Genomic DNA, 45,781 nt, shown 5'->3' on the forward strand with positions numbered 1-45,781 from the left:
CACCGGGGCCGTGACCGCCGACGACGGCTATGCCGTCATCCACTACCGCCGGCCCGACGGGGACTACGGCGGGTGGGGCGTGCACGCCTGGGAGGGCACCCCGGAAAAACCCCGATGGGGTACGCCGCTCCCGCCGGCGACCTGGGACTCGTTCGGGGCCGTGTTCCGGGTTCCCGTCCGGCCGGACGCCGCGGGTGTGCGCTTCGTGATCTACCGCGGTGACCACAAGGACCTCCCCGACGACCAGCGCCTCGACCTCACGTCGACCCGCGAAGTGTGGATCATTTCCGGTCACGCTGCGCCCGTACATCCGGATCTTCGGTCTCTGGGTCCCGAGCTGGACCCGGCACGGGCGCTGGCGGTCTTCGTCGACCGCACGACCGTCGCCCTTCCCGGCCGGCTGGCCGACCTCGCGAGCTCGTTCGCGCTGGTCGGCGCGGCCGACGGCGGCCTGCGCCGGGACGGCGACGAGCTGATCGGCGAGCGCACGACGCTGGCCCTCACCGCGCGGCCCGGCGGGCTGTTCCAGGCGCAGAGCCGGCACTTCCCGCACCTGCGCGCCTACCGCGCGTTCGCCGTGCCCGAGCTGGGCGATGCGGCGCTGGGTCACCTGCTGCGCGGGCAGCTGCTGCTGGTCGGCCGCGACCACGCCGGGCACCTCACGCTGATCACCGCCGTGCAACTGCCGGGCGTGCTCGACGACCTGTATGCGGACGCCGCCGACGCCGAGCTCGGCGTGATCATGGACGAGGAGAAGCCGGCGCTTGCGGTGTGGGCGCCGACGGCCCGCACGGTGTCGCTGGAGCTGTCGAAGACGCCCGGCGACGACGAGGTCAAGATCCTGCCGATGGACCGCGACCCGGTGACCGGCATCTGGAGCATCGTGGGCAAGCGCAAATGGATCGGGCGCTACTACCGCTACCGGGTGGAGGTGTGGCATCCCGCCGCGCAGCGCGTCGTCACCACCAGCGTCACCGACCCGTATTCGCTGTCGCTGTCCGCCGACTCGACGCACAGCCAGATCGTCGACCTCGACGACCCCGCGCTGAAACCGTCCGGCTGGGACACCCTCGCCAGGCCGCCCGCCGTCGCGCCGGCCCGCATGCAGATCGCCGAGGTGCACGTCCGCGACTTCTCCATCGCCGACGAGACCGTGCCGCCCGAGCACCGCGGCACCTACCTGGCGTTCGCAGACGAGGACACGGCCGGCATGCGGCACCTGCGGATGCTGGCCGACGCCGGGCTGACCCACGTGCACCTGCTGCCCGCGTACGACTTCGCCACCGTGCCCGACCGGCGCGCCGACCAGGCCGTGCCGCGGTGCGAGCTCGCATCGTTGCCGCCCGACTCGCCCGAGCAACAGCGCGCCGTCATGGCCGTCGCCGACGAGGACGGCTTCAACTGGGGGTACGACCCGCTGCACTACACCGCGCCCGAGGGCAGCTACTCGACCGACCCGTGCGGCAGCGCGCGCGTCCTCGAGTTCCGCCGCATGGTCGCCGGCCTGCACGCGGCCGGCCTGCGCGTGATCATGGACGTGGTCTACAACCACACGATGGCCGACGGGCTCGCCCCGTTCAGCGTCCTCGACCGGGTCGTGCCGGGCTACTACCACCGGCTGCTCGACGACGGCACGGTCGCCGAGTCCACGTGCTGCTCCAACACCGCGCCCGAGCACATGATGATGGGCCGGCTCGTCGTCGACTCCGTCGTCACCTGGGCGAAGCACTACCGGGTGGACGGGTTCCGCTTCGACCTCATGGGCCACCACCCGCGCGCCAACATCCTCGAGACCCGGGTGACGCTCGACCACCTCGACGGCGGCAAGGACATCTACCTGTACGGCGAAGGCTGGAACTTCGGCGAGGTCGCGTACGACGCCCGCTTCGCCCAGGCCACCCAGGTCAACATGGCCGGCACCGGCATCGGCACGTTCGACGACCGGCTGCGCGACGCGGTCCGCGGCGGCGGCTCGTTCGGCGACGACCCGACGGTGCAGGGCTTCGCGACGGGGCTCGGCTCGGCCACCCCGCTCGCCGTGCACGACCGGATCAAGGTGGGGCTGTCGGGGGCGCTGGCCACGTACCGCTTCACCACCCACACCGGCGCCGAGCAGAGCGGCGCGCAGATCGACTACAACGGCTCGCCGAGCGGCTACGCGGCCTCGCCGGCGGAGTGCGTGGCGTACGTCGACGCCCACGACAACGAGATCCTGTACGACGCGATGGCGTTCAAGCTGCCCCGCGACCTCCCCATGATCGACCGCGCCCGGATGCAGATCCTCGCGCTGTCGCTCGTCGTCCTCGGCCAGGGCGTCGGGTTCGTGGCGCTCGGCAGCGAACGGCTGCGCTCCAAGTCGCTGGACCGCAACTCGTACAACTCCGGCGACTGGTTCAACCAGATCCGGTGGGACGGGGCCCAGGGCAACGGCTTCGGCATCGGCCTGCCCCCGGCACCGGACAACGAGGACAAGTGGCCGTGGGCCCGCCCGCTGCTCGCCGACCCGTCCCTGGTCCCGTCCGCGCAGATCATCGACATGGCCGCGGCCCGGTACGCCGAACTCCTCCGCATCCGCCGCTCCACCCCGGTCTTCGGCCTCCCCACGGCCGACGAGGTGGAACGCCGCCTGACCTTCCCCCTCGGCGGCCCCCACGAGACGCCCGGCGTGATCGTCATGTGCCTCGACGGCACCGGCCTGGACCCGCGCTGGAGCACGGTGGTGGTCGTGTTCAACGCGACCGGCTCGGAGGCCGCGGAGGTGGTGCCGGGGCTGGCCGGGGTGGAGCTGGAGCTGCACCCGGAGCTGACAGGATCGGCGGATCCGCTGGTACGGGTGGCCACGGCCGCTGCGTCGCCGGAAGGAGCGAGGGTGGTGGTGCCGGCACGGTCGGTCGCGGTGTTCGTGGCCGAGCTGGCCTGAGCGATCGTTCCATTCGCGCCGGCGCGCGCCGCGGTGCGCTGTGGGCGGTGCGCTGTGGGCGGTGCGGGTCCGTCGGCGGCCGTTGGTCGCGGGTGAGGCCCCCCCCGGCGGCCGTTGGTCGCGGGTGAGGCCCCCCGGCTTGAGGTGATCTCGGCGATTCGGAATCATGGCTGACCGGTCGCGCCTCCTACCGGGGCGCTTCCCGGCGGGAGGACGAGCAACGTGCGTATCGGATGTGCTGTGGTGGGCCTCGCGGCGCTGGCCCTCGCGGCCGGCTGCACCTCGAAGCCGGACGCCCAGCCGCAGCCCGGCCCGTCGACCGCGGCCTCCCCGCCCGCCTGGACCGAACCGGCCGACTACGGGTTCGTGGTGGAGCGCCGGTGCGACGGCCGCGCGTCCCTGGGCATGTACCGGGTCACCGTGCAGGACCGGACGGTCGCCAAGGCGGAGCGCATCGACGGCAAGAACATCGTCGGCGAAGAGGAGATCGACGTACCGACGCTGGGCGGCCTGCTCGACCTGGCCCGCACGGCGGCGGACGACGGCGGCAAAATGTCGACGAGCGCCGACCCGGTGGACGGGCACCCGGTGACGGTGTCGTTCGACGTGTCGGAGGCCGGCGACAACGCCGAGAACACCTGCTTCCACATCACCGAGTACGCCCCGGCATCGTAGCCGTCTTCCGCGTCAGCCCTCGGGCTGTCGTCGGTCGTCCCGGCGACAGCGGGTAGCTGTCTCCCGCGCCGGTTCCTCGGCTGACCGTGTTGGTTTAGGCGCCTGGCCGCCGCCTACGGCCCGCCGCCGCTTTGGCTGGCCGCCGCCCTGGCTGGCCGCCGCCTACGGCCCGCCGCCGCTTTGGCTGGCCGCCGCCCTGGCTGGCCGCCGCCTACGGCCCGCCGCCGCTTTGGCTGGCCGCCGCCGCTTTGGCTGGCCGCCGCCCTGGCTGGCCGCCGCCTACGGCCGCCGTCTACAGGCCGTCGTCTTTGGTCGGCCGCTCCCCACCGGCTCCAGCTTGCGGGACGGCCGACCGATGCCGTGCTCCATCGGGGACGAGGTTCGGTCAGGGGCGGTCGATCGCCAGGCGGGCTCCGAAGGCGAGCATGGCGGTGCCGGTGAGGGCGTCGAGGGCGCGGCGTACCGGGCGGCGTTCCAGGATCCGGCGGGCTCGGTGGAGCATCGTCGTCAGGAAGAGCAGGTAGGCCAGGGACAGCACGGCGTGGGTGAGGGCCAGCGCCAGGAGCAGGGTCGCGCCCGCGTCCGGGGTGAGGAACTGGGGGAGGATCGCCAGGTAGAACATCAGGACCTTGGGGTTGGTGATGTTCGACAGGAAGCCCTGCCGCCAGCCGTTCGCCGCCTCGGCGCCGGCCTCGGGCGACGGGGCGTACCGGCCGCGGATGGCTGAGCGCAGTGCCTGGACGCCGAGGTACGCCAGGTAGAGCGCGCCCAGCCACTTGATGGCGTGGAAAACCGGCTGGGCCCGGACGACCAGCGCGCCGAGGCCCGCGACGGCTGCGGCGCCCTGGATGACGTTCGAGGTGGACACGCCGACCGCGCACCACATGCCCCGGCGGCGGCCGCCTGACACCGTGTTGCCCGTGACGACCGCGAAGTCCGGGCCGGGGATGAGCACGACGACGGCGGCGAAGGTCAGGAACGTTCCGTAGGCGTGCCAGTTCATGAGGGCCACGCTAACCCGCACGTCCCGGGCTGGCTGGTGGGAATCGGACATGGCGTTTCCCACCACGGACCTGAGAAGGAGTCGGCCGCGGGACGAAAGGGGAGGGGGAGCAAAGGAACCGCGCGACGGAGCAGGCGGCGCGAAGAGTAGGGCGGGGGCCGAGGAAAGGGAGAGGAACGGCAGGGGGCAAGCCGCCGAGGTGGCGGCCCCGAGCAAGGCGGGGCGTCGGGCCGGGCAGGCCGGCGAGTGGGGCGGGCCGGGCGCGTGGGACCCCGGTGGGCCCCACGCGGACCGGGAGCGGCCTACTCCGGCAGGCGGGGGCCGGCCTCGCGCTGGGACGCCAGCCACGCTTCGACCTCGGCCGACGATCGGGGCAGGCCTGCCGAGAGGTTGCGGCAGCCGTCTGCTGTCACGACGACGTCGTCCTCGATGCGGACGCCGATGCCTCGGAGTTCCTCGGGGACCAGGTCGTCCTCCGGCTGGAAGTAGAGGCCCGGCTCGACCGTGAGGACGTAGCCCTCCTTCAGTTCACCGTCGCGGTACGTCTCCTTGCGGGCCGCTGAGCAGTCGTGGACGTCGATGCCGAGCATGTGGCCGAAGCCGTGCAGGGTCCAGCGGCGGTAGACCGTGGAGTTCTCCGACATGGCCTCATCGACGCTGACCGGGAGCAGGCCGAGGTCGGCGAGGCCCTCGGCGAGCACGCGCATGCAGGTGAGGTGGATGTCGCGGAACTTGACGCCCGGCTTGACCGCGTCCATGCCCGCCTGCTGGGAGGCGTGGACGATGTCGTACACCTGGCGCTGCAGCGGGGTGAAGGTGCCCGAGACCGGGACCGTACGGGTCACGTCGGCCGTGTAATACGTGTGGCCCTCGACGCCCATGTCCATGAGCAGCAGCTCGCCCGGCCGGGTGACGCCGGTGTTGCGCACCCAGTGCAGGATCGTCGCGTGGGCGCCCGCGCCGACGATGCTGCCGTAGCCGACGTCGTTGCCGTCGTGCCGGGCGCGCAGCGCGAAGACGCCCTCGAGCAGGCGCTCCTTGACGGCACGGTCGGCGGGCAGCACGCGGGCGACGTCCTCGAAGCCGCGGACCGTGGCGTCGATCGCCTCCTGCAGCTGGGCGATCTCCCACTCGTCCTTGACCAGCTTCAGCTCGGAGATGACCGCGGCCAGCGCGCGGTCGCGGCGGCTCTGCGGGTCCGGGTCGTACGCGAGGACCGCGCGGTCGACGGCGGGGTCGAGGCCGCGCAGGACCCGGGTGCGCGCGGGCGCGCAGTCGGCGAGGGCCTTGCCGAGCTCGTTGTACGAGGCGGTCTCCAGGCCCAATTCGGTGGAGCGCTCCGCGAGGGTGTGCCGGCGGCCGACCCACAGCTCGCCGTTGCGGCTGCGGAAGAACGCGTCGGTGTCCTTGGAGTTGCGGTCGTGGGTGTAGAGCACCGCGTCGTGGCCGGAGCCGCTGGGGCGCAGGATCAGCACGCCGTCCGGGTCGCTGTCGCCGGTCAGGTACACGAAGTCGCTGCCGGGGCGGAACGGGTGGTCGGTGTCGTTGGCGCGCACCTTCTCGTTGCCGGTCGGGATGATCAGCGTCTCGCCGGGGAACGCGTCGGAGAGCGCGGCGCGGCGCTTCGCGTGGTTGGGCGCCTCGGGCCGGGCGGTGACGTCCAGCCGGTCCTCCCGCCAGCCGCCCCGCATGAACTGCAGAAACGCCTCGGGGAAGTCGGGGTCGTGCGACTCCGTCTTCGGGGTCGTCGTGCCGTCGCCCTGCTCAGCCATCGTTGGCCCTCCCGTCTCGCGTCACAGCAGACGTTACCGCCTCCCCCCGACAACAAGCCGGACGGATCTGCCCGGGATGATCACGCCGCAGGGAAGGCCGGCGGTCAGGCAGGCAGGGTGAGGCAGGCCACGCGCGGCCCTGCCGTCCCGGCATCCTTTCCGGTACGGGTCCGCTCGGCGTGAATGACCAGCGAGTGCGGCGGGCGTACCGGGTCGATCGTCCAGTCCTGTACGGATGTCACGGTGGCCGCGCCGCGCAGGTCGGCGGTGAAGTCGAGCCACACCTCGTTCTGCGGGTTGGCGTACACCGGGTCGGTGGACGGTTTCGACGGGGCGATGTCGTGCTGGTAGTGCGGGCCCGCGTCGTCCGGTACGGAGGTGCAGGAGGCGGTGTGCAGGTGTGCGCCGTACGAGCGCCGCGGCACCATTCCCGTCACCTGCAGGCGTACGCGGAGGCTCTGGGTCGTGGTGTCGATCGTGACCTCGGCCGTCGCGCCGGGCGGAACCACCGCGGGGTCGTACGTGATCGCGCGGGTGCCCTGGGGTGACGGCAGGAACGTGCCGCTCGTCGTGTTCTGGCTGAGCGGGGCGCCCCCGGAAGGGCCCGGGCTGACGGCGGGGGAGCCGCCACCGGTGACCAGGAACGGGGTGCCCGGCGGCGGGGGCTGGGCCGTCACGCCCGCCGGGGTGTAGCCGCCCGTGTCGGCGCATCCGGCGAGCGCGGCGACGAGGGCGGTCACGAGCGGCAGGGCGAGGCGCATGGCCGAATCATGCCAAACATGCAGCAAATGGACGAGCATCGGGCAAGTGCTAGCTTTCTCGCGGCGCGGGGGCGAGGCTGACGGCATCGGCGAAAGCGCGCCGCGCCGGCGAGCTGAGGCATTGGCGGAAGCGTGCCGCGACGGCGAGCTGACGGCAGCGGCAGTAGCGCGCGGCGACGGCGGTCGAGGCATTGGCGGAAGCGCCGCGACGGTGATCTGACGGCATGGCGGGCGGACGTGGAGGGGATCGGAATGGGCTACGCGGTGGTGCTCGGGGAAGCGCTCGTGGATCTCCTGGAGACCGGGCGTGACGGCGAGTTGATCTACCGCCAGGCGATCGGCGGGGCGCCCCTGAACGTCGCGGTGGGTGCCACCCGGCTCGGCGGTGACGTGCAGTACGTGGGCTCGCTCGGCAACGACACCCTCGGTGACCGCATCGCCGCGTTCCTGCGCGAGAGCGGCGTCGGCACCACGGCGATGACCCGGGTCGGCGTGCCCACGACGCTCGCGGTCACCACGTTCGAGGGGGCCGAGCCGACGTTCCAGTTCTACGGCGAGCCGCCCTCGTACTCGCTGGTGAAGGCCGACGACGTCGACGAGGCGATGGTGGCCGGCGCGGCCGTGCTCTACGCCGGGTCGATCGCGCTGATGCGCGAGCCGTTCGTGTCGGCGGCGCGCAAGGCGTGGGCGGTGCCGGGCCCGCTGCGGGTCTTCGATCCCAACGTACGCCCGAAGCTCCTGCCCGACGCAGCGGCCGTGGACGGCCTGCGCGACCTCGTCGAGGGCTTCTTCGCCACGGCCGACCTGGTCAAGCTGAGCTCCGCCGACGCCGACGTGCTGTGGGAGGGCGCCGGACCGGCCGCGGCCGCCGAGCACATCCTCGGGCTGGGAGCCCGCGCGGTCGTGGTGACCTGTGGCTCCAAGGGCGCCTACGTCGCGACTGCCGACGGCGCGGGGATGCTCCCGGCGCCGGCGGTCGAGGCCGTCGACGCGACCGGCGCGGGCGACTCGGTGATGGGTGCGCTCGTACGCCGCCTGCTCGCCGACGGCATCCCGGCCGACCTCGCGGGCTGGCAGGCGTACGTGACGTTCGCGCTGGCCGTGGCGGGCCTGGTGTGCGAGCGTCCCGGCGGCGCGGTGGCCATGCCGACGTACGAGGAGCTCAGCGCCCGCTGGGGTGCGCTGATCTAGCTGTCGCCGAGTGCCTTGGCGATGAACCGCTGGCGGTCGAGGACGACCCGCTCGACCCGGACCTCGGCCACCAGCTCCTCGCCGTCGCGGACCACCACCTCGAACAGCAGCTTGCGACCGTCCACCTTGGCCAGGGTGGCGAGCGCGGTCACCCGATGCCCGACCGGCGTCGGCGCGCGGTGCTCCACCTCGGCGCGGGTGCCCACCGTCGTCACGCCGCCCGGCAGCAGCCGCGCGGTGGCCGCCACGGTGGCCGCCTCGGCGAGCGCGAGCACCCGGGGGGTGCCCAGCACCGGCACGTCGCCGGAGCCCACGGCCTGGGCGGTGTCGGCGTCGGTGACGGTCAGCTCCACCCGGGCGGAAAGTCCGGGACTGAACTGCGGAAGCTCCATACGATCAGCTTAGAGGCTCGCTCCCGGCCCGCCCGTGCCCGTCGCCGGCGGGCTCGGCGCGGCCGGCAGGGCCGGCGGGCTCGGCGAGGGCGGTGGGCGCGGCGGTGAGGCCGGACGGCGACGTCACGGCGCGGGCCTGGCGGGCGCGGATCGACAGCTGCTCGGCCAGCCACCACGCCTCGGCCACGTCGCGGTCCTCCGCCACGCCCGAGCGCCCCCCGGCCGTGTCCGCGTACACGCTGGCGAGGCCGAGCAGCCGCTGCACCGGTCCCTGCACCACGCGCACGCTCTGCAGGCGGGCGTACGGCACCAGCGTCATCTCGCGGGTGAGCAGCCCCGAGCGTGACACGAACACCTCCGGCGTCAGGCCGACCCCGATGGTGCGCAGCGTGAACGGGTGCAGCCAGCGCGCCCGGGGCGGCGGCTGCACGGTCGGCAGGGCGGCCAGGTCGACGCCCGGCAGCACCTCCTGCACCAGGAACCGGCCGGACTCGAAGGCGCCGACCGGCAGCAGGCGGTCCGAGCGTTTGGCGTCGCCGGACTGCGGGCCCGCGTACCCGGCGATGTCGAGGCGCAGATGCAGCCAGCCCTGGACGCGCCAGAGCAGCGGCCAGGTGACGCCGATCGTCTGCACCCGGTTGAGCGGGACGATCTGGCTGCGCGTCTCGAGCAGCCCGTAGCGGACCGCGAGCCGGCCGCCGGGGTCGCGCGCGAGCCGGAAGTCCCAGTCCTGCAGCACCCGGCGGACCGGTTGCAGCAGTACGCCGGCCATCGCGGTGACCGTGCTGGCGATGCCGACGAACGTCCACGAGCCCTCGAGCACCGTCTGCATGACGACGAACGCGACGCCGACGGGCAGGAAGAACGCCTGCGGGGTGAGCAGCTGGCTGATCAGCAGGTCACGGTTGCTGACCCGGAACAGCGGGCGTTCGAGGCCCGGCGCCGGCCCGGTGCCGGGCAGCTCGGCGGTGCCCGGCGTACGCCCGGCCAGCGCGAGCAGCCGCTGCCGCAGCGCGCCGGCCTCCCGTACGGTCAGATAGGCCAGCGGTGCCTCGGTCTTGCCGCCGCCGACCACCTCGAGCCGCAGCTCGGCCAGGCCGGTCAGCTGCGCGAGCAGCGGCCGGCGCAGCTCCACGGCCTGCAGCCGGTCGAGCGGGATCGCCCGGTTGCGCCGCCACAGCAGCCCGTCCTGGATGCGGAGCTCCCGGCCGACCACGTGGTAGCCGGTGTTGAGCCAGCCGATCACCGAGAAGATCACGACGGCGACGGCGAGGACGGCCACCACCAGCGCGAACCGCTCGAGCCCCACCTGGGAGAGCGTCTGCCAGCTCAGCGCGGCGACGATGACCGCGATCGACTTGGCGCCGTGCAGCAGCGGGCTGAGTGGGTGCAGGCGCCGGCGCGGCTCCTCGCCGATCACCGGCGGCTCCGGCTGGGGCTGCGGCGGGGCGTCGGCGGCGGTCACAGGCCCTCGGCCCGGTCCTGTCCGAGCGCGGTGAGCCGGTCGCGCAGGCGGGCCGCCTCCTCCGGCGGGAGCCCGGGGATCTTCGCGTCGCTCGCCGCCGCCGCGGTGTGCAGCTGGACGGTGGCCAGGTGGAAGGCGCGTTCCAGGGGGCCGGCGGTGACGTCGACGAACTGCATCCGGGCGTACGGGACGATGGAGAGCCGGCGCACCACGAGCCCGTGCCGGACCAGCAGGTCGTTGTCGCGTTCGGCGTACCCCCAGGCCTTGACGGCCCGGACCGTCACGATCGAGCGCCAGATGGCGAGGACCGCGACCGCCGCCATCGCCGCGGGCCACGCCCAGTGCCGGTGGAACGCCCAGCCGGCGCCGAGCCCGCCGAGAATGACCACCACCCAGATCGCGCGGCTGATCAGCTCCACAGTGATCAGGCTGCGCGAGACCGGCTGCCACTGCACGGTGTCCGGCCAGGGCTCGAGGGCGTCGGCGGGGCCGGTGGTCGCGCCGGAAAGGGAACCGCTGGGCTCGGTCACGCCTGAAAGCCTAGGCGGTGGGATGGAATTCGGTCACCTCGCGCAGGAACCCGCGGGCGCCGAGGAAGTCACCGAGGGTCTCGCGGTGCTGCCGGCAGGCGAGCCAGGTCTTGCGGTACGCCGGCTCGTGCAGCTTGGGGTTGTTCCACAGCAGCGCCCACTCCGCCGTCGCGCGACAGCCCTTCGCAGAACACTGGGGTGCAAGCTCCTCGACCACTCCGGAAGCGTAGCCCTGTCCGGGGGGAGTTGAGCGCCGGGCGACCACGGGGGAAGTCGCCCGGCGACGCGCTGAATGTTACACGGGTCGTCCGGCCTTGCGTCTACCCGCCGCGGGTGCCCGTCCGTGCGTATCGCGCAGAAAGATCGACATCCCCGGACCCTTGCGGTCGGCGCGTAATCCGGCTCCGCCGGACCGCTCTCAGCATGGTCGTGTAAGTCTTGAGCGTCGGCACCCGTGCCGGCGCGACCGCGAAGTGCGACATCCCTGGAGGACCGGTGGCCGAGCCGACCACACCCGAGGGCACGAGCAGCGCCGATCCCGGCGCCCCGGTGCCACCCGCGCAGGACGCCACCCAGCTCGAACGCGCCATGTTCGAGGTGAAGCGGGTGATCGTCGGCCAGGACCGGATGGTCGAGCGGATGTTCGTCGCGCTGCTGGCCCGCGGGCACTGCCTGCTGGAGGGCGTGCCGGGCGTGGCCAAGACCCTCGCGGTGGAGACGCTGGCCCGGGTGGTCGGTGGCTCGTTCTCCCGCGTGCAGTTCACGCCCGACCTGGTGCCCGCCGACATCGTCGGCACCCGCATCTACCGGCAGTCGAGCGAGAAGTTCGACGTCGAGCTGGGCCCGGTCTTCGTCAACTTCCTGCTCGCCGACGAGATCAACCGTGCGCCCGCGAAGGTCCAGTCGGCGCTGCTGGAGGTCATGGCCGAGCACCAGGTGTCCATCGGCGGCGAGAGCCACTCGGTGCCCGACCCGTTCCTGGTGATGGCGACGCAGAACCCGATCGAGCAGGAGGGGGTGTACCCGCTGCCCGAGGCGCAGCGCGACCGCTTCCTCATGAAGATCCTCGTGGGCTACCCGACCGACGCCGAGGAGCGGGAGATCGTCTACCGGATGGGCGTGAGCGCGCCCGAGCCGAAGCAGATCTTCAACTCCGGCGACCTGCTCGCCCTGCAGCGCCGCGCCGACCAGGTTTTCGTGCACAACGCGCTGGTGGATTACACCGTACGGCTCGTGCTCGCCACCCGCGCGCCGGCTCAGCACGGCATGCCGGACGTCGCCCAGCTGATCCAGTACGGCGCCAGCCCGCGCGCCTCGCTCGGCATCGTCCGGGCCACCCGGGCGCTCGCCCTGCTGCGCGGCCGCGACTACGCGCTGCCGCAGGACGTGCAGGACATCGCGCCGGACATCCTGCGGCACCGGCTGGTGCTCAGCTACGACGCGCTGGCCGACGACATCCCCGCCGACCACATCGTCGCCCGGATCATGGCGAGCGTGCCGATGCCGTCGGTGTCCGCCCGCCAGGACGCGGCGCCCGCGAACGGCCACGCCGCCCAGGTGTCCGGGGTGCCCGCGCCGGCCAGTGGGGGTCCGGCCTTCGGCGGTGCGGTGCCGGCCAGCGGTCCGGCGTACGGCGGCAACCCGGCGTACGGCGGTGCGCAGCCCCAGCAGCAGCCGGTCTGGCCGGGACAGCAGTGACGGTAAAGCCGTGACGACCGCCGACATCCCCGCCCCGGCCGCCGACTCGGGTACGGCCCGGGCCGAGGCCGTGCTGTCGCGGCTGCAGCTGCTGGTCACGCGCAAGCTCGACGGGCTGCTGCAGGGCGACTACGCGGGTCTGCTGCCCGGCCCCGGCAGCGAGGCGGGGGAGAGCCGCGAGTACCGGCCCGGTGACGACGTGCGCCGCATGGACTGGCCGGTCACGGCGCGGACGACGCAGCCGCACGTGCGCCGTACGGTGGCCGACCGTGAGCTGGAGACCTGGATGGCCGTGGACCTGTCGGCCAGCCTCGACTTCGGCACCGCCCGCTACCTCAAGCGCGACCTCGTGCTGGCGGCGGCCACCGCGATGGCGCATCTGACCGTGCGCGGCGGCAACCGGATCGGCGCGGTCGTCGGCACCGGGCCGGGCCAGGTGGCGCCGGAGCCGGGCGGCGGCTTCCCGTGGCGGCGGCGCAAGGCGGCGGCGGTCGCGGTGCCCCAGGCCGCCCCGGTGGTACGCATGCCCGCGCGCCCCGGCCGCAAGGAGGCGCAGGGACTGCTGCGGGCGATCGCGCGCACGGAGATCCGCCCCGGCCGCACCGACCTCGGCGAGCTGGTGGACATGCTGAACCGGCCCCCGCGCCGCCGGGGCGTGGCCGTGGTCATCTCCGACTTCCTCTCGCCGGTGCAGGGCTGGGCCCGCCCGGTCCGCAAGCTCGGGGTCCGGCACGACGTGCTGGCGATCGAGGTGGTGGACCCGCGCGAGCTGGAGCTGCCCGACGTCGGCGTGCTCACCCTGGCCGATCCGGAGACGGGTGTGCTGCACGAGGTGCAGACCGCCGATCCGGGGCTGCGGGCCCGCTACGCCGAGGCGGCCGGCCGGCAGCGCGGCGAGATCGCCCAGGCCCTGCGCGCCGCCGGCGCCGCCCATCTGCGCCTGCGCACCGACACCGACTGGCTGCTGGACGTCGTCCGCTTCGTGGCCGCTCAACGACACGCTCGCACCCGGGGGACCACCCGATGATCCGTTTCCTGCAGCCGTGGTGGCTGCTCGCCGTCCTGCCCGTCCTGCTGGTGGTCGGCTTCTACGTCTGGCGCCAGTTCCGCAAGCGCCAGTACGCGATGAAGTTCACCAACGTGGAGCTGCTGCGAAGCCTGGCGCCGAAGGGCCTGGGCTGGCGCCGGCACGTCGCCGCGAGCGCGTTCCTGCTGAGCCTGTTCGTGGTGGCGCTGGCGATGGCCCGGCCGTCGGTGGACCGCGAGGAGCCCCTGGAACGCGCGACCGTCATGCTCGCCATCGACGTGTCGCTGTCGATGGAGGCCGACGACGTCGCCCCGAACCGGATCGAGGCGGCGCAGGAGGCGGCGAAGGCGTTCGTGCAGGAGCTGCCGCCGACGTACAACCTGGGCCTGGTGTCGTTCGCGAAGGCGGCGAACGTGCTGGTGTCGCCGACCAAGGACCGCGCGGCGGTGATCGCCGGGATCGACGGGCTGACGCTGGCCGAGGCGACGGCGACCGGCGAGGCGGTGTTCACCTCGCTGGACGCGATCCGGTCGGTGCCCTCGGACGGCGCGGACGGCGCTCCACCGGCCCGGATCGTGCTGCTCTCGGACGGGTACCGCACGTCGGGGCGCTCGGTGGAGGACGCGGCGGCCGCGGCGTCGGCGGCGAACGTCCCGGTGTCGACGATCGCGTTCGGCACGGACACCGGCGTGGTCGACATCCGGGGCGCGCTGCAACGCGTACCCGTGGACCGCAAGTCGTTGCAGGAGCTGGCGGATGACACGAAGGGCTACTTCTACGAGGCGGCGTCGGTCAGCGAGCTGAAGCAGGTGTACGAGGACATGGGCAGCTCGATCGGGCACCGCGTGCAGCCCGAGGAGATCACCCAGTGGTACGCGGGGGCGGCCCTGCTGCTCGGCCTGGCCGCCGCGGCGATGAGCCTGCTCTGGACGTCTCGATTGCCCTAGGGGGTACCTACCGGTGACCGGTCCGCTCGTTCCCACCGCCGGCGCCTCGTGCCGGCTGCGGCCGGTCACTACCGCCCGCATCGAGGGCGGGCTGCTCGCCGAGCGCCGGAGAGTCAACGGCGAGGCCGCGATCCCGTCCGGGCCCGAGCGACTGCGGACCGCCGGCAACCTGCAGAACCTGCGGATCGCCGCCGGGGAACGCTCCGGGGAGCTGCGCGGCCCGGTGTTCATGGACTCCGACGTCTACAAGTGGCTGGAGGCGGCGGCCTGGGAGTACGCCCGCGCGCCCCGTCCGCCCCTGCTCGCGGTCCAGCGGGCCGTGACCGCCATGGTCGCCGCCGCCCAGCGCGCCGACGGCTACCTCAACTCGATGGTCCGCGAGCGCTACCGGGACCTGCCGTGGAGCCACGAGCACTACTGCGCTGGGCACCTCATGCAGGCGGCCGTCGCCCAGTCGCGGGCCACCGGCGACCAGGCGCTGCTGGAGGTGGCGGTCCGGTTCGCCGACCACCTCGTCGCGACGTTCGGGCCGGGGCGTACGGAGGACGTCGACGGTCACCCGGTGGTCGAGATGGGCCTCGTCGAGCTGTACCGGGAGACCGGCCGCGCCGACTACCTCGAGCTCGCCCGCTGGTTCGTCGAGGCGCGTGGGCACGGGCTGGTCGAGAGGCACGGCCACGAGCCGACGTACTTCAGCGATCGTGTGCCGGTCCGCGACCAGCAGACCGTCGAGGGGCACGCGGTCCGGGCCGTCTACCTCGCCGCCGGGGCCGCCGACGTCGCGCTGGAGACGGGGGACGTCGGGCTGCTGGAGGCGCTGCGCCGGCAGTTCGCGCACATGCTCGCCACGAAGACGTACCTCACCGGCGGGCTCGGGTCGCGGTGGGAGGGCGAGTCGTTCGGGGACCCGTACGAGCTGCCGCCGGACCGCGCGTACGCGGAGACCTGCGCGGCGGTGGGCGGCATCCAGTGGGCGTGGCGGATGCTGCTGGCCACGGGCGACGCCGCGTACGCCGACGCCGCCGAGCGGATGGTGCTGAACGGGTTCCTGGCCGGGGTCTCGCTGGCCGGCACCGAGTACTTCTACGTCAACCCGTTGCAGCTGCGCGCCGGCGCCCATCCCGACGAGAACCGCAGCCCCGCGCACGGCCGCCGCGGCTGGTTCGATTGCGCGTGCTGCCCGCCCAACGTGATGCGGACCGTCGCGAGCCTGGGCGCGTACCTCGCCACGACCGACGAGGACGGCATCCAGCTCCAGATGTACGCCCCCAGCACCGTCGAGACCGGCGGCGTCCGTCTGGCCGTCGAGACCGAGTACCCGTGGGACGGTGTCGTGCGGGTCCGCGTGCTGGAGTCACCGGAGCGGGAGTGGACGCTGTCCATGCGCGTACCGCCGTGGGCGCAGGGTGCGGTGCTGCAAGGCGACGGCGTCGAGGCCGGCGGGTATGCGCAGGTGCGGCATGCTTGGCGATCCGGGGACGTGGTGGAGCTGCGGTTGCCGATGACCGTCCGGGTCACGACGGCCGGCGAGCGCATCGACGCGGTGCGCGGCTGTGTCGCCCTCGAACGCGGCCCGCTGGTGTACGCCGTCGAGCACCCCGCCGCCGACGACCTGGCCTTCGCGGGCGTCACCGGCGCCGACTTCCGCCCCGGCCTGCTCGGCGGCGTGACCGTGGTGGGGCTCAGCGCGTGGGTCCGCGTACCGGAGGAGCGGCCCTGGCCGTACGGTCCGGACGGTTCGGCCCGGCCCGGGGAGCGGGCCGAGGTCGAGGCGGTGCCCTACTTCGCGTGGGCGAACCGCGGCATCGGGCCCATGCGGGTGTGGCTGCCGGACGGGAGACGGCCGGACGGCGTCACGGGCCGGTGAGCAGCGGCAGGACGCCGGTGACCTCCAGGGCGCGCCGGGTGATCCGTTGCGGGTTGGCGACCCGCAGCGTCGCCCCGCCCGCGTCGGCCAGGGTGTGGGCGTCCATCAGGGCGTTGATCCCGGAGGAGTCGCAGAACGTCACGCCGGTCAGGTCCAGCACGATGGCGTCGGGCCGCCCGGCGAGCGTCGTGCGGACCCGCTCGAGCAGGTCGGGCGCGGTGGCGAGGTCGAGCTCGCCGGTCACCTCCACCTGGACGGCGCTCATCGCTGCGATCCCGTCGGCTGCTCGAGCACGGGGCACGGGGCGAGGTCCGCCCAGACCTGCTTGCCGCCCTGGTGGTCGCGGACGCCCCAGCGCACGGCCATCGCCTCGATCAGGGCGATGCCGCGCCCGCCGCGCCCGTCGGGCTCGCGCCGGCGTGGGACGACCGAGGAGCCGTCGGCGACGAGCACGGTGACGCGTTCGTCGTGCGACTCGATGCGTACCTCGACGCAGCCGCCGCCGTGGTTGACGGCGTTGGTGACCAGTTCGCTGATCACCACGGCCGCCGTGTCGAGCCAGTCGTCGTCCCGGTAGCCCCATCCCGCCAGGACCGCGGTCGCCGCGTGGCGCGCGGCCCGGGGCGCGTTCCTGCCCAGAGGCACGTCGAAACGGGCTGTCAATGCGCTCATGTCCGTCGGTCTTTCTCCCCGCCGCCGGTAGTGCGGTGCATCAGGTACCCGAGCCGGACCGGCCCGCAAACCCGGCACCGGGTCAGATTCTTGCCTCTCGACGATGCATCCGTGTAGCCGGCCCGCACGGGGGAATCAAATGACAATAAGCTTCGCGAAATAGGTCATAGAGGGGGATCGGATGGCGGTACTGGCGGTCACCGCGCTGTACGCGTTGATCTTCCTGTGGCTCTGCGGCAGCTATGTGCGGCGGCGCGATCCCCTGCTGCGCGACGTCATGCCGATCTTCGCCTCGGTGGCGAGCTACTTCGCCCTCGGCGCCGTCAGCCTCGTCGTCCGGCCTCCCGGCATCGTGCAGGGCCTGGTCTCGGCGTTCGTGCTCGGCCAGCCGTTCTTCTCGTTGCACCTGGTCAGCCGGGTACGCGTCGTCCCGCGCTGGGCCCAGTGCGGCGGGGCCGCGGCGTGGGCGGCGAGCGCGGTGGTGCTGGTGCTGGTGAGCCCGCCGCTGCCGGCACGCCTCGGCCTGCCGATCGTCGCGGCGGCCTTCGCCGTGGAGGCGATGGCGGCGGTGCTGCTCGCCAAGGAGGCGCGCCGTCGCGGGGGTGCGGCGCGGGTGCGGCTCGCCTGCGCCGCGATCGGTACGGGCCTGTTCGGCGTCGTCATCATGACCGCCGGCGAGGGCCGGAGGCTGCAGGCGGTGGCGCTGGTCTTCGCCGTGGTGTCCGCGCTCATGTACATGCTGGCGTTCCTGCCGCCCCGCTCCCTGCGTCGCGTCTGGTCGTGGGGTGCCGCGTACGCGCTGATCCGCCGGATGCTCGCCGTCCCGGTCGACGGGACCGCCGAGCGGATCTGGCGCGAGTATTGCCGTGCCGCCCGGGAGGTGGTCGGCGTCGACGCCGTCATGGTGCTGGTTCGTGAACCGGACGGCACGCTGAGACCGGTCTGCTCGCCCGGCTCGGTGCCCGGCGAGCCGTACGGCGAGGAGGACCGGCGGCGGCTGCTGGCCCGCGCCGGGATGCTCGACGCGCTCGCGGGCTGGCGCGATCCGCCCCGCATCGCCGTCGATCTGGCTCGTGCCACCGGCACCCGCTACGTCTGCGCCACCGCGCTCGAGGGTTCCGGAGGCGCGCTGCTCCTGCTGCATCGGCATCGCACCCTGTTCACCGACGACGACATGGCGCTCGTGGCGAAGCTGGCCGGTCAGGCGGCGGCGCTCGCGGACCGGGCCGACGTACTGGCCGAGCGGGAGCGGCTGGCGGTGATCGTCGACGCGTCCGACGACGCGATCCTCGGCAAGACTCTGGACGGCACCATCACCAGCTGGAACTCCGGGGCACAGCGGCTGTTCGGGTACGACGCCGCGGAGGTGCTCGGCCGCCCCACCAGCATGCTGTTCGCCCCCGGTCAGGAGGACATAGCGGCCGACGTGCTGGCCCGGGTGGCCCGCGGCGAGCGGGTCGACCAGCACGAGGTGGACGGCCGCCGCAGGGATGGCAGCATCGTCCCGGTCTCGTTCAGCTCGTCGCCGATCACCGACCCCGCCGGGCGGCCAACCGGGATCGCCTGCGTGGCCCGGGACATCGGGGAGCGGCAGCGCGCCGAGGCCAAGTTCCGGCAGCTGCTCGAGGGCGCGCCGGATGCGATCCTCGGCGTACGGGAGGACGGCCGGATCGTCCTGCTGAACGCCGAGGCGGAGCGGCTGTTCGGGTACCGGCGCGACGAGTTGCTCGGGCAGTTGATCGAGGTGCTGGTACCGGCAGCCGCCCGGCCGAGGCACGCGGGCCTTCGTGACGGCTACTTCGCCGACCCGCAGCGGCGGTCCCTGGGAGCCGGCGTTGCCCTGAAGGCCGCTCGCAAGGACGGCAGCGAGTTCCCCGTCGAGATCGGCCTCTCCTCCCTGCGTACCGATGAGGGCGTCATCGTCTCGGCGTTCGTGCGGGATGTGACCGAGCGGGTGCAAGCGCAGGCCGAGCGGGAACGGCTGGCCGCCCAGGCGGAACGCGACGCCGTGGACCGCCGGCTGCAGCACACCCGCCGCCTGGAGAGCCTCGGGCAGCTGGCCGGTGGGGTGGCGCACGACTTCAACAACATCCTGGCCGTCATCGCCAGCTACACCGAGCTGCTCGCCGAGACGCTGGCCGAAGCCGAGCCCACCTCCGCCGACCTGGCCGCCGCACGCAAGGACCTCACACAGATCGGGCGCGCCACCGAGCGCGCCACCCGGCTGACCAAGCAGCTGCTCGCCTTCGGCCGGCGGGAGATCACCCAGACACAGGTGCTCAGCGTGAACCATGTCGTCGGCGACGTGGACCAGCTGCTGCGCCGTACGCTCGGCGAGCACATCCACCTCGTCACCCACCTCGACCGCGATCTGTGGCCGGTGTGCGCCGACCCGGGCCAGATCGAGCAGGTGCTGGTCAACCTCGCCGTGAACGCCCGGGACGCGATGCCGGCGGGCGGCACGCTGTCGATCGACACCGGCAACACCCACCTCGACGAGGCCGACGTCGCCGAGTGCCCGGACGTCCCCGCCGGCCGGTACGTGCGCATCCGGGTCAGCGACACCGGCGCGGGGATGCCGCCGGAGGTCGCCGATCGCGCCTTCGAACCGTTCTTCACGACCAAGCCCCAGGGCGCGGGGACGGGCCTCGGCCTGGCCACTGTGTACGGCATCGCCGCGTCGGCGGGCGGGCACGTGCGCCTGTCCTCGGAACCGGGCATCGGCACCACGGTCACGATCGTGCTGCCGGTCACGGACGCCGCCGTACCGGTGCCCGAGCAGCCCGAGGAGCCCGAGGCGAGCGAGGCCGCACCGCAGCCGGGAAAGCCCCAGGAGACGATCCTGCTGGTCGAGGACGAGGACGCGCTGCGGGAGGCCACCGGGCGCGCCCTGAGCCGGGCCGGATACCGGGTGCTGTCCGCCTCCGGGGGCGCCGCGGCGCTGCGCCTCGCCGAGGACCACCAGGGACCGATCCACCTGCTGCTGACCGACGTGATGATGCCGGTGATGATGGGCAACGAGGTGGCCGCCCGGGTGCAGCGGATCCGCCCGGAGCTCCCGGTGCTCTACATGTCGGGCTACGCCCAGCCGGTGCTCACCGAGAACGGGACGCTGCCCGAGGGCGTCGTCATCATCGAGAAGCCCTTCACCCGGCAGGCGTTGCTGGATCAGGTCCGGGCCCGGCTCCTTCAATCATCAGACCTTTAAACGGCGACCTGCCCCCGCAGCCGCGGGATGAGCTGCGAAATGTGCCCGTAACGCGCGGTGTGCGGCGATCACTTTAGACATCGATACCTTTACTTCTGTCGATGGAGTGCATAGGTTGCTCTCATCCGACGAAAGTCGCGGTATCCGTCGACCGAACGATGTGGCGGATCGCCGCCGCCGCGGGCCTGCGCTGGGCGCGGCAGCTCCTCTTTTTCTGTGCCGATCGGGATGGGGATCGCATGGACGACAACGTTGTCAACGCTGCCCGCAGACCGCTGTCGCGGCGCTCCCTGATGGCGGCCGGGGCCCTGGGGGTGGCCGTCCCGGCCGTGGTGGCGGGCGCGTCGCTGACGGACCGGCCGGCGAACGCGGCTGCGGGGGTCACCCGGAAGGTGACCATCTACGCCGAGGCGCTGCCGGGTGGGCTCTTCGGCTACGGGCTCGCCCCGGGGCAGGCGAGCGTCCCGGGGCCGATCCTGGAGATGTGGGAGGGCGACACCCTCGAGATCACGCTGGTCAACCGGACGAACCAGCGCCTGTCGATCCACCCGCACGGCGTGGACTACAGCGTCGACTCCGACGGCAGCCCGCTCAACGCGTCCTTCAACAACCCCGGTGAGACCCGTACGTACGTGTGGCGCTCGCGCGAGATGGTGGCCACCGAGGGCCGGCGCTTCCTGCCGGGCAGCGCGGGCTACTGGCACTACCACGACCATGCCATGGGCACCGACCACGGCACCGGTGGCGTCGCCAAGGGGCTGTACGGCGCGCTGATCGTGCGCCGCCGCGGCGATCCGCTGCCGGAGAAGCAATTCGTCGTCGTGTTCAACGACATGATGATCAACAATCGGATGGCGCCGGACACCCCGATGTTCGAGGCGGATCTCGGCCAGCGCGTCGAATGGATCGCGATCGGCCACGGCGGCACCTTCCACACGTTCCATCTGCACGCGCACCGGTGGGCCGACAACCGGACCGGAATGCTCGAGGGGCCGGCCGATCCCAGCCTGGTCATCGACAACAAGGACCTGAACCCGGGCAGTTCCTTCGGATTCCAGGTCCTTGCCGGGGAGGGCGTCGGTCCCGGCGCCTGGATGTACCACTGCCACGTGCAATTCCATTCCGACGGCGGAATGGCCGGCATCTTCCTCGTCCGCAACGCCGACGGCAGCATGCCGCCCGGCGCCGAGGAGGCCATCCACCGTTTCCAGGGCCACGTGCACAAGGGGGACATGGGATGAGACACCGAATCGGTCTCGCCGTCACGGCGGTGGTGGCCCTGCTCGTGAGCACACCCACCGTGGTGGCGTCCGCCGCCCCGGCCGCGCAGGCGGCGGGGCTGTCGGTGCTGGTGTTCCACGGACCGGCGGCCGGCCAGCAGGACCCCGTCGCCCGGGCCGTCCAGACCGTCAAGGACCTGGGCGCGGCCGACGGCATCGCCGTCACCGAGTCCACCGACCCGGCCGTGTTCACCCGCGCCGGACTGGCCCCGCACCGGGCGGTGGTGTTCCTCTCCGCCGACGGCGTCCCGCTCAACCGGGAGCAGGAGGGCGCGCTGCAGGCGTACGTCCGGGCGGGCGGTGGCTTCCTCGCGGTGGCCGACGCGGCGCGCGCGCAGCTCGACTCCACATGGTTCACCGGCCTCATCGGCTCCCGGCCGGCCGGCGCGATCCCGGTCGCCGAGCCGGTCGCCAAGGTCACCGCCAATGCCGAGAACCCGCCGAACGAGACGAAGGAGAAGCTCACCGACGGCGACGCCAACACCAAGTGGCTGGCCCGCACCCCGACCGGCTGGATCGTGTACGAGCTCGGCAAGCCCACGACAGTGACCGGCTACGCCCTCACGTCGGCCAACGACTCTGCCGGCCGCGACCCGAAGGACTGGGCGCTGCAGGGCTCCGCAGACGGTACGACATGGACGGACGTGGACACCCGCACCGGCCAGACCTTCCCGGAGCGGTTCCAGACCCGGCGCTTCGACGTCGCGGCCCCGGGCCAGTTCACCTTCTACCGGCTGACCATCACGGCGAACTCCGGTGAGCCGCTCACCCAGCTCGCCGACCTGCGACTGTTCACCGGCGCCACCACCGCGCCCCAGCCTCCCGCGGTCAACGAGGCCGTCGTCGACGTGCTCGACCGGCAGCACCCGGCCACGAGGTCGCTGCCCATGACGGTCAAGCGGTCCGACCGCTGGACCAACTGGGACCCGAACCCGGTCGGCACCGTGCACACGCTCGCCCAGGTCGAGGAGCGCTTCTACGACCCGGGCCCGGGCGGCAACGGCCCGTTCCACCCGGTCTCCTGGTGCCGCGACTACGACGGCGGCCGCTCCTTCTACACCGGGATGGGGCATACCGAGGGCAGCTACGCCGAGACCGCGTTCCGCAGCCACCTGACCGGCGCATTGCGCTGGACCACCGGCATCCAGCGCGGCGACTGCCAGGCCACGATCGCCGCCAACTACAAGGTCGAGCGGCTGACCGGCGCCAACAAGACCGGCGAGCTGGACCAGATCGGCGAGCCGCACGGGCTGACCATCGCGCCGGACGGCACGGTCTTCTACGTCGGCAAGGCGGCCTGCCCGAGCGGCCCGATCGTCGACTGGGCCGACCCGAAGGTGGGGCTGGGCTGCGGCACGATCCACTCGTACGACCCGGCGACGAAGAAGCCGAAGCTGCTGCTCACGCTGCCGGTGATGGGTAACCGCGGCAGCGGCTCCGAGCTGGTGAAGAACGAGGAGGGCCTGCTCGGCATCGTGCCGGACCCGGCGTTCGCGCAGAACGGCTGGCTCTACATCTACTGGATGCCGCACGACTCGATCGACCGGGAGAACCGCATCGGCCGGCGGACGATCTCGCGGCTGACGTACGACCCCGCGACCGGCACGATCGACCCGGCCACCCGCAAGGACCTGCTGCAATTCCCGGTGCAGATCCACAGTTGCTGCCACGCCGGCGGCGGCATGGCCTTCGACGACAAGGGCAACCTGTACGTCGGCTCCGGCGACAACAACTCCTCCGAGGGCTCGAGCGGTTACTCGGGCAACAACTGGACGGCCGAGTACAAGGGCGTGTCGTTCCAGGACGCGCGCCGTACGTCCGGCAACACCAACGACCTCGCCGGCAAGATCATCCGGATCCACCCGGAGGCCGACGGCACGTACACGATCCCGGCCGGCAACCTGTTCCCGCCCGGCACCGAGAAGGCCCGCCCGGAGATCTACGTGATGGGCGTGCGCAACATCGCCCGGCTCCAGATCGACCCCGTGCACAAGTGGCTGACCGCCGGCTGGGTCGGCCCGGACGCCTCTGCGCCGAGCCCGGAGCTGGGCCCGGCCAAGTACGAGACCGCCACGATCATCACCTCGGCGGGGAATCAGGGCTGGCCGTACTGCATGGGCAACCGGCAGCCGTACCGGGACCGCAGCAACACCGACGCGACCGTCCTCACCGGCTGGTACGACTGCACCAACCTCAAGAACACCTCGCCGCGCAACACCGGGCTGACCGACATCCCGCCCGCGCGCGACAACATGATCTGGTACTCGCCGGGCGGCGGCGGACCCGTGTTCCCGGCCCGGGCGGACGGCAGCGGGGTGCCCACGTACAACGCGGCGGACGCCGTCTACACCCAGCCGTACCTGCGCGGCGGCGGCCAGGCGATCATGTCCGGGCCGACGTACCACCGCGAGCTCGTGAACACCGCGAGCGGCGTGGCGTGGCCGGCGTACTGGGACGACAAGTGGTTCATCGGCGACGAGTCGAACGCCGCCAACCGGGTGGCCGTGACCGTCGACCCGGCCGGGGTGCCGCGGCAGGCGCCGCCGCTGTTCGGCGAGTCGCTGCGCGCGATCATCCCGAGCGGTAACGGCGACACGCGCCTGCAGAGCTGGATGGACGCGAAGTTCGGCCCGGACGGCGCGCTGTACCTGCTCGACTACGGCGGCGGGTTCTTCAGCCTGCACGCCAACCAGAAGCTCGTCCGGATCACGTACCAGGGCGGTCCCGCGACCCCCGCGCCGGCGGCATCGTCCGTGGCGGTGCAGAACAAGCCGCTGACCATCGCGTTCACCGGCTCCCGCTCCGGCGGCGTGTCGTACCGGTGGGAGTTCGGCGACGGCGGCACCTCCACCGAGGCGAACCCGCGGCACGTGTACGCCCGGACCGGCACGTACACGGCGAAGCTGACCGTCACGTACGCCGACGGCGAGACGGCCACGACGCAGACCACCGTGACCGTGGGCTGCGCGGTGCCCGACGACCGCGACACGGTGTGGATCGAGGGCACCGACACCGGCGTACCGAACAAGGCGGCCGGCGGCGGCTGCACCATCAACGACCTGATCGACGACGAGAGCACGTGGCCCGACCACGACTCCTTCGTCCGGCACGTCACCGCGGTGGCGAACACCCTGCAGCGCGACGGCGTCATCACCGGCCGCGAGGCCGGCACGCTGACCCGCGCGGCCGCCGCCTCGGACGTGGGCCGGCCCGGGCACAAGGGTTACGAGCCGATCTTCGACGGCACCGCCGAGTCGCTGCTGGGCTGGGAACAGGCGCCGTCGGGGCAGTTCACGATCCAGCCGGACGGCTCGCTGCGCTCCGGCGGCGGGCTCGGCATGCTCTGGTACGCCCGGCAGCAGTACGGCGACTTCTCCCTGAAGCTGCAGTTCCGTGACATCGCACCGGGCACTGCCCGCGCCAACAGCGGCGTGTTCACCCGGTTCCCCGACCCGCGTACGCCCGTCGACCAGCGTCCGGAATGCGGCACGGTCGGATCGGCGCGCACGTCACAGGCGTGGGTGGCAATTTATTGCGGGCACGAGGTGCAGATCTACGACGGTGACACGGGCGAGCCGCAGAAGACCGGTTCCATCTACAACTTCGACCCGGTGCCGCTGACCGATGCCCGGCCCACGCCGAAGAACGAGTGGAACGACTACGAGGTCCGGGTCGTCGGCCAGCACTACACGATCGTCCGCAACGGCGTGGTGATCAACGAGTTCGACAACACCCCGGGCAAGCAGTCGTCGCGCGCCGGCGACCCGCCGACGGACCAGCGGCAGTTCCTCACCGGCTTCCTCGGCCTGCAGAACCACAGCGACACCGACCTCACCGAGTTCCGCGACATCCGGGTCCGCACGCTGTGACCGCGGGAGGCAGCATGTTTCTCCGACGAGCCCTGGCGGCGCTGCTGCTGGCCCTGGCATCGGCATTCGCCGTGCCGGCGCCGGCGGCGGCCGCCCAGGTCCTCACTTGGACGACGGACGACGACATCACCCGGTACAAGTCCACGCCCGGCCAGGCCGCGGCGGGCGCGACGACGGTCGTCTTCGAGAACAGCGCGGCCACCGGCAACACCACCGGGATGCCGCACACGCTCACCTTCGACACCACCACGGACGGCTACAACCACGACGTGAGCGTCAACATCCTGGCCAGCCCGTTCGACGCGAACAACGGCCGGCACGAGCAGACGGTCACCCTCACCCCGGGCCGCTACCGGTTCTTCTGCTCGATCCCCGGGCACAGCCAGATGGTCGGGGAGCTGGTCGTGACCGGCAGCGGTGGCGGCGACACCACGGCACCGACCGTGTCCGGCCAGGTGTCCGGCACCCGCGACGCCCAGGGGAACTACGTCGGGTCGGCCACGGTGACGGTCACCGCGACCGACGCCGGGTCGGGCGTCGACACGGTCGAGTACCAGGTCGACGACACCGGGTTCGAGCCGTACACGCAGCCGGTCACGGTCTCGGCGACCGGTGACCACTCGGTGCAGTTCCGGGCCCAGGACAAGGCCGGCAACGTCTCCGAGACCGGGTCCGTCACCTTCCGGGTGGTCGAGCCACCGCAGGGCGACACCACCCCGCCGTCGGTCTCGGGCCAGGTGTCCGGCTCCCGCGACGCGTCGGGAAACTACATAGGTACGGCCACAGTCACCATCAACGCCTCAGATGGAGGGTCCGGGGTCGCGCGGATCGAGTACAACGTGGACGGCGGAGCCTTCACCGCGTACACGAATCCGGTCGTGATCGACGATGAGGGCGCGCACATGGTGCACTTCCGCGCCACCGACGTCGCCGGCAACACCTCGCCCGAGCAGATGGTGTCGTTCACGATCGTCGCGCCGCCCGCGCCCGACACCACCGCGCCGGAGACCTCCGCGCAAGTCACGGGGGAGCGGGATGCGAGCGGCGGCTACGTCGGCGCCGCCACCGTGACGGTCACCGCGACGGACGCGGGTTCGGGAGTCCGATCCGTCGAGTACGCGCTCGACGCCGGAGCCTGGACCCCGTACACCGCGGCGGTCGTCGTGCGGGCCGCCGGAGCCCACACCCTGCGGTACCGGGCCACCGACGCCGCGGGCAACGCCTCGGCCGAGAAGTCCGTCGCCTTCACCGTCGTGCCGTCGGGCACCGACGCCTGCCCCGCCTCCGACACCCGCGCCACGGTGATCATCGGCGCCGAGGACACCGGCGTGCCGAACGCCGACAGCGGGAACGGCTGCACGATCAACGACCTGATCGCCGAGCACGCCTCCTACCCCGACCACGGCAGCTTCGTCCGCCGCGTCGAAGCCGTCACCGATCCGCTGGTCGCCGCCGGCACCCTGACCGCCCGGCAGCGCGGGGACATCGTCCGGGCCGCCGCCCGCTCGGACGTCGGAACCTTCAACCAAGGAGCACCGCGATGAGACGTACCGTCGCCCACCTGGCCGTCCTGTCCACCGCCGTCGCCGTCTCGACCCTCGCGGGCGCCCCCGGCGCGCGCGCCGACCTGGTGACGCACTGCGTCGGCACCGGCGGCGCGGTGACCGTCCCCAACGACTTGTACGTGCCCGCCGGCGAGTCCTGCGCCCTGACCGGCACCACGGTCACCGGCAACGTCAGCGTCGCGGCCGGCGCCAACCTGGTGGTCACCGGCGGCCACCTGCGCGGGGACGTGCAGGTCGCCGCGGACGGCTACCTCGACGCCACGAACACCGAGATCGGCGGGGGCGTCGACCTGGCCTCCGGCGGGTACGGCGCCTTTCTCAAGGACGCCTCGGCCGCCTCGCTCACGGTCCGCGCCAAGGGCTCCGCGACGATCGACAGCTTCCTGTTCGTGGAGCACACCTCGGTCGACGGCAACGTGACCACCAGCGCGGGCGAGGTACGCCTCGACCGCACCACCGAGGTCGCCGGCAACGTCAGCAGCACCGGCTCGTACTACACCGACGTGCACGACTCGTTCGTCGACGGCACGCTGTCGGTGCTCAACAGCGCGACGGGCAGCGTGGTCTGCGGCAGCGCGGTCCGCGGCCGGGCCACGTTCGCCGGCAACCTGGGCGGGGTGCAGCTGGGCCCGAACGGCACCCTCGACAGCTGCGCGTCCGGCGGCTACTGGGGGCGTGACGTCAGCATCACCAACACGACGGGCGGCGTCCGGGTCGACGACAACATCATCGACGGGCAGCTCACCGCCTCCAGCAACACCCCGGCCGCGGTGATCGCGTCGAACAACCGCATCCGCGGCGGCGTCGCGGGCCAGCAGGCGTCCGCCGCCCGGGCGCGGGCACTCGCGGAGCGGCAGCCGGCCGCCGACCGCGACGCCGCCGGTGACCAGCGGGCCCAGGAACGCCGCACGGACGCCGTGCAGGAGGCCAGGGCAGCCGGGGACGCCGGGCTGTAGGGCGACACATACCGCGGCGTCGATCGGGGTACCCCAGCGGCGGTGGCCGAGCCGTCAGAGGGAGGACGCGTCGTGTCCGCGTACCGGAAACACTGGGCGATGATCGTCGTCCTGCTCGCCGTCGCCGGGTGCGCGGTGCAGTGGGGGAGCCCCGACTCCGACTCCACCGCACCGGCCCGCGGCGGCGGCTCGGCGCGCGACGTGGTGACCCCCGCGCTGCGCGACGTCGAGCGGTTCTGGACGGCGACGTACCCGAAGCTTGCCGACGGGAAGGCGTTCAAGCCGGTCAAGGGCGGCTACCACCCGTACACCCGCCGGAAGCTGCCGCCGCCGTGCGGGTCGGAGCGCCCCGAGTACCAGCCCAACGCGTTCTACTGCCCGTCCGGCGACTTCATCGCCTGGGACGCCCAGACGCTCATCCCGCAGCTCCAGGCCCAGTACGGCGACCTGCTCGTGGGCGTGGTCATGGCGCATGAGTACGGCCACGCGATCCAGGCCCGGCTGGGGCAGACCGAGCAGCCCACGGTCGTGCTGGAGCAGCAGGCCGACTGCTTCGCCGGTGCGTGGCTGGCCGACGCGCTCGCGGGCCGGTCCACCGCGTTCACCGGCGTCACCCCGGAGCAGCTCGACAACACGGTCGCCGGCCTGCTGGTGCTGCGTGACCAGCCGGGCACCTCCGCGGCGAACCCGCAGGCGCACGGCAACGCGTTCGACCGGATCCGGGCGCTGCAGGACGGCGTCGAGGAGGGCGCCCAGCTGTGCGCCACGTACCGGGCGGACAACGTGCCAGTCACCGAGGTGCCGTTCCAGACGCGGGAGGACGCCGCGAACGGTGGCGACCTGCCGTACGCCCAGGCGGTGAACGCGCTCAGCCAGGACGCGCAGGATTACTGGTCGAAGGCCTACCCGAAGCTTGCCGGGCAGCCGTGGGCCACGCTGCGGGTGGAGCCGTTCAGCGCCGGGTCGCCGCCGGTCTGCGACCGCCCGGACGCCTCGGCGGGGGGAGCGGCGTTCTACTGCAAGGACGGTGACTTCGCCGCCTTCGACAACGCCCGGCTCGCCCCGGCGCTGTACGAGAACATCGGCGACAACGCCGTCGGGATGCTGCTCGGCGACCTGTTCGCCCGGGCCGCGCAGTCCCGCCGCGGCGCCGACACGCAGAACCGCGCCGGCCAGCTCGCCGTGGACTGCCTCGCCGGCTCGTGGACGTCGTCGCAGCTCAGCCGTACCCCGGGCGAGGGGATCACGCTGTCGCCGGGCGACCTGGACGAGGCGGTCGCGGCGCTGCTCGCGTTCGGCCGCGCCGGCGGGGACTCGGCCACCAGCGCCTTCGACCGGATCGGCGCGTACCGTGACGGCGTGATCAAGGGCTTGGACGGCTGCTCGGCCTGACGCGCTTGCCCGGCGCCCGGCCGGGTATGTCAGGGGACAGCCGACGTTGAGGAGACGACCGTGTTCCTGCTTTTCGGGCTCCGTACCCGCGACCACCTGCTGGGCACCGGGGCGATGGTCTGCGACGTGTGCGGGGTGCACGCGGCGCAGCAGCTGATGAAGCGGTCGACGAAGTTCACGCTCTTCTTCATCCCGCTCTTCCCCGTGCGGCCTGCCCGCTACTTCCGATTCTGCGCGAACTGCGGCGTGCAGCGGGCGATCGACCCGCGCTTCGCGGATCAGCTGGCCGCCTGAGTCCCCGCGGATCGGTCCGCTGACCGTTTCATCCCATTAGCCTGAAAGCATCGGCCGACCGGAAGTTCTTCGCCTGCTCGGGGCCGGGCCGCGTGCCGCGGCCCGGCAGGCGGCTGCGCTCTTCGCCCTGGCCGGCGCGCTGGCGCTGGTCGCACTGGGCACCGGGACCGGGACAACCCGCGACCTGCTGCTGGTCGCCGCCGCGGACTTCGGGCTGGCGCTGATCGCCTACGCGCTGCCGTGGCACCGGTGGGGCGCCGACCGGCCGGCGCTGCTCGCGCTGCCCGGCTTCGCGGTGCTCGGCTTCTCGACCTGGGCGTTCGGGGGCGTCGCCGCCGGCACCGGACCGTTCCTCGTGCTGCTCTACACGTGGGCCGCGCTGCACTTCCGCCGCCGGGTGCTGATCGCCCTGGTCGTGCCCGCCGCGGCGGGGTACGTCGTGCCGCTCGTGCTGACCAGCCAGCCGCCGGTCGTGCTGAGCAGCGCCTTCATCCTGCTCCCGGTCGCCGTCGCCGTGGCGCTGCTGGTCGAGGCCCAGGCCCGGCACCTGCGCGACGACCGGGAACGGCTCGAGCGCATCGAGCGCTGGCGGGCCGCGATGGTCGGCGCGCTGGCCCATGACGTCCGCTCGCCGCTGGCCACCGTGCAGATGACCCTGGAGGAACTCGCCCACGACGCCACCGGGCCCCAGGCGCGCATGCTCGAAGCGGCCCAGCGGCAGACCGCGCGCATCGGCCGGCTGGCCAGCGGCCTGCTGGACCTCAACCGCATCGACACCACCGGGCACCTGCGCCTCGACCTGCGGCCCGTACCGGCCCGGGCGGCGGTGCTGGACGCGCTGTCGTACGTCACCGCCGAGATCGACGTGCGCGTCGACGACGGCCGTACGCTGCGCGTGGACCGGGAGCGCTTCGAGCAGATCGTCATCAACCTGGTCGGCAACGCGCTGCGGTACGGCCGCCCCCCGGTGGTCGTCACCGTGACCGGGGACGGCGTCACCGACCGGCTGGAGGTGCGCGACCACGGCCCGGGCATCCCCGAGGACCAGCGCGCGCGGCTGTTCACCCGCTTCGCCGCGGGCGGCACCGACGGCGTGGGCCTGGGGCTGTGGATCGTGCGGGAGCTCGCCCGGGCGCACGGCGGCGAGGCGCGATATGAGTCCGCCGGCCCGGGAGCCCGGATGGTCGTCACTTTCCCCGCCCTTCCGGGCACACCCGCGGAACTTTCAGACCTTCCGACGGAATCGAGCACTTTCTGACCTTCAGACCGGGCAGGTCCGGGCGGCACACTGACCCGTCTTTCCGACCCGTCTCGCCGAAGGAGAACCACGCGTGCGACGCAGCACGAAGACCTACCTCGCCGCCGGAGTGCTCATACCGGCGGTGGTCACCGCCCTCGCCGTCAACAGCATGGGCACCGCCAACGCCATCGCCAACGGGGAGCTCGTGCCCGAGGGGCAGTACCGGTTCTCGGTCAAGCTCACCATGACCGGCATCCCCACCGCCGACGGCGGCAAGCGCAACAGCGGCTGCTCGGGCGCCCTGATCGCACCGCAGTGGATCATCACGGCCGGGCACTGCTTCCGGGACGCCAACAACGTGCGGGTCGAGCGGCCGGTCGCCGACCTGACCACCGCCACCGTGGGCCGCGCCGACACCAGCGGCACCACCGGTCACGTGGCCACCGTCGTGGCCGTACGGCAGTCGCCGACCGCCGACGTGTCGATCGCCAAGCTCGACCAGCCGATCACCGACATCCGGCCGATCCGGCTCAGCCGTACCGCGCCCGAGGTCGGCGCGATCGTCCGGCTCACCGGCTACGGCTCGGTCACCAGCAGCAACCCGGTGCCGGAGACGCACCTGCGCACCGGCCAGCTGGAGGTCGTCTCCGTCGCCGACTCGGTCACCGGCTTCAAGGGGCACGCCCCGCAGGCCGACACCACGCCGTGCCCGTACGACTCGGGCGGCCCGTACTTCGTCGAGGGCAAGCGCGGACCGGCCCTCGTGGCGGTCGTCAGCAACGGCCCGTCGTGCCCGCACACGCAGGTGGAGAACGGCGCGCGGACCGACAACATCACCAAGTGGATCTACCAGAGCATGCTGCAGGCCCGCTGAGCCGTGCCGCCGTGGCGCCGACCATGACCGGTGTCACGGCGGCTCAGCAAGCCCGCGACCGGGCCGACTGAACCTGTGTGCGTGCAATGTTCAGACGGATCGGTCCGGCGCTCGCGGCCCTCGCCGCGTGCGGCTCGCTGTTCCTCGTCCTCCAGCAGGTGGCCACCGGCGCTTTCGACGGCCTCGAGGCCCAGCAGGTCGCCCAGGACGCCGGCCGGATCCGCATCGCGCTGGATGCCCAGGTCCGCCTGCTGACGTCGTTCGGCGCCACCAACGCCGTCTGGGACAACACGTACGACCACATCGCGAAGGCCGACGCGGCCGGGTTCGCCGAGGACTTCCCGCCGGACGATCCGCAGAGCGTGAACGGCCTGGACGGCCTGCTCGGCGTGGACGCCGGCGGGCGGCTCGTGGTCGGCGGCTACACCGGTGCGGCCGCGTACGGCACCCCCGCCCCGCAGCTCACCGACCCCGCCCTGCTGAACCGCCTCTACGACCCGGCCGCCGAGTCCGGCTCCGCCCGCTGCGGCGTGGTGGCCGCCGACGCGATGTACGTCTTCTGCGGCCTCGGCGCGTACCCCAGCAGCGGCGAGGGCCGCCCCTCCGGCGGCCTGATCCTGCTCAAGCGCCTCTCCGCGGCGGGGATGACCGCGCTGAGCGCCGACATCGACCTGAGCACCACCGTGGTCGGCGAGCGCCGGCCGGGCGGGGTCGCGCAGAAGCCGGTGACCAGCCTGCTCGGCCCGGTCGCCGTGCACACCACCGTGCTCGCCGCCGACCGGATCGCCCTCGACGCCGAGATCGCCACCGTGAACGGGCAGCGGCTCGTGCTGGAGTCCGTACGCCCCCGGCCCATCCACGCGGCCGCCACCGCCACGGCCCGCAAGCTGTTCGGGCTCGTCGCGATCGCCACGCTGCTGGTGGTCGCGTACATGAGCTGGTCCACCCGGCGGGCGGTACGCCGCCGCGTGCGGCCGCTGCGGCACACCACCGAGCAGATCATCGCGTCCGGGGACCACGACCTGCGCGTCCGCCCGGCCGGTCAGGACGACATCGCCGCCCTGGGCCGGGCCATCGACACCATGCTCGACACGATCAGCGGCCGCGACCGGCTCCTGCAGGCCGAGCAGGAGCAGCGCCGGCGCGAGCTCGAGGAGACCCACGAGCAGCAGCGGGCCGCCGAGCGGGAGATGCGGCGCCGGGCCCGCGAGCTGGTCGACGAGACCTCCGAGCTGGTCGCGCGGCAGCTGGACGACGTGTCCGGGCAGGCCGCGGCGGTCGGTGCGGCGGCCGGGCGTATCGACGGTCAGGTCCGCGAGGCGCGGCTGGCGGCCGGCCTGCTGCTGACCAACAACGTCGAGGCCAGCGAGGCCGTCGGCACGCTGCACGAGAGCCTGCGCAAGGTCGAGGAGGTGGCCCGGTTCATCGGCGGGATCGCCCGGCAGACGAACCTGCTCGCGCTGAACGCCACCATCGAGGCGGCGCGGGCCGGGGAGGCCGGACAGGGCTTCGGCGTGGTCGCCGGCGAGGTGAAGACGCTCGCCGCCACCACGGCCGAGTCGACCGACACGATCACCTCGACGCTGGACGAGCTCAACGAGCGGGTCGCCGCCGTGGTGGACATCATGATGACCATGAGCGCGACGATCACCGCGATCGACTACACGACCGCGGACGCGCAGGCGATGACCACCGAGCAGGCGGCCGTCGTCGCCGGCCTCACCCACCAGGTGACCGCCGCGATCGAACGGCTGGAGGCTCTCGCCTCGCGCGACTGACGCCCGCGGGCGTTTGTCCGTGCCTCCCGGGGGTAGCCGCCCTACACGCCCGGATCCTCCGGCGTTCCGGTCACACAGGGAGGCGCGGCATGCGTGCGATGGTCTATCGGGGCCCGTACCGGGTGCGGGTCGAGGAGAAGGACCGTCCCGCGATCGAACATCCCAACGATGCGATCGTCCGGGTCACCCGGGCCGCGATCTGCGGCTCCGACCTGCACCTCTACCACGGGATGATGCCCGACACCCGGGTCGGCATGACGTTCGGCCACGAGTTCGTGGGCGTGGTCGACGAGGTCGGCCCCTCGGTGCAGAACCTCAAGGTGGGCGACCGCGTCATGGTCCCGTTCAACGTCTTCTGCGGCACGTGCTACTTCTGCGCCCGCGGGCTCTACTCCAACTGCCACAACGTCAACCCGAACGCCACGGCGGTGGGCGGCATCTACGGCTACTCGCACACCTCGGGCGGGTACGACGGCGGCCAGTCCGAGTTCGTCCGGGTGCCGTTCGCCGACGTCGGGCCCAGCCTGATCCCGGAGTGGATGGACGAGGACGACGCCGTCCTGCTCACCGACGCGCTCGCCACCGGCTACTTCGGCGCCCAGCTGGGCGACATCGTCGAGGGCGACGTCGTCGTGGTGTTCGGCGCCGGCCCGGTCGGCCTGTACGCGGCCAAGTCCGCGTGGCTGATGGGCGCCGGCCGGGTCATCGTCATCGACCACCTCGACTACCGGCTGGCGAAGGCCGCCGAGTTCGCGCACGCCGAGACGTACAACTTCGCCGAGTACGACGACATCATCGTGCACCTCAAGAAGATCACCGAGTACCTCGGCGCGGACGTCACCATCGACGCGGTCGGCGCCGAGGCGGACGGCAACTTCCTGCAGCACGTCACCGCGGCGAAGCTGAAGCTGCAGGGCGGCTCGCCGGTGGCGCTGAACTGGGCGATCGACGCGGTGCGCAAGGGCGGCACGGTCTCGGTGATGGGCGCGTACGGCCCGCTGTTCAGCGCGGTGAAGTTCGGCGACGCCATGAACAAGGGCCTGACCCTGCGGATGAACCAGTGCCCGGTGAAGCGGCAGTGGCCCCGGCTCTTCGAGCACATCAAGAACGGCTACCTCAAGCCCAGCGACATCGTGACGCACCGCATCCCGCTGGAGCACATCGCCGAGGGCTACCACATCTTCTCGGCGAAGCTGGACGGCTGCATCAAGCCCCTCATCGTCCCCAACGCCGCCTGACCGGCCGGAGAAGGATCATGACGTACACACCCGAGAAGCCGAAGACGGCCGAGTCCAGCGAGGCGCTGCGCGCGCGCATCCCCGGCTGGGGCGCGGACCTCGACCCCGCCGACCGCCCGTCGGTGCCGCGCGAACGGTTCGACCCGACGTTCAGCGGCGCGTGGTGGGAGTTCCCCGAGCGCCAGCCCGAGAAGTGGCCGCGGGAACGGTCCATCGAACACAAGTTCCTCACCCCGGTCTTCGGTACGGCCTGCCCGCCGAAGGGCGTCTCCGGGGCGATCCGCAAGCTCGCGTACCGCCGGTACAGCGAGGGCCGGGCGGCGCACTGGCTGCTGCTCATGGCCGCCGACCGGGTCGACGCGGCCGGGAGCACGCTGCGCTCGTTCCTCACCACGCGCCCGGACAACCCGCTCACCGAGACCGGCGTGCTCAGCGAGATCTCCCACCACGGGCTGGCGTCGCGGCGCGGCGAGAACCGCGCCGACCTGCGCCACCAGCCGCTCGACCCGATCATCGTCGCGGCGCCCTGGGTGCTGGCCGGCGGGCTCGCGTTCGCCCTCGCCAGGCGCGTCGTCCGGCGTCGCCGAGCCTGACCGTCAGGACGCGGCCGGGGCGGCCGAGGCCGGCGCGCTCGGCACGGTGCCCGGCGCGGCCGGGGGAGTGGCCGGAGCGGGCCGCCCCTGGCCGGGCCCGCCGTCGCGCCACCCGCCGCCCGGGCCGCGCATCGGCCCGCCGTCACGGCGGTCGTAGCCGCGCTGGTCCGGGAAGCTGTGGCCACGGTCGTTCCCGCCGACGATCAACGCGCCGACGGCGACCACGCCACCGCCCAGGCAGCACCCGAGCAGGAGCGCGGCCGCCGCGATCAACAGGGGGGTACGCCGCCGGTACCAGCGGTCCCGCGGGGCCGGTGGCGCCGGTGCTGCAGCCGGCTCCTCCTCGGGGATGCGGGCGGTGTCGTCCGGGCGCGAGGTCGCGTCGCTCATCGAGATCTCCGTGCGGTCGAGGGGTGTCCGGCGGACGGCGGTGCCGCCCGTTCACCCCACGATCGGCTCGGACGTTAAGACGTCCCGGCCGGTGCCGCTAAGAAATCAATGAGAAGACTCCGGCATCTCGTGGGACGACGCCCGCCACTGCGGCTTCCGATGCGGGCCGGCGTACCGACGACCCGCCTGCCGAAGACCAGTGGTGCGACCGCCGCATCACATCGATGTGTCCGTGCCGGTCAGGCAAGGCCACTGCTACCGTTGATCGACGGTGCCAGAAGTCGCTGAACTTCCGGATCGGGCGTTGATGCTCGTCCCTCGTCAGGGCGAGGGCGGCACTAATCATGGGGTGGAACAGGGCTTGCAGACGCTATTCGACGACGACATAGCCGTGGCATACCACTCCTTTGGCATCGCGGCCGACGCTGACGACAGCGACGAGGGGTCTGAGGACCTGGCAGGGCTCCCGGGCTACGGGGGGCAGGTCAACGGCTTGTGCGGGGCGGCGATCCCCGGAGTTCTGCAATTCATCACCGGCCTGCACACCGGTGACGTCCGGGTACGGATCGAGCTTCACGACACCGAACCCGCGATCGACCTGAATTGGCCGGAGATCGTCGAGGCTTCGTTCAGTCCCTCTGCCCCCGGCATCTTCATCGACGTCTGGGGCGACGCGTCGATTCCGCTCCCGAACATCGAGGTGCGCGACTACCGGGTGCGATTCGCCGCGATCGGCTTCGACAACGACGACAACGAGGTGACCGATCCGCCGGAACGCTATCTGATCCACCTATGGCCGGCGCCGCGGGCGCCCGACCGGATCGTCCGGCAAACCAGCCGCCGCGCCGCCTACTGGCACCAGGTGGCGCAGAGGACTCCCGCCCCGCCGTCGGCAGAGGAACGCGCCGCCGTCCGCGCCGAGAAAGAACGTCGTCGCCGCCAAGAGGCGGAACGCTTTCGCCGCGAGGACGAAGCCCGCTACTGGGGTGGCCGGGCTCCCGACAGCGACCGCCTACGCGAGATCGCCCCCCGTGCCGTGGGTCTCGCTCGTATCGACCGGAATCTGGTCGACGAAATAGCCGCCGTCGAGCCGCAGGAACAGCGGGCGATGGCAGCATGGGCGGCCCGAGAGACGTGCCGCCGAGCAGGCCTGGCCGATGAGGACTGGGTTGTGCAAGCCCTCGAGGCCTTGGATCTGGGAGACCCGGCTCCGGCCTGCGTCGCCACCTTCGACGACGCATTCGCCCGCTGGCAGAAGATCTCCACCGAGCAGATCACCCACAGCGCCACAGTGACCCTGGGCAACCGTGCAGAAAAGCCGAGGATCGCGCCCGAGGTCTCCGCCATACACGCCATCATCTTCGCCCGGGAAACGAACCCCCTGGAAGCGGCTCTCGACACCGTAAGAACGGCGGCCGAGGTCATCCCGGGAGAAAGGGCCACGGTGATCGCCGCGTTCCGCGCCAGGTTCGAGCTGCCACGACCAGCGCCCGAATGACGACGCACCAAAGGTGCCCTCAGCTCCCTGAGGTCGGCGCACTCACCGCCGCAAGTGGCCCGCTGCAGTGGTGGCGTCCTTGGCGGGAGGAGCGTGCGGCTCTCATCGCGGAACACGCAACATGCGGGCCGGACGCCCGAGAATCTCCTGATCAGCCCGTTCGTTGTGTGCCAGATCGGGCAGCGAGAACGTCACTCCGTAGCCGGCGATCACCTCAGGGTGGGCGTGGGTGCTGCCGGGCAGCGAGCATCGCGGCACCGATACCGACGAACCGCTGAGGTCGATCGCGATGACCTGCCAACTGGTGCCGCCGTTGGCGCTGTAGAGCACGGTGTGGGCCGGCGAGGGCGAGTCGGCGTCTGGTTCACGCTTTTACCGCCACATAGGCTGGTGCCGTGGCCAACTCGGAGCACCTCAACATGTTCGTCCTGCCCGTGAAGTCCCGCGAGGCCGAGCGGCACGGCCGCGTCGACCTGTTCCTGCCCGACGGCGCCGGGCCGCGACCCGCGGTCGTCTTCGTCCACGGTGGACCAGTCCCGGAGGCGGCGCGGCCCACGCCGCGAGACTGGCCCGTGTTCCAGGCCTACGGTTCGCTCGCCGCGTCGCGGGGCCTCGTCGGGGTGACCCTCGATCACCGGCTGCACACCCCGGTCGCGTACGCGCAGGCGGCCGACGACGTCACGGCGGCCGTGGAGCTCGCCCGCGCCGACCCGCGGGTGGACCGTGACCGGGTGGCCCTGTGGTTCTTCTCCGGCGGCGGCCTGCTCGCAGCCGACTGGCTACGCCGGCCGGCCCCCTGGCTGCGGTGCCTGGCGGCAACGTACCCGCTGCTCAGCATGTTTCCCGGGTGGCCGCCCGACCCGCGGTTCGCGCCGGTCGACGCGGTCGCCTCGGCCGGGACACTACCGGTGGTGCTGACCCGGGCAGGCTTGGAGCGCCCTGAGGTAGCCGCCGGCGTGTCCGCGTTCGTCGACGCCGCCCGAGCCGCCTCCGTACGGCTGGAAGTGATCGACGTGCCGAACGGCCGCCACGGATTCGACTACCTGGACGACACCGACGAGTCCCGCGAAGCCATCGAAGCCGCCTTCACCGCGGTGTCCCGCACCCTGACAAGCCCGTAACAGCGGGCCTGACACGCGATGCGGCGGGCCGCGACCGCCCGGCCCAGCGGTGATCGTGTACGCGGATCCGCCGATGACAATGCGGTCGCCCGCCGAGACAATGCAAATTCGCTATCTGCGTAGTGAACCTTCTTCAACCTGACATCGAGCCCGACGGTGCTGGGCCGTCCGCCGGCCTCGCCACGTTGAAAAAGTTCGGTATGCGGCGCGCACCTTCTGAATCGTGATTCTGTTGTTTATACGTGATGCGGTGGCGTTGGATGGGTCCGGACGGTGCCGCCGGCGCCTTGGTAACCGCGGCCGGCGAAGGCTGTCCCGTCGGTGCTCATGAAGTTTCTTCGCCCTTGCAACCGCGACCACGAGAGCCTTCCGCGGGATCGACGACTTTGCGACGGCCGACAAGATCTTATGCGGAGCTGCACTAGAGTTGCTTTGCTTCCATCGGTCGGTGAGGTCGGGAGAACGCATGCAGCGACTCAAGAGTCTCGTGGTGGTCCTTCCGGGCATCGGGGGCAGCGTCCTGGCCTCGCCAGACGGACAGTCCATGTGGGACACGTCGGTGCGCGAGCTCGCGACCGCGCTGGTGCGCCCAGGGCGCCTCGGTCTTGACACCGCGGACGAGCTGACGCCGACCGGGCTCGTCGGGAGTTTCACGACGTTCGGTCCGCTGCTGAACATCACCGGTTACGAGGGTCTCACCGGGCACATCGGCCGCGAGTTCCGCGACGTCGTTCAGCACACATTCATCCCGGGGGAGCCGTTTCCGCCCGACGTCGACATGCTGTTGGTGCCCTATGACTTCAGGCGCTCGGTCGCCGAGGCCGCCGAGCGACTCGCGCAGGGCGTTCACCAGGCGCTTGCAGGTGTCCCGGAGTCCGCGCGGGCGAGACGCGTCATCGTCGTCGCGCACTCGATGGGCGGACTGGTGGCCCGATACTGGATCGGTGCCTTGGCGGGGTGGCGGGTCTGCAGGGCGCTGATCACGCTGGGCACACCTCACCGCGGTGCACCGAAGGCGCTGCAGTGGCTGGTGCATGGCGCCGGTGTCGGCGCCCTCCGGCACCCGTCCCTGACCCGCGCGCTCCGCGGCTGGCCGTCGATGTACGAGCTGCTGCCGCAATACCCGGCCGTCTGGAACGAGGTGACCGGCCGGCCCGACGAGGTGGAAGCCTTGCCGCCATCGTTGGTGCGCCGGAGCCGGAGCCTCCATGCGTACGCCGAGATGTTCGCGACGCAGACCGCCCGGGCTCGGCAGGTGCATGACGACATCGCCCGCGCGTGGGATGAGATTCCGGAGGGCTCGGTGCCGGACGTGGCGGTGTACTTCGGACGTGGCCACCGGACGACGAACCTCGTCACGCTGACCTCCCAGGGCGGCCTGCGGTTCAGCAAGGAGGACCCGCCCTGGCGCGGCAATGTCGGCTGGGCCGGTGACGGGACGGTTCCCGTTCTGTCCGCCGTTCCCCGGGAGCTGAGCGAGGACCGGCTGCGCTGGCGGGAGCTGCCCGAGCGGCACGGCGAACTGGCCAGCACGCCCGGGTTCATGGAGTTGCTCCGCTCGTTGAACGGAGAAGCGGTCCCGACCCGCGGTGCGGGCCCGGAAGACCTCCACTGGCTTGGGCTGGACATCGAGGACGTCGTGCCCGCCGGTGCCCCGATCCCACTCGGAGTTCGCGTACCTGATGGGGCCGCCACCACGGCGGTGCATGTGAAGGTGACCGGATCGGGCCGTACACCGTCGGCCGCGTTCGAGGGCCAGTTGGCGTTCAACGGCAGTCAGTGGAACATCTTGCTGCCGGAACTGCCGATGGGCACCTATCGCCTCCGCCTGGAGGCGCAGGGCGGCGGACCGGGGCGATCGCTCTCCGCCCGGACGCGGCTGGTGGTCCTCGATCCGGTCGAGGAGGCCATGGCGTTGGGAGGTGCGTCCGCCATGGCGGGTGATCTGGACGACCTCGAGGGCCCCGACGACGCCGTCACGTACTCCCCGGAGCGTTCCGTGATGTCGCCATGAAGCTGTGGCCGCAGTGGAATCGGCGTCTGAACCCGGGGGGTCTGGTTCAGTACGTCCAGAGCGGTACTGCCGCCACGCTGCTGCCTGAGCTGTCACCACGCGCCGAAGGTCGTGGCGGCGCACCGCTCAATCGTCTGCGCACCGCGTACGACCTCTTCGCCGTGCGAGGAATTCGCTACGCCGACGAGCCGCTCGCCAGCGGCGACGGGTGGCAGGAGATTCGGCCGGCCTCCGAGGTGGTGGCCAAGAGTCGTCAGGCCAACTGCGTCGACATGGCGGTCGCCTTCGCCGGCGCCTGCCTCGACACCGGCATCCACCCGGTCGTGATCCTCTTGGAGCCGCGTAGCGGCGGTCCGGGGCACGCTCTGGTCGCGGTCTGGCTCGACCGGGAGTGGATCCCCGGTGGCCACCGGCGTTACGGTGACGCCGCACCCGCCCTCGTGGACGGCCAGATCGACTGGCCCGATGGGCTCCGTTCCGCGCCGGACAGTCCCGGCGGCTTTCTCGCCGTCGATGTCGCGGAGCTGGCGGTCGACGAGCCCGATGAGAAGCCCATCACCCTCGAGCAGGCCGTCGCCCGGGCCGCTCAGATGCTGTCCTCGCCGCGCTGGCGGGTCTGCCACCTCGTCGACGTGGGGCGTGACTACGACCGCAGGGGCGCGTTCCTCGACCCGGCACGCTCCACCCGGGGCATCACCTCCCACGCGGAGGAGCGGGCAGCTCTCAGCGACATGCGGCAGAACCTGCTGGAGAGCAACCTTCCCTACGTCCCGCCCGCCGATCCCGCCGCACCGACCCGTCCGGAGAATCTGCTCCGCGCACTCACCGCGAAAGCTGCTCAGTATCGAGGGGTCCTGCTGCACGGTGTCGCCGGGGTGGGCAAGACGCGGACAACGTTCGAGGTGGCCCGTCTCGCAGAGAAGGAGGGATGGTCAGTCCTGCACGTCGCGCCCCTCGAACCGATGGTGACCGTCGAGCAGCTGTACGACGCGATCACGGAGGAGCGAAGCAGCCGAGTCCTCGTCATCTGCGATTACCTGAACGACTCGGTCGGCATCGACGTTCTGCGACTCGAGTCCTGGCTACTGCCCAGGACCACCGCGGACGGCATCGAGGTGGCCCTGCTGGCCTGCAGCCGAACGGGTTGGTTCAACCACCCCGACCGACCGTTCGACCCCGTCTTCGACGGTCTCCAGCTGGCGCCCGACCCCACGCAAGCAGAGGCTACGCGAGACGCCATCCTCCGCGCCCTCGCACCGCACGCCATCGAAGCCGTCGGACTGCCCCGCTTGCGGGAGGTCTGCGGACTGCGCCCAGTGATCGTGATGCTGATCGCTCGGGAGGCGGAGGGGCAGTCCGACAGCGGCAGGCTGGGCGACCTCCTAACCGGGATGACGCACGGCGAGCTATTGCCGTGGCTGAAGCTGCGCCTGCGACGGGACAAGCTCCTGCGCGACTCGGGGAACGACCCTTTCGTCGACGGCCAGGGGGACCCGAGCGGAAACCTCCTCGGCTGTCTATCAATCTTGCTGGCGTCCCCCCAACCGCGGGCTGATCTGCACGCCTGTGCCGCCACCGTCCCGGACCTGCCCGAGGACGCGGCCGAACTCATGCTCGCGGAGCTGGAATCCATGGGCTGGCTCATCCCAGTCGCCGAGGGACACGGGCCCGTCCACGACCTCGTCACCGACCAGTTGGCCGCCCGGATACTGCTCTACGAGGGGACGCATCTCGTGCGTACCCGAGCTCTCACGCGTGTCTTGAGTGCCGCGCCGGTCCGGGGGCGCACGATCGGGCGTTTCGCCATGAACCTCGGGCGGGTGATCCGAGACCTCGACCCCGCCGAGGCGCAGGCGCTGACGGCCGACACCGAACGCTGGCTGGCCGAGAACGGCGTCAAGGTCGCCGCTGTGCTCGCCCAAACTGACAACGAGGGCGCGTATGCGCTCGGCGCGGTGATCGAATCCGTTGCCTGGCGGAATGCGATCTATGCGTTGTGGACCTCAGTGGTCGATCCTTGGCTGGCGAAGCATTCGCAGTCCCCGGACGCCCGCCATCTTCTGTACCGCGGCCTACGGGCCGAGGACTGCCCGGCGCGGTCCGACCTGGCATCGCTGGCGATGCGGTGGCTCGATCGACACGTCTCCCGCCTCGACGCCAGCTTCGTCATCAGTCCCGTCCTCGCGCTCCAGCACAGCCTGGACCCCGCAGTAAGCAAGTCCTGCGTGGCCTACGCGCTGGCCTGGCTGGATCAGCACGGCACCGACCCGTCCGCTGGGTTCGTCTATTACAGCCTGCTGCCACGCGATGATCTCGGTGATCGATCGGCCGCCGCTGTCGGGCATGCGCTGGCCTGGCTGGATCAGCACGGTACCGGCCAGTCCGCTCAGTTCGTCTATTCCGGCCTGTTGGCGCGCGATGATCTCGGTGATCGATCGGCCGTCGCTGTCGGGCATGCGCTGGCCTGGCTGGATCAGCACGGTACCGGCCAGTCCGCTGGGTTCGTCTATTCCGGCCTGTTGGCGCGCGATGATCTCGGCGGTCGATCGGCTGCCGCTGTCGGGCATGCGCTGGCCTGGCTGGATCAGCACGGTACCGGCCAGTCCGCTGGGTTCGTCTATTCCGGCCTGTTGGCGCGCGATGATCTCGGCGGTCGATCGGCCGTCGCTGTCGGGCATGCGCTGGCCTGGCTGGATTTGCACGGTACCGGCGCCGCCGGCGGGTTTGTGCTGCGCGGTCTGCTGGCGCGCGATGATCTCGGCGGTCGATCGGCTGCCGCTGTCGGGCATGCGCTGGCCTGGCTGGATCAGCACGGCACCGACCAGTCTGCTCAGTTCGTCTATTACAGCCTGCTGCCACGCAATGATCTCGGCGGTCGATCGGCTGCCGCTGTCGGGCATGCGCTGGCCTGGCTGGATCAGCACGGCACGGGCCCGTCCGCCGACTTTGTGCTGCGCGGTCTGCTGGCGCGCGATGATCTCGGTGATCGATCGGCTGCCGCTGTCGGGCATGCGCTGGCCTGGCTGGATCAGCACGGCACCGGCGCCGCCGGCGGGTTTGTGCTGCGCGGTCTGCTGGCGCGCGATGATCTCGGCGGTCGATCGGCCGCCGCTGTCGGGCATGCGCTGGCCTGGCTGGATCAGCACGGCACGGGCCCGTCCGCCGACTTTGTGCTGCGCGGTCTGCTGGCGCGCGATGATCTCGGCGGTCGATCGGCTGCCGCTGTCGGGCATGCGCTGGCCTGGCTGGATCAGCACGGTACCGGCCAGTCTGCTCAGTTCGTCTATTCCGGCCTGTTGGCGCGCGATGATCTCGGCGATCGATCGGCTGCCGCTGTCGGGCATGCGCTGGCCTGGCTGGATCAGCGCGGCACGGGGCCCGCCGCCGCCTTTGTCTATGACTCCTTGTTGGGACGCAGCGACCTCGCTGACCTCGCAAGCGATCACGACCGTATCCACCGCATGGCGCTGAACTGGATCGTCATCAACCTGGTGCAGCCCAGTTTTCCGCAACTCATGCCTACCCCCATTGCGCTCCCGGTCGGCCCTCGGCTCGCGGATATGGCATTGACGTTTACGGAAACAGTCATGCGCCTGTCTGCTGGAAAATGGAAGGCGCCGAACGCTTACGGCCAATTCGACAGGTTCCTGTCCTGGCTCTGTTCTCTCAAGAACTTCAAGAACGGGATAAGGGCCGCGCGACTCGATGACGCCATTTGTGCTTGGGTGCGGCGCCCAGAATCCCTTCAGGCGCATGGAACCGAAATCTGTCTCCCGCTATTCTCCAGAATCTTGAGCCTGATGCTCATGCATCGGCGTGACTTGGGCGATGCTGAGCAGGACTTGGCGCGGCTGGAAAAATGGGTTGGCGCATGGACATGCAGTGAAGAAAGGCAGGGCGAGGCGCTGCGCGATATACAACTCTACGCGAGACTCTTGGCAACCGGCGACAGGTGAGCACAAGGGCATGTGTCCCATCTCGGGTCTCTATTACAACCGCTTATGCCCATACTCATTTGCCGCAACGACTTCGCCCTGATCGCGATGCTCGGCCTGCTCGGCCTGCGGATCTTCGAAGCGGGCGGCGCGAACATCGCCGACCTCGGCGAAGAACACGGCCACCGCGTCCTGCCCGGACACCGGCTTCTTTCGGGTATTCGGCGCTGCCCAGCTGGCCGAGATTCTGCTCCCGCTCGCCGTCCTCGCGTGGCTGGCCTCCGTCGGACGCCTCTGGCGTGCCTGGCCGATCCTGCTCATCGCGATGATCTCCACCGCCACACTGGGCGCTGCTCTGGCACTTACTCCGCACCGCCGCGAACCAGATGGGCTGAACCACCTGTAGAACTACGGAGCATCACGGTTTCGAAAGTACGGTCGTGGGCCGGTCCGGTTCGCCCGCGTACCTCATCCTCGTCATCGAGGAGGGGCGCGCGTCGAACGAGTGGATCACCGCCCGGCCGGAGCGGCGGGAGGTTGGGGATGATCTCAGTCTACCGGAGATCCGATCAGTGCACAGTCGGGCGAAAAGGCCTGTTGACCTGCGGTTTCGTTCGCCTGAGCTCGTCGCTCACCGGCGAGCGAAGGGGAACGCATGACCGTTGGCGGTGGCGAGTCCGTGGACTGGGACTGGGTGCTCTGGGCAAAGGTGAGGTTGTTATCGACGCACCCGCTTTCGCCGGTTGAGGCGGCGAAGGCCTACCGCATATTGAATCGGGTCGAACCTCGTTGGTACGGCGTTCGGCTGGCAACGACGCTCACGAGCATGGCTGTCCGGGATTGCGAGGGAAAGCCGGCTGCGCGGGCGGCGCTCATGGCGGAGTCCTACCTGGCGGCCCGTGGCGCGGACGAAGGCGAACCGGAGCGGTACTACCTGATGGTCATCAGCCTGGAATGGCGCGGGAAGGCCCTGGCCGAGCTGGGCCGGGCGGCCGAGGAGGAAATCGTGGGTGCGGAACTGGTCGCGGTCGCGCGCAAGGCGATCGGGACGCGGCCGAGAACCGGGGAGTGGCACGGGGTCGCCATAGGGCGGCCCCCGCTTGTTGACCAAAGTCATGTTCTTTGATCGTTGGCTTCGCGGTGCACTGATTTGCCTCAGCACGCTATGCCCGCACCGCTGGGGCCGTAGTCGCTTCCGACCGCCCCATCCGGTCAGCTCAACAGCAGCGGCATGTACTCGCGCACACGCCCCACGCCTCGGCCCGGTGCAGGACACGAGGAGGCCATGTCACGAGGCGGGGATCGGGCCAGAGCGGCACCAGGGCGCCAGGAAACGCTGACGTGAGATCCCACGTCGACTTCCGAGGACCGGGTCGACGATGGTGTGCCTGTGCTCAAACCGCTGCCACCGCAGAATGCACACCGTCGGGCCACACGAGGCAGGGTGACCCTCGAGCGTTATCGCGGCAAGAAATTTCCCGCCCAGTGCACTCTCATCAGCGTAAGACGTTCTGGTCAAGCGGTTGGCCGGGTGCCTCGTCCGTCGTCGGTCCCTGCATAGTCGTAATGGGGTTGGTCCCTGCAGCGCGTAACCGGGTTGATAGACGACGGGCGGG

Annotated in this window: 36 protein-coding genes (1 of these 36 running past the window's edge); 24 read left to right on the forward strand and 12 right to left on the reverse strand. The window is 71.8% G+C overall.

Going from position 1 to position 45,781, the window contains the following annotated elements; genetic code table 11:
• Positions 1-2,920 carry the 3' portion of a pullulanase-type alpha-1,6-glucosidase gene (gene pulA, locus IT780_RS27140; protein ID WP_307831402.1) on the forward strand. Its footprint begins 371 nt before the window's first position, so only the last 2,920 of its 3,291 coding nucleotides appear in the window; the start codon falls outside the window, past its left edge; the stop codon is at positions 2,918-2,920.
• A 222-nt stretch (positions 2,921-3,142) separates the two neighbouring features.
• Positions 3,143-3,595 carry a hypothetical protein gene (locus tag IT780_RS27145; protein ID WP_199514591.1) on the forward strand — a complete coding sequence of 151 codons (453 nt, stop codon included), beginning with the start codon at positions 3,143-3,145 and terminating at the stop codon, positions 3,593-3,595.
• A 385-nt stretch (positions 3,596-3,980) separates the two neighbouring features.
• On the opposite strand, the gene IT780_RS27150 is transcribed toward IT780_RS27145, so the two are convergent.
• From IT780_RS27150 to IT780_RS27160, 3 genes are all read right to left on the reverse strand, one after another.
• The gene (locus tag IT780_RS27150) at positions 3,981-4,598 is read right to left on the reverse strand and encodes a LysE family translocator (RefSeq protein ID WP_199514592.1); all 618 of its coding nucleotides are present in this window, start codon (positions 4,596-4,598) and stop codon (positions 3,981-3,983) included.
• 302 nt (positions 4,599-4,900) lie between these two features.
• The gene (locus IT780_RS27155) at positions 4,901-6,370 is read right to left on the reverse strand and encodes an aminopeptidase P family protein (protein ID WP_199514593.1); all 1,470 of its coding nucleotides are present in this window, start codon (positions 6,368-6,370) and stop codon (positions 4,901-4,903) included.
• A gap of 104 nt (positions 6,371-6,474) precedes the next feature.
• Positions 6,475-7,131 (reverse strand): superoxide dismutase family protein, encoded by a 657-nt coding sequence (locus IT780_RS27160; protein WP_199514594.1) that lies wholly within the window; start codon positions 7,129-7,131, stop codon positions 6,475-6,477.
• Positions 7,132-7,383: 252 nt separating this feature from the next.
• On the opposite strand from IT780_RS27160, the gene IT780_RS27165 reads away from it, so the two are divergent.
• Positions 7,384-8,322 (forward strand): carbohydrate kinase family protein, encoded by a 939-nt coding sequence (locus IT780_RS27165; protein ID WP_199514644.1) that lies wholly within the window; start codon positions 7,384-7,386, stop codon positions 8,320-8,322.
• On the opposite strand, the gene IT780_RS27170 is transcribed toward IT780_RS27165, so the two are convergent.
• The 4 genes from IT780_RS27170 to IT780_RS27185 are packed head-to-tail and all read right to left on the reverse strand — an operon-like array spanning position 8,319 to position 10,926.
• Complete coding sequence (locus IT780_RS27170; RefSeq protein WP_199514595.1) at positions 8,319-8,714, reverse strand: thioesterase family protein; 396 nt, start codon at positions 8,712-8,714, stop codon at positions 8,319-8,321. The genes IT780_RS27165 and IT780_RS27170 overlap by 4 nt on opposite strands.
• 4 nt (positions 8,715-8,718) lie before the next feature.
• A complete protein-coding gene (locus tag IT780_RS27175; RefSeq protein WP_199514596.1) occupies positions 8,719-10,179 on the reverse strand; it encodes a PH domain-containing protein in 1,461 nt (486 codons plus the stop codon).
• Positions 10,176-10,709 carry a PH domain-containing protein gene (locus tag IT780_RS27180; protein ID WP_199514597.1) on the reverse strand — a complete coding sequence of 178 codons (534 nt, stop codon included), beginning with the start codon at positions 10,707-10,709 and terminating at the stop codon, positions 10,176-10,178. Before IT780_RS27180 ends, IT780_RS27175 begins: the two co-directional genes overlap by 4 nt.
• Before the next feature lie 10 nt (positions 10,710-10,719).
• Positions 10,720-10,926, reverse strand: coding sequence for a hypothetical protein (locus IT780_RS27185; protein WP_199514598.1), 207 nt, complete (start codon positions 10,924-10,926; stop codon positions 10,720-10,722).
• A 278-nt stretch (positions 10,927-11,204) separates the two neighbouring features.
• Here IT780_RS27185 and IT780_RS27190 point away from each other — a divergent pair, with 278 nt between their 5' ends.
• The 4 genes from IT780_RS27190 to IT780_RS27205 are packed head-to-tail and all read left to right on the forward strand — an operon-like array spanning position 11,205 to position 16,248.
• Positions 11,205-12,407: an AAA family ATPase gene (locus IT780_RS27190; RefSeq protein ID WP_307831403.1), complete on the forward strand. Its 1,203-nt coding sequence runs from the start codon at positions 11,205-11,207 to the stop codon at positions 12,405-12,407.
• Positions 12,408-12,417: 10 nt separating this feature from the next.
• Complete coding sequence (locus IT780_RS27195) at positions 12,418-13,434, forward strand: DUF58 domain-containing protein (RefSeq protein ID WP_199514599.1); 1,017 nt, start codon at positions 12,418-12,420, stop codon at positions 13,432-13,434.
• Positions 13,431-14,381, forward strand: a complete 951-nt coding sequence (locus IT780_RS27200) for a VWA domain-containing protein (RefSeq protein WP_199514600.1) — start codon at positions 13,431-13,433, stop codon at positions 14,379-14,381. The genes IT780_RS27195 and IT780_RS27200 overlap by 4 nt, the downstream gene beginning before the upstream one ends.
• Positions 14,382-14,394: 13 nt before the next feature.
• A complete protein-coding gene (locus tag IT780_RS27205) occupies positions 14,395-16,248 on the forward strand; it encodes a glycoside hydrolase family 127 protein (protein ID WP_199514601.1) in 1,854 nt (617 codons plus the stop codon).
• Here IT780_RS27205 and IT780_RS27210 read toward each other — a convergent pair.
• Together IT780_RS27210 and IT780_RS27215 are read right to left on the reverse strand one after the other, a co-directional pair.
• On the reverse strand, positions 16,235-16,513 hold the full coding sequence (locus IT780_RS27210) for an STAS domain-containing protein (RefSeq protein ID WP_199514602.1): 279 nt from the start codon (positions 16,511-16,513) through the stop codon (positions 16,235-16,237). The genes IT780_RS27205 and IT780_RS27210 overlap by 14 nt on opposite strands.
• Entirely contained in the window at positions 16,510-16,920 is a 411-nt protein-coding gene (locus IT780_RS27215; protein ID WP_199514603.1) for an ATP-binding protein, read from the reverse strand. Before IT780_RS27215 ends, IT780_RS27210 begins: the two co-directional genes overlap by 4 nt.
• A gap of 181 nt (positions 16,921-17,101) precedes the next feature.
• Here IT780_RS27215 and IT780_RS27220 point away from each other — a divergent pair, with 181 nt between their 5' ends.
• From IT780_RS27220 to IT780_RS27275, 12 genes are all read left to right on the forward strand, one after another.
• Positions 17,102-20,128 carry a hybrid sensor histidine kinase/response regulator gene (locus IT780_RS27220; RefSeq protein ID WP_233413549.1) on the forward strand — a complete coding sequence of 1,009 codons (3,027 nt, stop codon included), beginning with the start codon at positions 17,102-17,104 and terminating at the stop codon, positions 20,126-20,128.
• A 239-nt stretch (positions 20,129-20,367) separates the two neighbouring features.
• Positions 20,368-21,369, forward strand: a complete 1,002-nt coding sequence (locus tag IT780_RS27225; protein WP_199514604.1) for a multicopper oxidase domain-containing protein — start codon at positions 20,368-20,370, stop codon at positions 21,367-21,369.
• Positions 21,366-25,277, forward strand: a complete 3,912-nt coding sequence (locus IT780_RS27230) for a ThuA domain-containing protein (RefSeq protein WP_199514605.1) — start codon at positions 21,366-21,368, stop codon at positions 25,275-25,277. The genes IT780_RS27225 and IT780_RS27230 overlap by 4 nt, the downstream gene beginning before the upstream one ends.
• Before the next feature lie 14 nt (positions 25,278-25,291).
• Complete coding sequence (locus IT780_RS27235; RefSeq protein ID WP_199514606.1) at positions 25,292-26,821, forward strand: cupredoxin domain-containing protein; 1,530 nt, start codon at positions 25,292-25,294, stop codon at positions 26,819-26,821.
• The gene (locus tag IT780_RS27240) at positions 26,818-27,798 is read left to right on the forward strand and encodes a hypothetical protein (RefSeq protein WP_199514607.1); all 981 of its coding nucleotides are present in this window, start codon (positions 26,818-26,820) and stop codon (positions 27,796-27,798) included. Before IT780_RS27235 ends, IT780_RS27240 begins: the two co-directional genes overlap by 4 nt.
• 72 nt (positions 27,799-27,870) lie before the next feature.
• Complete coding sequence (locus IT780_RS27245; protein WP_307831404.1) at positions 27,871-29,190, forward strand: neutral zinc metallopeptidase; 1,320 nt, start codon at positions 27,871-27,873, stop codon at positions 29,188-29,190.
• Between the two features lie 60 nt (positions 29,191-29,250).
• The gene (locus IT780_RS27250; RefSeq protein WP_199514608.1) at positions 29,251-29,484 is read left to right on the forward strand and encodes a zinc-ribbon domain-containing protein; all 234 of its coding nucleotides are present in this window, start codon (positions 29,251-29,253) and stop codon (positions 29,482-29,484) included.
• 295 nt (positions 29,485-29,779) lie between these two features.
• Complete coding sequence (locus IT780_RS27255) at positions 29,780-30,742, forward strand: sensor histidine kinase (RefSeq protein ID WP_307831405.1); 963 nt, start codon at positions 29,780-29,782, stop codon at positions 30,740-30,742.
• A 73-nt stretch (positions 30,743-30,815) separates the two neighbouring features.
• Positions 30,816-31,598, forward strand: coding sequence for a S1 family peptidase (locus tag IT780_RS27260; RefSeq protein WP_307831406.1), 783 nt, complete (start codon positions 30,816-30,818; stop codon positions 31,596-31,598).
• Positions 31,599-31,684: 86 nt separating this feature from the next.
• The gene (locus IT780_RS27265) at positions 31,685-33,376 is read left to right on the forward strand and encodes a methyl-accepting chemotaxis protein (protein WP_199514609.1); all 1,692 of its coding nucleotides are present in this window, start codon (positions 31,685-31,687) and stop codon (positions 33,374-33,376) included.
• Between the two features lie 89 nt (positions 33,377-33,465).
• The gene (locus IT780_RS27270; protein ID WP_199514610.1) at positions 33,466-34,614 is read left to right on the forward strand and encodes a zinc-dependent alcohol dehydrogenase; all 1,149 of its coding nucleotides are present in this window, start codon (positions 33,466-33,468) and stop codon (positions 34,612-34,614) included.
• Positions 34,615-34,631: 17 nt separating this feature from the next.
• Complete coding sequence (locus IT780_RS27275; RefSeq protein WP_199514611.1) at positions 34,632-35,207, forward strand: hypothetical protein; 576 nt, start codon at positions 34,632-34,634, stop codon at positions 35,205-35,207.
• A 3-nt stretch (positions 35,208-35,210) separates the two neighbouring features.
• Here the strand turns inward: IT780_RS27275 and IT780_RS27280 are convergent, their stop codons facing one another.
• Positions 35,211-35,597: a hypothetical protein gene (locus IT780_RS27280; RefSeq protein WP_199514612.1), complete on the reverse strand. Its 387-nt coding sequence runs from the start codon at positions 35,595-35,597 to the stop codon at positions 35,211-35,213.
• Positions 35,598-35,946: 349 nt separating this feature from the next.
• Here IT780_RS27280 and IT780_RS27285 point away from each other — a divergent pair, with 349 nt between their 5' ends.
• Entirely contained in the window at positions 35,947-37,095 is a 1,149-nt protein-coding gene (locus IT780_RS27285; protein WP_199514613.1) for a hypothetical protein, read from the forward strand.
• 102 nt (positions 37,096-37,197) lie between these two features.
• On the opposite strand, the gene IT780_RS27290 is transcribed toward IT780_RS27285, so the two are convergent.
• Entirely contained in the window at positions 37,198-37,425 is a 228-nt protein-coding gene (locus IT780_RS27290) for a hypothetical protein (RefSeq protein WP_199514614.1), read from the reverse strand.
• A gap of 65 nt (positions 37,426-37,490) precedes the next feature.
• Between IT780_RS27290 and IT780_RS27295 the strand changes: the two genes are divergently transcribed.
• The 3 genes from IT780_RS27295 to IT780_RS27305 all read left to right on the forward strand — a co-directional run bounded on the left by IT780_RS27295 (position 37,491) and on the right by IT780_RS27305 (position 44,186).
• The gene (locus IT780_RS27295; RefSeq protein WP_307831407.1) at positions 37,491-38,216 is read left to right on the forward strand and encodes an alpha/beta hydrolase; all 726 of its coding nucleotides are present in this window, start codon (positions 37,491-37,493) and stop codon (positions 38,214-38,216) included.
• Positions 38,217-38,682: 466 nt separating this feature from the next.
• Entirely contained in the window at positions 38,683-40,230 is a 1,548-nt protein-coding gene (locus IT780_RS27300; RefSeq protein ID WP_199514615.1) for an alpha/beta hydrolase, read from the forward strand.
• Positions 40,227-44,186, forward strand: coding sequence for an ATP-binding protein (locus tag IT780_RS27305; RefSeq protein ID WP_199514616.1), 3,960 nt, complete (start codon positions 40,227-40,229; stop codon positions 44,184-44,186). The genes IT780_RS27300 and IT780_RS27305 overlap by 4 nt, the downstream gene beginning before the upstream one ends.
• Positions 44,187-44,219: 33 nt before the next feature.
• Here the strand turns inward: IT780_RS27305 and IT780_RS27310 are convergent, their stop codons facing one another.
• Positions 44,220-44,501, reverse strand: a complete 282-nt coding sequence (locus tag IT780_RS27310; protein WP_199514617.1) for a hypothetical protein — start codon at positions 44,499-44,501, stop codon at positions 44,220-44,222.
• 319 nt (positions 44,502-44,820) lie between these two features.
• Between IT780_RS27310 and IT780_RS27315 the strand changes: the two genes are divergently transcribed.
• A complete protein-coding gene (locus IT780_RS27315) occupies positions 44,821-45,291 on the forward strand; it encodes a hypothetical protein (protein WP_199514618.1) in 471 nt (156 codons plus the stop codon).
• Positions 45,292-45,781: the final 490 nt, after the last annotated feature.

This window comes from Nucisporomicrobium flavum, from assembly GCF_016464385.1.
Classification (GTDB): Bacteria; Actinomycetota; Actinomycetes; order Mycobacteriales; family Micromonosporaceae; genus Actinoplanes; species Actinoplanes flavus_A.

Coding starts and splice junctions, on each gene's coding strand:
- IT780_RS27150 (WP_199514592.1), bottom strand. CDS start 4,598: ATGAACTGGCACGCCTACGGAACGTTCCTGACCTTCGCCGCCGTCGTC.
- IT780_RS27155 (WP_199514593.1), bottom strand. CDS start 6,370: ATGGCTGAGCAGGGCGACGGCACGACGACCCCGAAGACGGAGTCGCAC.
- IT780_RS27160 (WP_199514594.1), bottom strand. CDS start 7,131: ATGCGCCTCGCCCTGCCGCTCGTGACCGCCCTCGTCGCCGCGCTCGCC.
- IT780_RS27165 (WP_199514644.1), top strand. CDS start 7,384: ATGGGCTACGCGGTGGTGCTCGGGGAAGCGCTCGTGGATCTCCTGGAG.
- IT780_RS27170 (WP_199514595.1), bottom strand. CDS start 8,714: ATGGAGCTTCCGCAGTTCAGTCCCGGACTTTCCGCCCGGGTGGAGCTG.
- IT780_RS27200 (WP_199514600.1), top strand. CDS start 13,431: ATGATCCGTTTCCTGCAGCCGTGGTGGCTGCTCGCCGTCCTGCCCGTC.
- IT780_RS27210 (WP_199514602.1), bottom strand. CDS start 16,513: ATGAGCGCCGTCCAGGTGGAGGTGACCGGCGAGCTCGACCTCGCCACC.
- IT780_RS27215 (WP_199514603.1), bottom strand. CDS start 16,920: ATGAGCGCATTGACAGCCCGTTTCGACGTGCCTCTGGGCAGGAACGCG.
- IT780_RS27220 (WP_233413549.1), top strand. CDS start 17,102: ATGGCGGTACTGGCGGTCACCGCGCTGTACGCGTTGATCTTCCTGTGG.
- IT780_RS27225 (WP_199514604.1), top strand. CDS start 20,368: ATGGACGACAACGTTGTCAACGCTGCCCGCAGACCGCTGTCGCGGCGC.
- IT780_RS27230 (WP_199514605.1), top strand. CDS start 21,366: ATGAGACACCGAATCGGTCTCGCCGTCACGGCGGTGGTGGCCCTGCTC.
- IT780_RS27235 (WP_199514606.1), top strand. CDS start 25,292: ATGTTTCTCCGACGAGCCCTGGCGGCGCTGCTGCTGGCCCTGGCATCG.
- IT780_RS27240 (WP_199514607.1), top strand. CDS start 26,818: ATGAGACGTACCGTCGCCCACCTGGCCGTCCTGTCCACCGCCGTCGCC.
- IT780_RS27265 (WP_199514609.1), top strand. CDS start 31,685: ATGTTCAGACGGATCGGTCCGGCGCTCGCGGCCCTCGCCGCGTGCGGC.
- IT780_RS27270 (WP_199514610.1), top strand. CDS start 33,466: ATGCGTGCGATGGTCTATCGGGGCCCGTACCGGGTGCGGGTCGAGGAG.
- IT780_RS27275 (WP_199514611.1), top strand. CDS start 34,632: ATGACGTACACACCCGAGAAGCCGAAGACGGCCGAGTCCAGCGAGGCG.
- IT780_RS27280 (WP_199514612.1), bottom strand. CDS start 35,597: ATGAGCGACGCGACCTCGCGCCCGGACGACACCGCCCGCATCCCCGAG.
- IT780_RS27300 (WP_199514615.1), top strand. CDS start 38,683: ATGCAGCGACTCAAGAGTCTCGTGGTGGTCCTTCCGGGCATCGGGGGC.
- IT780_RS27305 (WP_199514616.1), top strand. CDS start 40,227: ATGAAGCTGTGGCCGCAGTGGAATCGGCGTCTGAACCCGGGGGGTCTG.
- IT780_RS27315 (WP_199514618.1), top strand. CDS start 44,821: ATGACCGTTGGCGGTGGCGAGTCCGTGGACTGGGACTGGGTGCTCTGG.